Source organism: Amycolatopsis cynarae (assembly GCF_026802195.1).
Lineage (GTDB): Bacteria > Actinomycetota > Actinomycetes > Mycobacteriales > Pseudonocardiaceae > Amycolatopsis_E > Amycolatopsis_E rhizosphaerae.
Genome location: NZ_CP113836.1, coordinates 6,162,948 through 6,219,706 on the forward strand (window position 1 = coordinate 6,162,948; position 56,759 = coordinate 6,219,706).

The window sequence follows — 56,759 nt, forward strand, 5'->3', positions numbered from 1 at the left end:
GATGATGATGGGCTCACGGAAAACGACACCACCGAGAATGTTCCGGATGGTGCCGTTCGGGCTCCGCCACATCTTCTTGAGGCCGAATTCCTCGACGCGCGCCTCGTCCGGGGTGATGGTGGCGCACTTCACGCCGACCCCGTGCTTCTTGATCGCGTTGGCGGCGTCGATGGTGATCTGGTCGTCGGTGCGGTCCCGCTCCTCGATACCCAGGTCGTAGTACTCGAGGTTGAGGTCCAGGTAGGGGTGGACCAGCTTGTCCTTGATGAACTGCCAGATGATGCGGGTCATCTCATCGCCGTCGAGTTCGACGACGGTGCCCTCGACCTTGATTTTGGCCATGAGCAGCAATGCTCCTCTCGCGGATCCTCGCGTCTGGTTCTCAGCACTGTGTATGCGGTACAAGCGTACTGCTTGGGAGCGGGCCGGCGCCCTCAGTGGTGACGAACGCCAGTCTCCCAGTTTCCGCCGGGCCGCCCGGCCGGGGTCGCCGCGCCGCCGTCGTTTCCGGTCACGCACGGTTCGGCGTAACTTCCTTTGCGGAACCACGACCGCGTGGGAGGAGCGACATGCGTTTCGCCGTCAAGTCCGTACCGGAACACCAGAGCTGGGCCGAGATCCGGGACGTCTGGATCGCCGCGGACGACATCGCACTGTTCGAGTCGGCCTGGAACTGGGACCACTTCTACCCGCTGACCGGCGACACGAACGGCCCGAACCTGGAGGGCTGGACGATGCTCGCCGCGCTCGCGCAGGCGACCCGGCGCATCCGCATCGGCTGCCAGGTGACGGGCCTGATCTACCGGCATCCGGCGGTACTCGCCAACATGGCCGCGACCCTCGACGTGATCGCCGAAGGGCGGCTCGAACTCGGCCTCGGCGCCGGCTGGAACCAGCAGGAATGCGACGCCTACGGCATCGAACTGCCTCCGCTGCGCGAGCGTTTCGACCGTTTCGACGAGGGGGTGCAGGTGATCATCGGCCTGCTCAGCCAGGAGACGACCACCTTCACGGGCCGCTACTACCGGCTCACCGACGCCCGCTGCGAACCGAAGCCGGTGCAGCGCCCGCACCCGCCGATCGTCATCGGCGGTCGCGGCCCGAACCGCACCCTGCGCGCCGCGGCGCGGTGGGCCCAGCAGTGGAACGGCATCATGGCGACGCCGCGGGAATGGCTCGCGCTGAAGGACATCCTCGTGGAGCGCTGCCGGGAAGTGGGCAGGGACCCGGCGGAGATCACCTGCTCGACGAACGTCTTCCTGCGCTCGGAAGACGAGTTGGGCCGGGTCGCGGAGCAGGCGGCGGCCTTCGCCGAAGCCGGGGTCGACCTCCTCGTGGTCAACCTGCCGATCGGCGCGAAGCCCGCCATCCTCGAACCACTCGCCGAAGCCCTCGCGCCCCTCGCCTGAACTGCCGCGCTTCTACGGGATTTCCGGCAAGATGGCCGGATGACCGTGCAGCGCATCGTGCCCGACCTCGCCTGCGCCTCGCTCGAAGAAGCCAAGGGCTTCTACACGCGGGTGCTGGGAATGGAGGTCGTCATGGACCACGGCTGGATCGTCACGCTGGCCGAGCCCGGACGCCCCGAAGTCCAGCTGAGCCTGATGACCGACGACGCGACGGCGAGCGTGGTGCCCGTGGCCTCGATCCAGGTCGACGACGTCGATGCGGCGTACCGAGAGGCAACGGCCACCGGCGTGGAGATCGTGCACGAACTGACCGACGAACCCTGGGGCGTGCGCCGGTTCTTCGTCCGCGACCCGAACGGGAACGTCGTGAACATCCTCAGCCACTGAGCGAGGCCCGAAGCACGGACGCGGCGCCGCATCGGGGCGCGCGAAGAAGCGGCATGGGCTCCACGCGTGTCAGGATGGCCCCATGACCGCCCCTCTCCGCCTCACCGGTGACGCCGAAGCCGACCGGCTGCTGTCCGAGGACCCGTTCGCCCTGCTCACCGGGATGCTTCTGGATCAGCAGGTGGCGATGGAGATCGCCTTCGCGGGGCCGAAGAAGATCGCGGACCGGATGGGCGGGTTCGGCGTCGCCGCGATCGCGGAATCCGATCTGGACGAGTTCGTGGAACTGTGTGTGCGCAAGCCCGCCATCCACCGCTACGGCGGCTCGATGGCCAGGCGGGTGCACGCGCTGGCGCGGTACGTGATGGAGCGCTACGACGGACGGCCCGAGGCGATCTGGACGGAGGGCGAGCCCGACGGCAAGGAGGTCCTGCGCCGGTTGAAGGATCTGCCGGGATACGGGGACCAGAAGGCGCGCATCTTCCTCGCGCTGCTCGGCAAGCAGCGCGGGGTGCGCCCGGCGGGCTGGCGCGAAGCCGCCGGGGCCTACGGCGAGGAGGGGGCACGGCGTTCGATCGCGGACGTCACCAGCGCGGAGACCCTCGCCGAGGTCCGCGCCTTCAAGAAGGCCGCCAAGGCGGCCGCCCGCTCGTCCTGAGCCGGGGCCGGATCGGGCCGTTCAGCCCGAATAGGACCCGACGGTGTCCTTGATCTCGGCGGCTCGCCCGGAGCCGCTCTCCCTCGCGCAGTGCGCACAGCAGAAGAAACGGCCGTCGACGGCCACGCCGTGACCGAGGATGCGGCAGCCGCAGTACTCGCATTGCGGCGCGAGGCGCTGCGCCGCGCACTCGAAGCTGTCGAACGTGTAGGTGTCGCCCGTCATCGTGCGCACCTCGAAGGACATGGCGTATTCGTTCCCGCAGACATTGCACTTGGCCATGCCATCAGCGTGCGCGCGACCCCAGGCACCGGCAACCGGAGGAGCGCCCCCATCAGGTGCCCCGACGGCCCCTTTCGGTCCACTTTGGACCACTCGACGGGCCGGGGACCCCCCGTTACCCTGGTCGATGGGAGGTCACGTCTTTCCCGGAGGTACCCGCAATGCACGCAACCGTGGGAGACCGGATCGTGGTGCACGGCCGCACGGTCGGCGCCGGAGAGCAGCACGGCGAGATCGTCGAGGTGCACGGCGAGCAGGGGCAGCCGCCCTACCTGGTCAGGTTCGCGGACGGGCACGAAGGGCTCATCTTCCCCGGCTCGGACTGCGAAGTGGTGGCGCCGCGCGAACCCACCTGACGGCGCTGCCAGGCGAATCCGACGGCGAGCAGGCCGAGCACGTCCAGCAGCGAGGAGAACTCGGGCAGGACGCCCGGCCCGCCCGCCGTCAGCACGAGTCCGCCGACCACGCCGGCCAGGCCGACCCCGAGGTAGATCGCCGAGGCGTTGAGCGAAAGCAGCAGCCCGGAGGTCTGGGGCGCCAGTTCGATGAGCCGGTGCTGCACGGGAGGGTTGAACGCCCACGTGCTCATGCCCCACAGGAACAGCACGATCGCGGCGCCGGTGACGGTGCGCGCCACCAGCGGGAGCACGGCGAGGACGACGACCGCGAGCGTGATGACGGCCATCAGCGGCGGGCGGGAACCCCAGCGGTCCACCGCGCGCCCGCCGAGCACGTTGCCCGCGGCACCCCCCGCGCCGTAGCAGAACAGCAGCATGCTCACCGCCGTCCCGTGCAGGCCCGCCGTCGCGGCGAGCACCGGCGAGATGAACGTGTAGACGCTGAACGAGGCCACACAGCAGACGATGGTGGCGAACAGCACGACGACCACCCGGGGGTCCCGCACCGGGGTGAAGCGGTCGCGGAAGGGCACGGGGGCGGGTGGGGCGACGCTGGGCAGGACGGCCAGCACCGCCCCGGCCCCGGCCAGCGACAGGACCGCGACCATTCCGAACACGGCCCGGTAGCCGATGTGCTGGGACAGCAGATTGCCCACGGGGACCCCGAAAATGGTGGCCAGGGCCAGCCCGCCGAAGACGGCGGCGACGGCGCGGCCACGGCGCTCCGGTGGGTTGAGCTGCGCGGCCACGGCGCTGGCCACCGGGGTGAACACGGCCGCCCCGACGGCGGTGACCGCGCGGGCGGCGAGCAGCAGCCCGTAGGTGGGGGCGAGGGCGGCGAGCGTGTTGCCGATCGCCGCCACGACCAGCGCCGCGACCAGGAGCCGCCGCCGCTCCCAGCGGCCGGTGGCGGCGGCGAACAGCGGTGAGCCGACGGCGTAGGCGACGGCGAACGCGGTGACCAGCTGGGCGGCGGCCGCGGCGGACACGTGCAGTTGCGCGGACAGGACCGGCAGGAGGCCCGCGACGATGTAGCCGCTGGTGCCGACGGCGAAGGTGCCGACCGCGAGCACCGCCGTTCTCGGTGAGGACATCGACTCCCCTGTGTTTGACCGGCATCGAACTTCGATTCGTACCGTACTACGAACATGCTCGAAGTTCGAGCGTGGTCGTACGATGGGATCCATGAGCACGGACACAATTCCCTGCCCCCGGGCGGACGAGATGGAGATCTCCGCCGTGCTGCACGCGCTCGCCGACCCGGTGCGGCTCGACATGGTCCGCCAGCTCGCCGGATGCGCCGACGTGGCCTGCGGCGGCTTCGAGGTGTCCGTGGGCAAGTCGACGCTCACCCACCATCTGCGCATCCTGCGCGAGGCCGGGGTGATCAGCACCCGCCAGCGGGGCACCACCCGGCTGAACTCCTTGCGCCGCAAGGATCTTGACGAAGCCTTCCCCGGACTGCTTGACGCCGTGCTCACCGCCGGGCGCTGACCTGGCGCGTTACGTGGGAATCGTCACCCTTCCACCGGGATGACAAAGGTCCCGTCACCGGTTGACACTGGTCGCAGGACAGTCGAAGGGCCATCGTCGCGCCCGGGCTGTCCTTCTTCATACCCCTCGTCTGTATCGATGCAGATCGCACTGGAAAGGAGAACCGTGCCCGTCGCGCTGCTCGCGCTGGCCATCGGTGCCTTCGGAATCGGCACCACCGAATTCGTGATGATGGGGGTCCTGCCCCAGGCCGCCGCCGACTTCGGGGTGTCCATCCCCTCGGCGGGCTATCTGATCACCGCATACGCACTGGGCGTCGTCGTCGGCGCGCCCCTGCTCACCGCCGTCGCCGTGCGGCTGCCGCGCAAAACGATGCTGCTGGCCATGATGGCGCTGTTCACCGTGGGCAACCTGCTGTTCGCACTGTCGCCGAACCAGGAACTCGGCGTGCTCTTCCGCTTCGTCGCCGGACTGCCGCACGGCGCGTTCTTCGGTGCCGGCGCGGTCGTCGCCTCCAGCCTGGTCGAACCCGGAAACCGGGCGAAGGCCGTTTCGATGATGTTCCTGGGGCTGACGCTGGCCAACGTGGTCGGCGTGCCGCTGGGCACCCTGCTCGGCCAGCAGGTCGGCTGGCGCGCGACCTTCGGCGTCGTCGTCCTCATCGGCCTGCTCGCGCTCGCCGCGACCGCCCGGCTGGTCCCCCACCAGGGCCGCCCGGCCGAGGCTTCGCTGCGCACCGAACTGGCGGCCTTCCGGCGCCCGCAGGTGTGGCTCGCACTGGCGATCGTCACCATCGGCATGGGCGGGGTGTTCGCCTCCCTGTCCTACGTGACCCCGATGCTCACCGACGTCGCCGGGTACGCACCGCACAACGTGACCGTGCTGCTCGCGCTGGCCGGGGTCGGCATGACCATCGGCAACCTGCTCGGCGGACGGCTCGCCGACCGGGCACTGATGCCGAGCCTGTACTTCGCGCTGTTCGCGCTCGCCGCGGTGCTGGCGGTCTTCACCCTCACCGCGCACAGCAAGATCGGCGCCGCGATCACGATCTTCGCGCTGGGCGTCACCGGGTTCATGATCGGCCCGATGATGCAGACCCGGATCATGCAGAAGGCGGGCGGCGCCCCGTCACTGGTGTCGGCCGCGGTCCAGTCCGCGTTCAACATCGCCAACTCGATCGGCGCCTACCTGGGCGGCCTCGTCATCGCGGGCGGGCTCGGCCTGGTCGCCCCGAACCTGGTCGGCGCCATCCTGTCCGTGCTCGGCCTGTCCATCGCGGCGGTCTCGGGAGCCCTCGATCGCCGCGCGGTCGCGGCCCCGGCCCTCGCCGAGGCCTGAACCGGCGGGCTCAGCTGCCGAACGGGCCGTCGGTGATGGTGAAGGCCAGGAACAGCAGTACGGCCCCGAGACCGGAGTAGCTGAGCACATCCACCGGCCTGCCGCGGACGGCAAGCAGGCCGGCCCTGGCGCCGGGCAGCACCGCGCGGAACACCGCCGCCACGAGCAGGGCGCCGCCCACGATGACGGCGCCCTGCCGCCAGTGGTACTGCCAGATCCGGAGCGCGGCGACCGCCACCAGCGCGAGCACGATGCCGAAGGGCACCTGCTCGACGAGCGCCGCGCGGTTACCGCGAAGCCACGACACGTTCCGCCGCCTCGACCACGTTGGTGACCAGCATCGCCCGGGTCATCGGGCCGACCCCGCCGGGGTTCGGCGACAGCCAGCCCGCGACCTCCTCGACGCCGGGAGCGACATCGCCGGTCAGCTTGCCGTTCACGTGCGAGACGCCGACGTCGAGCACCGCAGCCCCGGGCTTGACCATGTCCGGGGTGATGATGCCGGGGACACCGGCGGCGGCGACCACGATGTCCGCGCGCCGCACCTCGGCCGCCAGGTCACGGGTCCCGGTGTGGCACAGCGTCACCGTGGCGTTCTCGCTGCGGCGGGTCAGCAGCAGGCCCAGCGTGCGGCCGACGGTGATCCCGCGACCGACCACGGTGACCCGCGCGCCGTCGATCGGCACCTGGTAGCGGCGCAACAACTCGACGATGCCGAACGGCGTGCACGGCAGCGGGCCGGGACGGTTGAGCACCAGGCGGCCCAGGCTGACCGGGGCGAGACCGTCCGCGTCCTTGTCCGGGTCGATCCGCTCCAGGATGCGGCCGGTGTCCAGGTGCGCGGGCAGCGGGAGCTGCACGATGTAGCCGTGGCATTCGGGGTCGGCGTTGAGCTCGTCGACGACCTTTTCCAGCTCGAACTGGCCGATGTCGGCCGGAAGGTCGCGCCGGATCGAGTTGACCCCCACCTTCGCGCTGTCCTGGTGCTTCATGCGGACGTAGGAATGCGAGCCCGGATCGTCGCCGACGAGCACGGTCCCCAGGCCGGGGGTGACCCCCTTCGCCGCCAGCGCCGCCACCCGGGGCTTCAACTCCGCGAAGATGGCGTCCTTGGTCGCTTTGCCGTCGAGAACCGTTGCCGTCACGGTTCCATTCTGACAGAGGGCACGGGGCGTAGTCGCAGCTAGACGCTCGGTCGCCCGCCTGACGCATAACCACTGGTCAATCGGGGTAGTGGGCCGGGTGGTGTGCATTCACTTCCGTGACCGGTCAAAATGGCGTGGTGGCTCAACCGACCCCCCAGCTGAATGCGACCGAGCAGGACACCCTGGTCAAGCAGATCGGACTCGCCCTGCTTCGGGCGGCGCCGCCCGACTGGCGCCGGGTGACCGCGCACTACCGCGCCGTCGGCCGGTACCACGAACTGACCGGGGAGGTGCTCACCGAGGACGGCAGCGTCCACGAGTGGACGGCCACCCATGACATCGCCACCCTGTTCGGCCGCCTCCGAGCCGGGATGTACCGCGAGGGCCGCGGAACCTGGTTCAACGCGCGGTACCAGCTCGACCACCCATCGAGCTACAACCTCGAATACGACCGGGAAGAGCCCCGCTGGGAATCCGAGCCCCCGCCGCCGGCCTACGCCGACGAGCTGCGGATGTTCCCGCGCGCCGAGGAGAACGTGCCGGAATGGCTCTTCCGCCGCCTTTCGAGCCCGTCCCCGGAACCGCCGCCCGTGGCGGCCCCACGCTTCCGGATGGCCCGCATCTTCGACGGGCAGGGCCCGGACGGGCGTCCGGTGTTCCACCGCCCCGAACTGGACCCCGATCAGCTGGACCGGCTCTACGAGTACCTCGCCTCGGCTCCGGTCGTGCTGTCGGAGCGCGGTTACGACCTCGACCGCCTGTCCTCGCCGCCCACCGCGAAGGTTCCGGTCGCCTTCCACACCGACGGCAGCTGGATCTGGCCCGCCGCGGTCAACTACTACCTGCAGGAATACGGCATCGCACCGGAAGCCGATCTGGTCGCGCACGTGCAGGGCGCCGGCTTCCGGCTCCCCGAGGTGCCCGAGCACATCCTGCAGGCCGCGGGTGCCCAGTTGCACCGGGGCGCACCGCCCCGGCCGCCGCGCCCGATGCCGGAGCCCCCGGCCCCGCTCGCGCACGCCCCGGTCGAGGAGCCGCCCCCCGCCCCGCAGGCACCGCGCCCCGCTCCGGTCGAGCAGCCGACCATGTTCACTCCGGTGGTCCCGGTGGTCCCGGCGGAGGAACCCGCTCCGACGCGGATACACGCGCCCGTGGCCCCGGTGGAAGAACCCGACGCGACACGGGTGCACGCACCGGTCGCCCCGGCGCTGGAACCCGACGCGACACAGGTGCACGCACCGGTGCCCGCGCCCGAGCCGGAACCGCAGCCCCCGGCCCCGTCGGAACCCGAACCCGTCGCCGAGAGCGGGCCCGCCACCCAGTTCGCGCCCCCCGTCCCCGCCCCGGTGCCGTCGGCACCGCCCGCACCGCCGCAGGACCCGGAGCTCTCAGAACTCTCAGAGCTCTCAGAGCTCTCAGAGTTCCCGGAGCCCCCGGTCCACGCCCGGCAGGCCGTGGACCGGCATGAACCGGAACCGGTCCTCGAAGACCTGCGCGGCAGGCTGCACGAATTCGGTGTGCCCGAGGCGGTGTACCGCATCGGTGAGCCCGCCGAGCAGGCCTGGAGCGTGGAGCGGACCGAGTCCGGCTGGCGCGTCGGCTGGTACGACGAAGAGCTCACCAACCCGGCGACGTTCGGAGCCGCCGAAGACGCCGCCGCTTTCCTGCTCGGCAAACTGCTGCTCGACCCGCGCACCCGTGAGTCGATCCCGCTGCCGGTCTGGGGTTCCCCGGCCGAACCGGCGCAGGAACGGCGGGATGCTCAGGCCGAGGCCCCGCAGGAACCCGCACGAGGGCACCGCTACGCCCCCGAACCCGAACAGGCTGCCCCACCGCACGAACACCGCTACGCCCCGGAACCGGAACAGGCCGCCGCGCCCCAAGAACACCGCTACGCCCCCGAACCCGAACAGGCTGCCCCACCGCAGGAACACCGCTACGCCCCGGAACCGGAACAGGCCGCCCCACCACAGGAACACCGCTACGCCCCCGAAGCCGAACACCGCTTCGAAGCGCCGCCTGAATCCCGCTTCGCCGCAGTGGAACAGGGATTCCGGCCCGAAGAGGACGCGAACGAGGCCACGCAGGAGCACCGCTTCGAACCCCCTCAGGAACACGGGTTCGCACCGGAACCGGAGGGCGCGGCCGAGTCCGCACCCGAGCACCGGTTCGAACCGGTGCAGGAAGCCATGGCGGGCCAGGGCCAGGAAGGCGTGTTCGCCGACCAGCGCGGGGCCGTAGCCGGGCACGAATCCGCTCACGCGTTCGCGCCGGAGGAGTCGTTCGGACAGGACCACCGGTTCGCGCCGGAACAGCAGACCGCCCCCGAGCCGGAGCGATACGCCGCCGAGCCGGAGCAGGAGCACCGGTACGTCCCTGAACCGGAGCGGTACGCGCCCGAGCCGAAGCAGGAACACCGATACGTCACTGACGAACCGGAACAGCAGGCCCTGGCCCCGGCCCCGGCCGCGCATGAGCGGTTCACGCCGGAACCGGAACACCACTTCACCCCGGAACCGGAACAGCAGTACGCCCCCACCGCGCAGGAACGGTTCACCCCCGAGCCAGAGCACCGCTTCACCCCCGAACCGGAACAGCAGTACGCCCCCACCGCGCAGGAACGGTTCACCCCCGAGCCAGAACACCACTTCACCCCCGAACCGGAACAGCAGTACGCCCCGGCAACTCAGGAGCATCACTTCGAGGTCGCTCAGGAACCTCGGTTCCGCCCGGGGGACACGGCTCCGGTGAACGGCGGGCCGAGCGCCGAGCGGCTCCGGGAGTCCCGCCGGGAGGAACCACAGCCCGAGCCGCAGTCGGCCCCGCTCTCCGAGCGGCTCGACGAGCCGGCCCCGGACTCTGCGCCCACCATGCTCGCCGCACCGGTGCCGCCGCCGCTTCCCCAGCGCGAGCCGTCGGGAACGGGCGGCGGGACGCCCTCGCCGGCGCCTTCCCCCTTGCCGCGCCGGGAACCCGCCCGCACGACCGCCGCGGGCACCTCCCAGAACGGCAGTGGCCAGCAGCAGTGGCCGATCCAGCCGTTGCCGGGCGAACCGCCGCTGACGCTGTTCCGGAGCAAGGAGATGCGGGAGCTGCCCCCGGGCAGTGAGCTGGACCGGTTCGGCGGTCCTAACGGGAACCTCACCTACGCCGCCGGTACCGCGTTCGAAGAGCGGTCGCTGGTGCCGGAGTGGATCAGCAGGCCGTACCACGTCTACCGGGTGCAGCGCCCGCTGGAAGCGCTGGCCGGGGTGGCCATCCCGTGGTTCAACCAGCCCGGCGGCGGGGCCGCTTACCTGCTGCCCGCTTCGGTCGAGGAGCTACTCGCCGAGGGCCACCTCGTCGAACTCGATGCGGGCGAGCCGCCCATCGCCTGAGCCGACGCACGCCGCCCCGGGTTCACTCGACGACGAGCCCGTGGGCGGCGGCGTAGGCGAGAGCCAGGTCCATGTCCACCCGTGCTCCCGCCAGCCTGGCCTGGACCAGTCCGTTCGCGTCGAGCTTGGCACCCCGCAGGTCGGCGCCGGAGAGATTCGCGCCCAGCAGCCGGGCACCCCTCAGATCGCTGCCACCCAGATCAGCACCATCCAAATTGGACTCGCTCAGATTGGCTTCCCGGAATCGCAGTCCGGACAGCGCCATCTTGCGCAGATCCGTCTTCGCCAGCGCGGTCAAGGAGAAATCCGTGTCCCGGGCGCTGACCGTCCGCAACCGGCAGTCCGTGAAGGACGATCCCAGCAGCGAGCAGCCACGCCACGAAACCCTGGCGAGCACCGTCCGCTCGAACACACAGGACCGGAACGCCGAATTCTCGTGCCTGGACTCGCCGAGATCCGCGCCCGTGAAGTCACATTCGTCGAAAGTACAGCCCCGGGTCAACAGTCCCCGCAGATCCGCGTCGGTGAAATCGCAGCGCTCGAACCTCCTGTTCTCCCAGCGTGCCTGCGGCAGCACCGCGTCCCGGTAGTCCTGCCCGATCTCCTCGTTGTCCACCCGCACAGCCTGTCACAAGGCGCCTGGGCGCTCACCTCACCGGAAGTCGCGTGACCGGGACGGGACCCGCAACGGCAAGTGCTGCAAGCGATCGGCCAGCACGCTGACCACCCCGTCGGCACGCTCGACCACGCCACGGACCAGAAGCGCCGGGCTGCCGCGGGCGATGCGGTGGTACCGGCTCCACAGTCCGGCCGTGCACACCACGTTGACCATGCCGGTCTCGTCCTCGAGATTGAGGAAGGTGACCCCGCCTGCCGTCGCCGGCCGCTGCCGGTGTGTGACCGCGCCGCCGACGAGGACTCTCACGCCGTCCTCGACCTCGAGCAGTCCGGCGGCGGGTACGACGCCGAGGCCGTCGAGATGCCCCCGGACGAACTGGGTGGGGAAGCTGTCCGGGGACAGGCCGGTGGCCCACACGTCCGCCATCGCCAGGTCGATCTCGTCCATCCCGGGCAGTGCCGGCGCGCTCGCCCCGACCAGGCTGCCGGGCAGCTTCTCCGGCCGGTCGTCGGCCACCGCCCCGGCCGCCCACAGCGCGCGGCGCCGGTCGGCGCCGATCTCGGCGAAGCAGCCGAAGGCCCCCGCGGTGGCCAGTGCCTCCACCTGCGGCCTGGTCAGCCGCACCCGTCGCGCCGTGTCGGCCATATCCCGGAAGGCACCGCCCCGGTCCCGCTCGGCCACCAGCCTTCCGGCCAGGGCCGCACCGATCAGCCGCACCGCGCCAAGGCCCAGCCGCACCGCGTGCCCGCTCCGGCCGTCCCCCAGCGGTTCGAGGACCGGGTACGGCAGACTCGCGTTGACGTCCGGACCGCGCACGGTGACCCCGTGCCGCCGCGCGTCGGCCACGAGCGACTGCGGTGAGTAGAACCCCATCGGCTGGGCCCGCAACAGCCCCGCGCAGAACGCGTCCGGGTGGTAGTACTTGAAGTAGGCGCTGGCGAACACCAGGTAGGCGAAGCTCAGGGCATGGCTCTCCGGAAAGCCGAAGTCGGCGAAGGCCATCAGCTTCCGGTAGATCCGCTCGGCCAGCGCCTCCCCGATGCCGTTGGCCGCCGCACCGGCATAGAACCGCGCCCGCAGCCGTTCCATCTTCCGGGCGGACCGCTTCGAGCCCATCGCGTTGCGCAGCGCATCGGCTTCCGCCGGGCTGAAACCGCCGACGTCGACCGCGATCTGCATCATCTGTTCCTGGAACAGCGGCACGCCCAGCGTTTTGCCCAGCGCACGCTCCAGCAGCGGGTGGTCGAAGTCCCACTTCTCCTGACCGTTCTTGCGGCGCAGATAGGGGTGCACCGAACCGCCCTGGATCGGGCCGGGCCGGATCAGCGCCACCTCGATCGCGAGGTCGTAGAACTCCCGTGGTTTCAACCTGGGCAGGGTGGCCAGTTGTGCGCGGCTCTCCACCTGGAAAACCCCGATCGCGTCGGCCGCCCGCAACATCCGGTAGATGTTCTCGTCCGCCAGATCCAGCTTCGCGAGATCGATCCGTTCGCCCTTGTGCTCGCGCACGAGGTCGAGCATGTAGTGCAACGCGGACAGCATGCCGAGACCGAGCAGGTCGAACTTGACCAACCCCACGGAGGCGCAGTCGTCCTTTTCCCACTGCAGCACACTGCGGTTCTCCCGGCGTGCCCACTCCACCGGGCAGACCTCGCTGACCGGCTGATGGCAGATCACCATGCCACCGGAGTGGATGCCCAGATGCCGCGGGAAGTCCTCGAGCGCTCCGGCCAGTTCCAGCACCGGCTCCGGGATGTCGTGATCGTGGTCGTCCTTGGTGCTGTGCAGGGGCCCCCAGCGGTCGATCTGCTTGCTCCACGCGTCCTGTTGCCCGGGCGAGTACCCCAGTGCCCTCGCCGCGTCCCGGATCGCCGAACGGGACCGGTAGGTGATCACGTTCGCCACCTGGGCGGTGCGCAGCCTGCCGTACTTCCGGTAGACGTACTGGATCACCTCCTCCCTTCGGTCGGACTCGATGTCCAGGTCGATGTCGGGATAGCCGTCGCGGTCCGGGGCGAGGAACCGTTCGAACAGCAGCTTCCAGGCCACCGAATCGACCTTGGTGATGCCCAGGGCGTAGCAGACCGCGGAGTTGGCCGCCGAACCCCGGCCCTGGCACAGGATGTCGCTGCGGCGGCAGAACTCCACGATGTCCCAGACGATGAGGAAGTAGCCCGGGAAACCGAGCCGTTCGATGATCTCCAGTTCGTGCTCGATCTGGGCGTACGCCTCGGGCCGTTCCTCCCGGGTGCCGTACCGCCGCGCCGCGCCGCGGTGGACCTCCTGCCGGAGGAAACTCGCCTCCGTCTGTCCCTCCCCCACGTCGAACGGCGGCAGTTCGGGGGCCACCAGCCGCAGGTCGAACGCGCATTCCAGGCCGAGAAGCGCGGCCCGCTGCACCGCCCCGGGATACCGCTCGAACCGGGCCGCCATCTCCTCGCCGGAGCGCAGGAACGCCATCCCGGAGGCGGGTAGCCAGCCCTCCATCTCGTCCAGGCCGCGGCGGGCACGGATCGCGGCCATCGCCGCGGCCAGGCGGTCCCGGTCCGGCACCGCGTAGTGCACGGCGTTCGTGGCCACCGTCAGTACGCTCATGCGGCCGGCCAGTTCGGCGAGCGCGTCGTTGTGCGCGTCGTCGTCGGGATGGCCGTGGTCGGTGAGTTCGACGAAGACGTTCTCACGCCCGAAAAGCTCGATCAACCGCCCCAGTTCCCGGGCGGCCTCCTCCGGTCCCTCCCGCAGCAGGGCCCGCCGCACCGCTCCCTTGCGGCATCCGGTGAGCACCACCGTCCTGCCCGCCACCTCCTCGGCGACGGCGGCCAGGTCGTAGACCGGGCGCCCCTTCTCCGCCCGCTGCCCTGGCGGCACCGGCTCGTCATGCCCCCTCAGCTGCCCGGCGGTGACCGCCCGGCACAGGGCCGAATAGCCGTCCTGCCGCCTGGCCAGCAGCAGGAGGTGCTCGCCCTCCGGATCGGCGATCCCGTTCTGTGGTGCGGACAGCCCGAAGCTCAGCTCGGTACCGAAGACGGTTTTCACGCCGAGTTCCCGTGCCGCTTCGGCGAAACGCACCACCCCGTACATGCCGTCGTGGTCGGTGAGCGCGAGGGCGTCCAGTTCCAGCCGGGCCGCCTCCTCCACCAGTTCCTCGGGATGGCTTGCCCCGTCGAGGAAACTGAAGTTGGAATGGCAGTGGAGCTCGGCATAGGGCACCCTCCTGCGTCCCCCGGTGTGGTCGTCTCCCCGGGGCGCCGGTAGACCGGCGGGCCGGAGGTAGCCCTCGCGTTTCCGGCTCCAGGCGGGGGAATCCCCGCCGTCGAGCGGGACCGGTTCACCGGAGAGGGTGCGTTCCAGCCTGCGCCAGGGGACCGGCGGATTGTGCCAGCCCATGGTCTAGTCCAAGGGGGCCCGCGGCACGGGCAGCCAGGACACCACCGGTTCCGTCTCCCGTCCGGTGGCGAGCTCCCCCGCACCCGAGGGTTCCGTGTCCAGCCACCGCTGCAGATGCCAGAGGTAATCCTCGTCCATCAGTCGTACACTCCCTCGACAGTCCATTGTGGATTTTCCTGTCCGGTTCCGGTGAGCAGCACCGCGAGCTCCGGCTCGCCCGCCAGCACCGCCTGGATCCGGACCTGCTCACGGGACGGGCCCGCGGCCCCCGGTCGCGCACCGGCCCGCCATGGCCCGGCCCAGTCCAGGACCGGGCGGGGCGTCTCGCCCGGCAGCCCCACCGCGACCGGCGGTGCGGCCAGTTCCCGGCGCCGGGTGAGCCGGACCGGCTCACCCGCGGCGTCCAGCACCCGGGCCGGAACCGCCTGTTCGAACACCGTGGCCGGGGACGGCGCGGGCAACCGGCCCGGCCACGGTTCCTCCGGTGCGCTCTCCCGGGCCCGCCGATCGCCCCAGGGCACCAGGCGCACCCGTTCCGCTGGGCCACGGCCGCCGTCGAGCACCGCGGTGAACACGCTCTCCGGCCCCAGCAGCCCCTGCACCCGCACCAGCGCCCGGCCCGCCTTCTCCTCGGCGAGCTCGTGCCCGTCGCCCAGATCACGGGCATCGGCATTGCCCCGCCACAGGCCGAGTTGCAACGACTGCCCCGCCACGGTCTCCTCAGGAGCCAGCCGCAGCAGGCTCACCCCCGAACTCAGCCCGCCGCCGCGAAGCCAGCCCTCGAACTGCCAGCGGACGCGGTCCGCGATCCCGTGCGGGGTCAGCGGTTCCGCACACCGCCAGACCCGGCTCAGCTCCTCGCCTCGTTCGGTGGTGGCGTAAATCCCCAGCCGGGTGCAGGCGAGACCATGACCGGCGAGCCCCGCGTGGAAGCGGTCGGCCAGGGTCTTGGCCACGAACGCCGCCGCGTCCACCCGCTCCAGCGGCGGATCGAACTCCTTGACCACCGCCAGTTCCGGCGGCGGACGGCGCCGGTGCGGCGGCCGTTCCGACCGCCCGCTCGCCAGCCGGTGCGCCAGCAGGCCCGCACTGCCGAACCGTGAAACGACATCCCGCCCGGCCAGCCCGGCGAACGCGCCGAGCGTGCGCAAACCCAGACGCCGCAACAGATCCACCAGCTCACCGCGCCCGGCCTCCGGCTGGTCGAGCTCGGCGATGCTCAACGGAGCCAAAAACTCCCTCGTCGTGCCTCGCTCCACCAGCATCGACCGGTGCGCCGCCAGCGTCGCGGCGAACAACCCGTCGGCGACCCCGATCTGGCACTCCACCCCTGCCCGGGTGGCGACCTGATCGGTCAGCAACTCGGCGAGCCGGAGCTCACCGCCGAAGTACCCGGCCGCCCCGTCGACCGGAACCGCGACCACGCCCGGCCGCACCACCTCGACCCCGACCACCAGTTCTTCCACCGCGGCCGCGACCGGCTCGAACAACCGCGCGTCGCGGGCTTCGTCATGCCCGAGCACCGCCAGCTCCGGACAGCGGGACTGCGCGTCCCGCCGTCGCATGCCCCGGCGCACACCCGCCGAGCGGGCGACCGCGGAGCAGGCCACCACCCGGTTCGCGGAGAACACCGCGGCCGGCCGGTGCGCGGGCACCCCCGCGGCCGTGGCCGCCGCGACCGCGGGCCAGTCCGGGCACCACAGCACCAGCATCCGTGCCGGGAACTCGTCGTCCCGGCCGCTCATCCGGCCTCCTCGGCCGGTGCGGTGCCGCCGGGCGTGAGGCCAGGAGCCGGGGCTCGGCGGGCTCCCGCACCCGCCGGCCCCGGCAGCACCAGTTCCGCGCACCTCGGCCGCGCCGCCGCACCCCGGCCGGCGACCCGGACCTCGATCCGCCGTTCCCGCAACCGCCCGTGCCCGGCCGAGGGGCCCGTCCACTCCCCGGCCGAACAACTCACCTCGAGCTCCGCCCCCGGCCAGGCCCCCAGGGACAGCAGCGCCGCGCCGCGATGCCGTGCCCGGGTGGACAGCCGCCGGGCGATCGAGGGACTGAGCGCGACCCCGGGGGCGACCGCGACCAGATCCATCCCGTCCAGCAGGACGGCGGTAACCGGCGCGAACTCGGCCCCGGGCCTGGGCACCAGCGCGAGCCTGCGCACCTCGACCCCGAGCTCGGCAGCGGCGACCAGGCCCAGGTTCGGCATCCCCACCGCGGCCGCCCACGAGCCGGTCGCGGTGGCCTCGGCCAGCAGCGCCAGCAGCAGGGAGGTCGATCCGCGCACCGCCACCGTGCCGCCCCGGCGCAGGCCACCGGCGGGCAGGAGTTCCCGCAGCTCCGGCAGCACGGGAAGCACCTGGCCGGTCGTCCGTGCGTGCGCGGAGGCCGCGGCGACCCCGCTCGCCGTGCTCATGCCCGGCAGAGCCGCCAGTTCCGCGACCGTCACCGCAACCCCCTCACCGTGCTTCGGCTCCCGCTCGCCAAGGGGCGCGAGGGGAGGGAAACTCACCGTGGGGAAGCCGGTGACCTGATCTGAACGTCAGTCGAACACCAGTTCGACAAGTTCAGTCTGCAATGCCGCCGCCACCCTGTCAAGCCGGGAACCCGGCCCGGACGCGAACAGGGCCGCGAGGGAATCCCTCGCGGCCCTGCCTGCGGTCTCGGTCCAGCGGATCTCAGTGGGTGAAGTGGCGCGTGCCGGTGAAGTACAAGGTGATCCCGGCCTCCTCCGCGGTGGCGATGACCTCCGGATCGCGGATGGAACCGCCGGGCTGCACGACCGCGCGGACACCAGCCTCGATCAGCACCTCCAGCCCGTCCGGGAACGGGAAGTAGGCGTCCGAAGAGCCCACCGCGCCCTTCGCGCGTTCACCGGCGCGCTGCACCGCGAGCCGCGCCGAGTCAACCCGGTTCACCTGGCCCATCCCGACACCCACGGTGGCCCGGTCATGCGCGAGCACGATCGCGTTGGACTTGACCGAACGCAGCGAACGCCACGCGAACTCCAGGTCGGCCAGGGTGTCCGCGTCGGCGGCCTCGCCGGTGACCAGCGTCCAGTTCTCCGGGTTGTCGCCCGGAGCGTCGATCTTGTCCACGGTCTGCACCAGCATGCCGCCCGAGATCGGCCGGAACTCCAGCGGATCCGGGTTGGCCAGCGGCGGCAGGCGCAGCAGGCGGATGTTCTTCTTGCGCTTGAGCACTTCGAGCGCGTCCTCGTCGAAGTCGGGCGCGACCACGACTTCGGTGAACACCTCGGCGATCTGCTCCGCGGCCTCCAGGGTCAGCGGGCGGTTGCTGGCGATCACGCCGCCATAGGCCGAAACCGGGTCGCAGGCGTGCGCCTTCCGGTGTGCCTCCGCGATGTCCGCGCCCACCGCGATCCCGCACGGGTTCGCGTGCTTGATGATCGCGACCGCGGGCTCGGTGAAGTCGGCGGCGGCACGGCGGGCCGCATCGGTGTCCATGTAGTTGTTGTAGGACATGGCCTTGCCGTGCAGTTGCTCCGCGTGGGCCAGCCCGTCCCGCCAGTGCTTGTACACCGCGGCCTGCTGGTGGGGGTTCTCGCCGTACCGCAGGATCTCGCCGCGCTCCCAGGTGGCGCCGGTGACGTCCGGAAAGCCGGAGTCGTCGGCCGGAGCGTAGGAGTTGGCGAACCAGGCCGACACCGCCATGTCGTACGCCGCGGTGTGGGCGAACGCCTGCGCGGCGAGCCGCTTGCGGTCCTCGAACTCGAACCCGCCGTCGCGGACCTTCTCCAGGACCCAGCCGTACCGCGCCGGGTCGACCACGACGGCCACGCTGCCGTGGTTCTTGGCGGCGGCGCGGACCATGGCGGGCCCACCGATGTCGATGTTCTCGATGCAGTCTTCTTCGCCCGCACCCGAGAGGACGGTCTGCCGGAACGGGTAGAGGTTGACCACCAGCAGGTCGAACGGCGCGATGTCCAGCTCACGCAGCTGCGCCTCGTGCTCGGGCCGGTTCCGGTCCGCGAGCAGCCCGGCGTGCACCCGCGGGTGCAGCGTCTTCACCCGGCCGTCGAACGACTCCGGGAACCCGGTGACCTCCTCGACCGGCGTGACCGGCACCCCGGCGTCCGCCAGCGTCTTGGCCGTGCCGCCGGTGGAGACGATCTCCACACCGGCCGCGTGCAGCGCGGTGCCCAGCTCCAGCAGGCCCGTCTTGTCCGACACCCCGATCAGTGCTCGCCTGACCGCTCGCCGTCCCGTCACCGGAAACTCACCTTCCGTCCTTCCACCGTGCAACCACCTCGGCCCAGCCGTTCCACCACGTCGACGAGCAGGCGCCGTTCCACCACCTTGATCCGCTCGTGCAGCAGGGCCTCGTCGTCATCGGTTTCGACGATGACGGCCTCCTGCGCGATGATCGGCCCGGTGTCCACGCCGGCGTCCACGAAGTGCACCGTCGATCCGGTGACCTTGACCCCCATCGCCAGCGCGTCGGCGACCGCGTGCATGCCGGGAAACGACGGCAGCAGCGCCGGATGGGTGTTGATCACCCTGTTCGCGAACCGGGCGAGGAAGTGCGGCCCCAGGATCTTCATGAAGCCCGCCGAAACCACCAGGTCGGGCCGGTACGCGCCGACCGCCTCGGTGAGTGCCTTGTCCCAGGCCGCGCGATCGGGATGGTCGCTCATCCGCACCGTGAAACCGGGTATCCCGGCCCGCTCGGCACGCGCGAGCGCCTCGACACCGTCCCGGTCCGTGCCGACGGCGATCACCTTCGCCGGGAAGGCCGGCCGCTGGGTCGCGTCGATCAACGCCTGCATGAGGGTGCCGGAACCGGACGCGAGCACGACCACCTTGACCGGCGTGGGCAGGTCCAACCGACTGGACTCCAACGCCTCTCCTTCGCCCGCGATTAACCTTGCGACCAGCCTAGCTGGGCTCTTCCGGCTCTTCCGAGGTGGGCGGCGCCTCCACCACGGCGGGATCTTCGGGTTCTCCGGCCTCCCCGCTCTCGTCGGCCGGCTCGAATTCCGGTTCCTCCGGCAGTTCCTCCAGAACCTCTTTGCCGTCTTCTCCCCCGGGCTCCAGGCCCGGGTCTTCCCAGGTCGTGGGCACGGACCGGCGCCGGGGACCGGTCAGCCACGCCACCAGCGCGCCGGGGACGGCGATCCAGCCGAAAGCGGCCACCGACGTGAGCCCGGCCGGGATCACCACCGGACCGAACGAGCCGCTGCCGAGCCTGCCGCCTGCCAGCGTGCCGAGCACCACACAGGCGAAGCCGACCACCGTGCTCGCGATGAGGACGGTGCGCAGGCGGGCCCACGGATTGCCGTCGCTGTGCCGCAGGTACCAGCCGACCAGGGCACCGACACCAGCAGGCAGCAGCATCAGCATCGGCCACCAGCGAGCCTGGTGTTCCGGCAGGCCGGCGAGCAGGGGCAGGCCGGGGAGCGCGCCGCCGTGGAAGACGAACGGCGTGAGCGACACCGAACCGAGGGAGAACCCGGTGCCGACAGTGAACGCGAGCGCACCGATCACCGCGTTGGGCAGGTATCCCAGCGACAGCAGCAGCATCCCGGCGCCGCTGCCGAACCCCGGCGCATTGGTGCCGAACAGTTCGCGCGCCGTGCCCCCGGAAACGGCGAGCGTCACGGCGAACACGAGCGCCCCGGCCGCGAGCAGACCCGCCATGCCGAGCGCACCCGCGCGAAGGCCGCGCAGCGCGGCGGGGTCGAGGTACTCGCGTACCACGCCGGCCAGCCCACACTGGCGGGCCAGTCCGGCGGTCGCGCCGACCCCGGCGACGAGAGCGGGAACCAGGAACGCGGTGAGTGGTTCCACGGTGCCGGCCCGGCCGTTCATCCCGATCGCGACCAGCACCCCGAACAACGCGTGGGCGACGACCATGGGCGCGACCACGTTCACCGCCTGGCCCGGGTCGCGGTAGCCGAGACGGCGGGCGGCGTGTGCGGCGGAACCGGCGACGAGCCGGGCCATCCCGGCGGTGGCGAGCAGGGGTAGCACTCCCAGTGGCCTTCCCCCGATGGCGACCGGGACTTGGTAGGCCGCGAGCAGGCCGGGGCCGGCGGCTCGCAGGACACCGGCGATGGAGAAACGCGCCGCCGGTGCCAGCACGGTGATCAGGGCGAACAGCGCGACGACCAGGGAGTAACCCGCCAGCAGCGGACCCACCGCGGCCGCGAGCAGCGTCCTGGCCGCGGCAGTGGGCCGCTCAACGGCCCGCCCGGCACCCCCTCGCCGGTCGCCTGCCCCGGCACCGGGGCGCGAACGCGAGGTGAGCAACTGCATGTCCGGCACCCTCGCACCGCGGCCACGCCGTTCGGATGTGCCACGCCGCCGGTCGGTCATGGTCCGGCCCACACCTCACCCGCCAGGGGGGCGAAAAGGCCGCCACCACGGTCCTCAGCGCCCGTGATGACGGCCTTCACGACTTCTCTCAGCCCTGCTGGGCGGTGCCGCCGGGAGGGGTACCGGGGCCACCCGGCTGCTGGCCGGACTCGGCCGGGCGCGGCTGGTAGAACTGCCCCTGCTGCGGGGCGTAGACGGTGGACTGCGGGGTCACCGGCGGGCCGAACTGGGTGCCCTGCGGCCCGCCCGGCGCGTCGCCGCCCTGATGCTGCTGGCCGAAGGCCTGCGGCGGCTGCTGCTGGCCGTACGGCTGACCGTAGACCGGCTGCTGCTGCGGGCTGGGCAGCTTGAGTACCCCCTGGTCGAACAGCAGGGTCGCGATGGCGACCAGCATCTGCAGGATGCCCAGGATGAGGATCACCGTGAGCACCCCCGGCGTGTCGACCCGGGCCGGGACCCTGACCACCGCCAGGATCGCGTTCAGCCCGCCGAGCACGCTGAACAGCGCGGCGAAGGGCAGGATCTTCGGCCCCTGCGGCAGCACCTTGAGCGCCGCGAGCAGGCCGCCGGCGAGGAGGAAGTTGATCGCCCAGTCGGCGCCCGACGCCTCGTCGGAGAACCCGATGAAGTAGTTGACCAGGCCGAGCAGCGTCACCGCCAGCGACAACAGCACCGTGAGGTTGCCGACCGACAGTGTCGCCGAGGGCGCCTGCTGCTGTGGGAAGCCGCCCGTGCCGGGTGCCTGGGGATGGGAGTGTGCGCCGCCACCCTGCTGGGGGTAGCCCGGCCCACCGCTGGGGAAGGTCATCCGTGCTCTCCTGTCGTTTGCCTGAAGCCAGGCGGCCGATTCGTCCGGAAAAAGCTAGCGCCAGTGGTCCGGAACCGCCCCTCGGCCTATCCGACGTACGGCGGCGGCAAACGGTTGCGTCGACTTTTCCGGGTGGAAGACGCGACCGGCCGGGCCCCCGCAGGAGCCCGGCCGGTCGTGTTCGGATCACCGCTCAGTGGAGCTTTTCGTACAGCTCACGGGCGAGTGCGGCGGTTTCGGAGGGGGTCTTGCCGACCTTGACACCGGCCGCTTCGAGGGCTTCCTTCTTGGCCTGCGCGGTGCCGGAGGAGCCGGAGACGATGGCGCCTGCGTGGCCCATGGTCTTGCCTTCGGGCGCGGTGAAGCCCGCCACGTAGCCCACGACGGGCTTGGTGACGTTGTCCTTGATGTAGGCCGCGGCGCGTTCCTCGGCGTCGCCACCGATCTCACCGATCATCACGATGACGTCGGTCTCGGGGTCGGCCTGGAAGGCCTCGAGTGCGTCGATGTGGGTGGTGCCGATGACCGGGTCACCACCGATGCCGACCGCGGTGGAGAAACCGATGTCGCGCAGCTCGTACATCATCTGGTAGGTCAGGGTGCCGGACTTGGACACCAGACCGATCCGGCCCGCACCGGTGATGTTGGCCGGGATGATGCCCGCGTTCGACTTGCCGGGGGAGATCACACCAGGGCAGTTCGGGCCGATGATCCGCGTCTTGTTCCCCTTGGCCACGTTGTGGGCCCAGAAGTAGGCGGAGTCGTGCACCGGGATGCCCTCGGTGATGACCACCGCGAGCGGGATCTCCGCGTCGATGGCCTCCAGGACCGCGTCCTTGGCGAACTTCGGCGGCACGAAGATGACCGACACGTTGGCGCCGGTCTCCTTCATGGCCTCCTCGACCGTGCCGAACACGGTCAGGTCCTTACCCGCGATGGTGACGGTCTGCCCGGCCTTGCGGGCGTTGACCCCACCGACGATGTTGGAGCCGGCCTGCAGCATCTTGGTCGCGTGCTTGGTGCCCTCGGACCCGGTCAGGCCCTGCACGATGATCTTGCTGTCGGAATCCAGGAAAATCGACATAGCCCTTACGCTCCCGCCGCCGCCAGCTCGGCGGCCTTGTCCGCGGCGTTGTCCATGGTGTCCACCAGCGTGACCAGCGGGTGGTTGGCCTCGGCGAGGATCGCGCGGCCTTCCTCGACGTTGTTGCCGTCCAGGCGCACGACCAGCGGCTTGGACGCCTCGTCACCCAGGATCTTCAACGCCTCCACGATGCCGTTGGCCACCGCGTCACACGCGGTGATACCACCGAAGACGTTGACGAACACGCTCTTGACCGCCGGGTCGTTGAGAATGACGTCCAGACCCGCGGCCATCACCTCGGCCGACGCGCCACCACCGATGTCGAGGAAGTTGGCCGGCTTGACCCCGCCGTGCTTCTCGCCGGCGTAGGCCACCACGTCCAGGGTGGACATGACCAGACCCGCACCGTTGCCGATGATGCCGACCTCACCGTCGAGCTTGACGTAGTTGAGGTCCTTCTCCTTGGCCTTGGCCTCCAGCGGGTTCTCGGCCTGCTTGTCCACCAGCTCCTCGTGCGAGGGGTGCCGGAAGGAGGCGTTGTCGTCCAGAGTGACCTTGCCGTCCAGGGCGACGACCTTGTCCTGCGGGTCGCGCACCAGCGGGTTGACCTCCACGAGCGTGGCGTCCTCGGCCACGAAGGTCTCCCACAGCTTGACCACGACGTCCGCGGCCTGCTCCAGGATCGCCTCCGGGAACCGCGCCACCGTCAGGATCTCCACGGCCTTGGCCTTGTCCACCCCGGCGATCGCGTCCACCGGCACCTTCGCCAGCGCCTCCGGCCGCTCCACGGCCAGCTGCTCGATCTCCATGCCGCCCTCGGCGGAGGCCATCGCCAGGAAGGTGCGGTTGGCCCGGTCCAGCAGGAAGGAGACGTAGTACTCCTCCGCGATGTCCGAAGCCTCGGTCACCAGCACCCGACGCGTGATGTGGCCCTTGATGTCCAGGCCCAGAATGGCCTCGGCCTTCTCCTGGGCCTCGTCGGCGTTCTGCGCCAGCTTCACACCACCGGCCTTACCCCGGCCACCGGTCTTCACCTGCGCCTTCACCACGACCTGCCCGCCGATGCGCTCGGCCGCAGCCCGGGCTTCCTCCGCACTACTCGCTACCGCGCCGGGCAAAACCGGCACACCGTGGGCGGCGAACAAATCCTTCGCCTGATACTCGTAGAGGTCCACTACTCCAGTCTCCTGACGACAACACGCCACTGTGCTCAACGCTCGGCCACGAGGAACGGGGTGGTCGGCCTGGCTCGGCGGCGTGCCTGTTGCAAACCATGCTGCCGGACGAGACGACACTATCGAGCTGCGGAGAAACGCGGGGCGCCACCTCCGGTGAACTCTGTCACCGTATGGATCCAGTGGGTCGTTTCGAGTTGTGAAACGCCCCACGTGCGGCCATTACGGCCGCCAGAACGAGAGCCAGTACACAGCCGAGCGCGAGCCACCAGCCGAGACCGGCGTGCGCCCCGGCGATCTCCGAGCCCGCCAGCGGGAGCTCCGCGACGCGCAGTCCGGCGAGGCAGGCGGCCCCGGCCAGCAGCGCGGCCGCCCGCGCCGGGCGGCACCGGGGTGCGAGCGTCGCGGCACCGAGCACCAATGCCAGGCCGAGCAGCAGACCCCAGGACGGCGTCCCGAAGTTCGTCGAAAGCGCCGGTTCCACGTAGTCGGGGGCGACGATCACCGGTGTGCCGAACGCGCCGACGGCCAGGATCGCCCCGGCGACCAGCGGAGTGACCAGATCGGGCCCCGGCGGCACGGCCGCACCCGCGGTTTCGTCCAGTTCGTCCCGTTCCACCATTCCCGCCACCACCGAGCAGCAGCCGGTGGCGCCCGCGGCGACGGCGGCCGTCGCCGTCCACAGCACACCGGTCCCCGGGCTGAACGCACCACCGAGTTCGGTGGCGGTGATCGCGGTGGTGAGCACCGCCGTCGCGGCCAGCGGCACACCGGCCCAGGCGACCGACAACGCCGGTCGCACGAGTGCGGCCACCCTCGGCGGGAACATGGCCGCTCCGAGTACCCCGGTCGGCAGTCCGGCGGCGAGCAGCAGCCAGCGCCAAGGGCTCTGCGGCCCCGGCAGTCCGTGCACCATGACCACCTGCGGGGTCAGCGTTCCGGCGACCGCCGTGACCAGGGTGATCGCGGCGAGTGCGCCGGTGACCTTCTGGAGCCGGGTCTTCCCCGGCAGACTCGCTTCCGCCGCCTCGTCGTCACCCGAGGGCGGGCGGACTTCGGTGACGGGCAGGAAGGCCACCACGGCCAGGCCCAGCGCTCCGGCCAGGACCACGATCGGCCCGGCGGCCACCGCCACCCCCGTCAGGACCAGGCCGGACACGAGGTTCGGCAGCGACACCGCCACCGCCGCCGCCGTCACCCCCAGCAGTCCGCCCCGGCCGAGCTCCCCGGTTCCCGAGCTGAGCGACAGCCATGCCGCGACCGGCAGCGCGAAGGCGAGCAGCAGGCAGCCCGCCAGTACGAGCGCCGGGGCTTCGAAGGCGCTGCCCACCGGCAGGAAGGCGTCGTCGGTGGACAACGGTGCCATCAACACGCCCACCGCGGCGATGCCCGCGAACAGCGTTCCGGCCAGCAGGCGACCTCGGCCCACGTTCCCCGGCTCGGCCCGTGCTCCGAGCGCGCTCACCGCGGCGACACCTGCCGCGACGGCGAAGACGTGGCCGGCCAGCAGCAGCCACAGCCCGGCCGCCGGAGCAGGCAGTTCGAAGACCTGCGTCCGGTAGAGCTCCGGCCTGGTCGCGACCGAGGGATCGGCCAGGAACTGGAGGTCGGCCACGGCCCGCCCAGGAGCAAGCGCGGCCGCCCCCGCCAGCACCCCGGCGGCCGCCGAGATCCGCGCGCGCAGGACGAAGACGGCCACCAGTGCCATCGGGGCGAGTGCCAGGACGATCAGCAGGGGCGCACTCGAATAGCCCGCCGCACCGCCCGAGACGACGGGTAGCGCCGACCCGAGCGCGCCCAGGACGGCTGCCGTCGCGCCGAGCGCGATAGCGGTGTGCAACGTGGCATTCGGCCCTTCGAGGGCGTCCGGCCGCCGGGATTCGGTCGGCAGATCAGTCCGGGTCATTGTCAAGGAACGCTAGCAAGGAGCCCCGCGCTCCACCTGCGGCGCCGATATTCCGCCTGCCAACAAACTCCCCTCTCCACGTAATCGATCTCACACCAATGGGGTAATTGCGGTTCCACTCTCCGTTATCACTCCTGTTCGCGGGCGCGCATGGTGGACACATTCGGCCCACCGCGGGGCGATGCCTTGCCCGGAACCGTCCCCCTTGGTTACTGTCCCCGGGACCCCATTACGGTCAGGTCACAAAGCGGACGCCGAGCCAACCATCCCCGAGGTGGCTCACCGGGTCCCCCGCCCCGGGTCCGCCGAGCTGACTCCCCGAGTAACGGAAGGCCCCACCTTGGCTCGACACCGCTCCCCCAGCGGCGAAGCCCCTTTCCCGGAACTCGATGACGCACTGGAGGGTGCGGTCGTCCGTGTCCGGGGTGGACACCGGCTTCCCGCACCGCCGTCGGCCCTGCGCGGCCGGGTCGTGGTCGCCGCCGTCGCCGCCGGCGCTTTCGCCGCCGCAGCCGCCGGGCAGACCCTGCAGAGCCTGCACTCCGGCAACTCCGGCGGCGTGACCCCGCTGGCGAACACCAAGGACGCCAGCGCCGCCTTCGCCCTCGGCGGGGACGCCCCCGCCGGCGCTCCCGAACTGCTGCCCGCGGCGCACTTCACCGACGCCTCGGACGAGGTGCAGAAACTCACCGACAGCGCGGCGGTCACCCAGGCCCGGATGGACCGCGATGCCGCCGCGGCCCGCGCCGCCGCCGAAGAGGCCGCCCGCCCGAAGACCTGCCTGCCCGCGCAAGGCATCTTCACCTCGGGCTACGGCGCCCGGTGGGGCACCACCCACTACGGCATCGACATCGCCAACTCGATCGGCACCCCGATCTACGCCGCCTCCGACGGCGTGGTGATCGACGCCGGTCCGGCCAGCGGCTTCGGCCTGTGGGTCCGCATCCAGCTCGCCGACGGGACCATCCAGGTCTACGGCCACATGAACACCTTCTCCGTGCACCAGGGCCAGCAGGTCAAATGCGGTCAGAAGATCGCCGAGATCGGCGACCGCGGCCAGGCGACCGGCCCCCACCTGCACTTCGAGGTCTGGCTCAACGGCAGCAGGAAGATCGACCCGCGGCCGTGGCTCGCCGCCCGCGGCGTCTACCTCTAACACCTGCGGCCCGCCCTCGGCGCACCCGGAAACCCTCGGTCCAGGCCACATCCTGCCCTCCCCTTGCTCGAACCCGTGTTCGAGTACAGGTATAGCGGAGGGGTCCGACAGTTTTCGCGTCGCCGGGGCCGCGCGGCCCCGGCGAGCTCAGAGCTTGACCATGGGGACGCTGCCGACCAGCATCAGCTTCACCTTGCCCGAGGCGCCGAAGTCGATGGTCGCGGTCGCACGCGGGCCCTCGCCCTGCGCCTCCACCACGGTTCCCAGGCCGTACTTGTCATGGCTGACGCGGTCACCCACGTCCAGTTTCAAGGCCACCGTGTTCTGCCAGCCCTTGAACGAGGTGGTCCGCATGCCTCGCGAGGCGAGGCCCGCCTGTGCCGAGTCCCCACCGGTGGTACGGCGGCCCCAGGTGGTCGCGGCCCGCGGCGAACCGTAGGAGTTCGTTCCCGCGACCGGCTCTTCCCGCTTCCAGTCGACGAGATCGGCCGGGATCTCGTCCAGGAAGCGCGAGGCCGGGTTGTTCATCGGCTGCCCCCAGGCCGAGCGGGTGATCGCACGGGAGAGGTAAAGGCGCTCACGGGCACGGGTGATCGCGACGTAGGCCAGCCGCCGTTCCTCCGCCAGTTCCGCCGGCTCCCCCAGCGCGCGCAGGTGCGGGAAGACACCGTCCTCCCAGCCGGCGCAGAACACCACCGGATACTCCAGGCCCTTCGCGGTGTGCACGGTCATGAGCGTGACCACGCCGGCGTCGTCGCCGTCCTCCTCGCCGTCGGGGACGGGGATCGAATCCGCGTCCGCGACCAGCGACACCCGTTCCAGGAAGGCGGGCAGCGAACCGGGCTCCGGGACGCCCGCGTCCTCCTCTTCCGCCGGGGGCGGCAGCTCGGCCGCGGACTCGGTGAATTCGCGGGCGACCGTGACCAGTTCGGTCAGGTTCTCCACCCGCGAGGCGTCCTGCGGATCGTCCGATTCCTCCAGTTCGGCCCGGTAACCGGTGCGGTCCAGTACCGCCTCGAGCACGTCCGCCACCTCGACGCCGTCCTCGGCCAGCGCCCTCAGTTCGTCCAGCAGCCCGACGAAGGCGGTGATCGCCTTGGCCGAGCGCGGGTTGAGCAGCGGCACCTTCCCCTCGGTCGCCTCACGCAGCGCCGTGGCGAAGGAGACGCGTTCCCGCTCGGCGTGCGTGGCGATCACGGCCTCGGCGCGCTCGCCGATGCCTCGCTTGGGCACGTTCAGGATGCGGCGCAGGCTCACCGTGTCCTCGGGGTTGGCGATCACCCGCAGGTACGCCAGCATGTCCCGGACCTCGCGCCGCTCGTAGAACCGGACACCCCCGACGACGCGGTACGGCAGGCCGAGCCGGATGAAGATCTCTTCGAACACCCGGGACTGGTTGTTGGTGCGGTAGAACACCGCGACGTCGGAGTAGCGGGCCTCGCCCCGGTCGGCCAGCGCGTCGATTTCGCCCGCGACGAACGCTGCCTCGTCGTGCTCGTTGTCGGCGACGTAGCCGCCGATCTTCTGGCCGTCGCCGGAGTCGGTCCACAGACGCTTGTCCCTGCGGTTGGGGTTGCGGGAGATGACCGCATTGGCCGCGGACAGGATGGTCTGCGTGGACCGGTAGTTCTGCTCCAGCAGGATCGTGCGCGCGTTCGGGAAGTCCCGTTCGAACTCCTCGATGTTGCGGATCGTCGCGCCGCGGAAGGCGTAGATCGACTGGTCCGCGTCCCCCACGACGCACAGCTCGGCCGGCTCGACACCGGACCCGTTCGGCTCGGTGCCCACCAGTTCTCGGACCAGCGTGTACTGCGCGTGGTTGGTGTCCTGGTACTCGTCGACCAGGACGTGCCGGAACCGGCGCCGGTAGTGCTCGGTGACCTCGGGGAAGACCTGGAGCAGCTCCACCGTGCGCATGATCAGGTCGTCGAAGTCCATCGCGTTGGCCAGCGAAAGCCGCCGCTGGTACTCGGCATAGACCTCGGCGACCCGCCGCTCGAGCTCGTTGGTGGCCGTCTCCGCGGCCGCGGTGGCGTCCTTCAGCTCGTTCTTGAGGTTCGAGATGTGCACGGCCAGGACGCGCGCCGGGTAGCGCTTGGGATCGATGTCGAGATCCCGCGCCACCAGCGTGATGAGCCGCTTGGTGTCGTCGGAGTCGTAGATCGAGAAGTTCGACGACATGCCCAGCGTCTTGGCCTCCCGGCGGAGCAGCCGCACGCACATCGAGTGGAAGGTGGACACCCACATCGCGTTCGCCCGCCTGCCGACCAGGTCCGAGACGCGCTCACGCATTTCGGCGGCAGCCTTGTTGGTGAACGTGATGGCCATGATCTGGCCGGGCTGGGCGCCCCGCTCGGCGAGCAGCCAGGCGATCCGGCGGGTCAGCACCCTCGTCTTGCCCGACCCGGCACCGGCCACCACCAGCAGCGGCGCTCCGGCGTGGGTGACGGCTTCGCGCTGGGCCCGGTTGAGGTCGGACAGCAGGTCGGCGTCCCGGGCCGTGACGGTCGAAGGAGCCGGCTCGGGCAAGGGGAGATCGAAGAGGGTGCTCATCGGGGATCCACGCTACTAGAGACTGTTTCGAAGTGGTTTGCGTAGCGGCTCCGCCGCTACGCAACACGATCTGGGGGGACCGACGGTGTACCGCACGGACGTACTCGGCGATGTCGCCGGTGGACAGATGCGGGATGGCACCCCGGGTGCGGAGCATCGACTCCATGACCACTGAACCCACCGGAATCCGCGCCTCCGACGCCGATCGCGAGCGGACCGCCGCCCTGATCCAGCGCGCGAGCGCCGAAGGCCGTCTCACCCTCTCCGAAACAGAACAACGCCTCGGCGAGGTTTATGCCGCCAAGTACCTCGGCGAACTGGCCGGCCTCGTCGCCGACCTGCCGCAGGAACAGCCGCAGCGCCACTGGTTCCCGCCGCCCCTGCGGCTGCACGCCGCGGTGGCAGTGCTCCTCTCGGCGCTGCTGATCGTGCGCTGGGCGGTTTCCGGCGCACCGTTCTTCTGGCCCGCCATGCCGATGTTCTGGCTGGGCGTGAGCCTGCTCGCACACGCCGCGATCCGGTCGCGGCGCCGCGCTGTGCCATACTGAGGGTGTGCGGCACGCTCAGCGATTTTTTTACGGGACCCGGACTCCGGCTCCCGTGATCGCGTAGTGCTCTCCACGCCATCAACGTCAAGCCCCGGAGTCCACGGACCCGGGGCTTTCTTCGGCTCTGGGCCTGGAGTCCGGACCGACCGGAGGTCCCGATGAACGCACAGACAGACGACAAGGGCGCTGTTTCCCCGGCTTCCTCGGCGGAGCCGATCGCTTCCGCCGAGGAGGTCGCGGAGCTGCGCAAGGAGATCGACTGGCTGGACGGCGAGATCCTGCGCCTGGTCAAGCGCCGGGTCGAAGTGTCCAAGCGGATCGGCGCCGCGCGCATGGCCGCGGGCGGCACGCGGATCGTCTACAACCGCGAGATGGATGTGCTGGCGCGTTACCGGGAGCTCGGTCCGGAGGGCCGCCAGCTCGCGATGGCGCTGCTGAACCTGGGACGCGGGCGTCTCGGGCGCTGAGGTCCGGCGGGTCCGGCAGGTCCGGCCCGCGGGCGTCCGGGGCGAAAACCAGGGTGTTTCCCCGAGCCGCCGGGCGCGGTGCGCGCGCACACTGGAGACATGATTAACCTCATCGCGGTCCTGGTCGCGATCGCCAGTGTGCTCGCCGCGCTCGGCCATGTCGGTTATCTGGCACTGCTCAACAACGCCGCGAACAAACGCGCCGGGGGCGCGCCCGTCGCGGAGTACGTCCGGAGCCGGTGGCCGATCGCGGGCGGCACCACGGCCGCCTCCCTGCTCGCCTGGTTGTTCACTTCCGGGAGCACCGGCATGGACATCCTCGCGATCGTCCTCGCCGCGGGGAGCGGGGTCGTATCGGTCAAGGCCCTGCAGTCGACCCAGGCGAAGTACCGCAGCGGCGGCTGAGGGCCGCGGCACACCGCGTTTTCATACTGCAAGTCGCAGTCGCTCGAATGGCTACTCCCCTTCGGAGTGAACTTGGCGGCTGGCCCTCCCCTGCGCGCTCATGGCTCTTACGCTGGGGACGTGAATTCCGGCACGGCGATGGGGATCAGCGCGCCCCGAAGGCGCGCGAGTTCGGGCACCCGTGCAACTTGCCGATTGCATGCTGCTCCATTCGGCTTAATTCACCCCGGAAAGGCGTCACGAGATGCAGGGGGAGGAATCCACTCCGCATGAACCGTGGGGCCGATTCGACCGAGCAGCTCACCCCCTCCCCGGGCAGGCACCGCCTGGGCGCCAGCGGCACCTGGACGCCCCAGGTCCCGCCACGGCCCGCCCGCACCCGCCACTCGAACCCGCCCCCGCCCCAGCCCGTCGACCAGCCTGTGAGCGGCACGCTGCGGCTTCCCCCCGCCGCACCGCGCTACGACGAAGGCAGCCGGTCGGGCTTCCTGTCGGTCAGCGGCAGGCTCCCGCTGCCGGAGCCGGCCTCCCCCGCGGCGCCCGTGTCCTCCTCGGTGTCGTCACCGACCCCGCCGCCTCGAACGAGGGTCAGGCTCACCCCTCCCACCTGCCATGAGACCGGTTCGGGCGACGACGTCCGCGTCTACGTGGCACCACCGGAAACCGGGCTGTCCACCTTCGATCTGGGCAGCGTGCCCGCCTCGGTCACCCCTCCCCGGAGCTGGCGCAGGGCCGCCTGGTTCGCCACCGCCTCGTCGGGCGGTGTGGTGGTGGCGTTGCTGTTCGCCGGATCCGCACTGGTCGGCAAGCCCGCCCCGGAACAGGCTTCGGGGGGCTGGGTTCCCGGCCTCGGCGGCGGCCTGCCCACCGTCGCAGGAGAACAGCTCGGCCCGGGCCCCCTTGCCCGCTACAGCGGCCCCGCCACCAACTCCTCCAGCACCCTGAGCACGCAGTTGGACCTGAGCCGGTCGTCCTCCGGGCCTGCCGCGGTCCGCGACACCGGCGAAAGCACTTCGGCCGCGGATGGCGACGCCGCGTCCCGCCCGTCGGCTCCCAGCGATCCGGCGGGCTCGGCCCCGCTGGTCACCTCGGTTCCGCCGAAGCCGGCGCCCACTCCCGCGCCCTACGACTCCGACCCGTTCCAGCTCAGCTTGCAGCAGGCGGACCCGGGCACGCTGGCCAGGACCTCGCAGCGGTATCTCGACAGCGTGACCGCCAACCCGGCTCAGGCCCACGAGCTGACCACCGGCGAACTGCGGGACGAGGGGGCGGAGAGGCTCGCCGAGAAGTACTCCGAGGTGGCGTACTTCGAGGTCGAGCACATCCAGGTGCATCAGTACGACGGCCGGACGGTGTGCACCGTGAAGACCGTGCACAAGAACGGCCGCCAGACCGTCGAGCAGCGCACCCTCACCTTCGACGGGACGAAGATCTCCAGCGACGGGAACTGACCCGCCCACGCGCCTCGTTGGGCCACTCGGGTGAAGCGCGTGCCGCTCATCGTCCGCTGACGTCAGTCCACCGACGAAAGCTGGCCGGTAACGACTTGACGCGGTTCGCTGATGAACGAGCAGACAACCCGATCAACCGAAACAGAGGCCATGAGAGTCGTGCACGATCGGCGGCGGTCCCGGCAGGCGCCGGACGCCCTCACCGTCGAGGACCTGCTCGCCGCGCAGGATCTCGCCCTCGAGCTGGTCGAAAGCGAGTACCTCACCGAGTCGGTCCGCGAGTCCAGGAAGTTCCTGCCGCCGTCCCGGCTCCACGTCGACGGGAGCGCCGCGTCCCGCGAACCGGAGAGCAGGCTGGCGAAGATCGCGAAACTGGCCGGGCTGAGCACGGCCGCGTCGCTGTTGGTCGGCGCCGTCGTGGCGTCGGCGCTGCTGACCCGCGGGCGTCCTGCCGATTCCGGGCGCGCGACCTCCGCCCCGCCGCCGATCACCGGTGCCGCCGCGCTCGGCGGCTTCATAACGGGTGGCGACACCGGGTCCACCGCCACCGCTCCGCTCGACGGCTACGGGAACACGGTGCTCGCCCCGCAGATCCCGGTCGCCGCCACCCACCAGACCCGGCCCGACGGTCAGGCCGCGGACAGCCCCGCCGGGAAGCTGGCCGTGGTGGCCGAGTTCTACCAGCGGATGGGCTCTCCTCAGCCCGAGGACGCCCTGAGCATGCTCGTGCCGAGCCTCGCCGGGAACGAGCCCGGCCGCCTGATCCGGGCCTGGGCCTCGATGAAGGAGATCCACGTCGAGCAGACCTCGGTGCAGCCCGACGGTTCGGTGCGCGCGGTCGTCGGCGTGGTGCAGCGGAACGGCACGAAACTGCGGGTCACTCAGGTACTGACGCTGGCGTCGAACGCTCCCAACGTCATCTCCCAGGCGCAGCTGCTCTCTGCGGAGCAGCTGTAGCACGCGACCACAGGCCGTTCCCAAGAGTGCCACCTGTATGTGCACAGAGTGAGCGCCCTAGCCTTGACGGTGCTGGTCTCGGGTAATCCGGCCCATGGGCCCGCGATATGTGCATACGCTCCTGGCGTGCGGCATGCTGTCGCGCCCTGTAAGCAGCCCCCGAAGGAGGTCGCGTGAGCGACGAGGGTCGCCTGGTCGCCGGCCGGTACCGGATCGTGCGCAAGATCGGGTCCGGTGCCATGGGCGCCGTGTGGCAGGCGCACGACGAGCTACTCGCCCGCACGGTCGCGATCAAACAGCTGCTCCTTCAACCCGGGCTCGACCACCACGAGGCGGAAGACGCCAAGCAGCGCACGATGCGCGAGGGCCGGATCGCGGCCCGGCTCCACCACCCGAACGCCATCTCGGTGTTCGACGTGGTCACCGACGACAACGGCCATCCGTGCCTGGTGATGGAGTACCTGCCGTCCACCAGCCTGGCCGAGGTGCTGCGGGACCGGAAGACGCTGCCGCCGCTGGAAGTGGCGCGGATCGGGGCGCAGATCGCGGCCGCGCTGAAGGACGCGCACGCGGTCGGCATCGTGCACCGCGACATCAAGCCGGGCAACATCCTGCTCGCCGACAACGGCCTGGTGAAGATCACCGACTTCGGCATCTCCCGCGCCAAGGACGACGTCACCGTCACCAAGACCGGCATGATCGCCGGTACTCCGGCCTACCTCGCGCCCGAAGTCGCGATCGGCGGCGACCCTGGCCCCGAGTCGGACGTGTTCTCCCTGGGCTCGACGCTCTACGCGGCCTGTGAGGGCCAGCCGCCGTTCGGGTTGAGCGAGAACACGCTGAGCCTGCTGCACGCGGTGGCGGCCGGGCAGATCAATCCCCCTCGGCAGTCCGGTCCGATGGCCAGCGTGCTCGCCGTGCTGTTGCATCCCGAGGTGCAGCACCGCCCGACCGCTGAGGAGGCCGAGGAGCTGCTGGCCGCGGTGGCGCGCGGGGAGACCCCGCTCGGCGGCCCCGCCGCGGAGACGCAGATCGCGCCCGCCGGCGGCACGCTCGGCATGGCGGCGGCCGGTCCCGGCGCCACCCGTGCCTTCAGCGGCTCGCTCGGGGCCACCCCGCCGCCGGACCGTTTCTACGACGAGTACGACGACGACTACGCGGACGACGCCTACGAGGCAGGCGGATATCCGCAGGACGACTACGACCGCGGCACCCGGGTGGCCCCGGGCGGATACGACGAGTACGACGAAGAGCCGCCTCCGCCGCCGCGGCGCACCGCCGCCGATGAGGACGAAGAGGACCAGCCCGGCAAGTGGAAGGTGCCCGCGGCGATCGGCGCGGTGGTGCTCATCGGACTGGTGGCGCTGGGCATCTGGCTGTTCAGCGGCCCGAAGGGCGGCGGCAGCACGAACACCACCGGCAACGTGTCGACCACGCCGGTGCCGGGCGCCTCGTCGTCGGTGGAGACCACGGAGAGCGCGACCGCTTCGATGACCGAGGGCTCATCTCCGACGCGGTCGTCGAGGTCTTCCGAGTCCTCGTCGAAGCACAGCAGTGCGTCGGACCCGCCCTCTTCGGACACCTCGAGCTCGTCGAAGAAGAGCACACCCAGCTCACCGAGCTCGAAGCAGTCCACACCGTCGTCCAGCGACACGCCGACTACGTCGAACTCTTCGTCTTCGAACGGCTGATGGCACCGTTTCCGTTGCCGTGACGCGGAACAAGTAGGGTGGGCGGCGACTCCGGTGGCCGTCCGCACGACGAGAGGTGGTTGTGGGTACTGAGGGCTCAGTCGTCGGCGGCAGGTATCGCTTGGACCAGCCCATCGGCCATGGCCGGGCGGGCATCGTCTGGCTCGCCTACGACACTCTCCTGAACCGGACGGTGGCGGCGAAGCGGATCTACTCGCCGCCCGGGCTCGATCCCGCGCAGGCCGAGCAGGCGGCCCAGTTGGCCGTCCAGGAGGGCCGTGCCGCCACCCGCGTACTGCACGCCTGCGTGATCACGGTTTTCGACGTGGTGCGTGAAGGGCCCGACGCCTGGCTCGTGATGGAGTTCGTGCCGTCCCGCAACATGACCACGTTCCTCTCCGAGCACGGCACCCTCACCCCGGATCAGGCGGCCTTCCTGGGCGGCCAGCTGGCTTCGGCCCTGATGGCCGCCCACCAGCTCGGGATCGTGCATCGCGCGCTGGAACCGGGCAACGTGCTGCTCGCCGACGACGGCGGCGTGAAGGTCACCGACGTCGGGATCACCGGTCCCGGGCCGCATCCGGCGTTCCGCGCGCCGGAGGTGGCCCTCGGCGGCCCCGCCACGCCCGCCTCGGACGTCTTTTCCCTTGGCGTGACGCTGTATGTGGCGGTGGAGGGCGTCCCGCCGTACGGCGAGAACGGCACCGATCCGTTGCGGGAGCCGCAGCGCGCAGGCCAGTTGACGGGCGCGCTGATGAAGCTGCTCCGGGAGGATCCGCTGGCCCGGCCGACGCTGCCGGACACCATCGTCTCGTTCCAGGCCATCACGCAGGGACGGCAGACCGCGTTCATCCCGCCGACGGCGCCCGCACTGCCGACGATGCCGGTGGCTATGCCGATGGCCCAGCAGGGGCCGATGGTCCCGCAGGGTGCGATGGCCTCGAAGGCCCCGGTGATCACCCTGACCCCGGAGCGCATCCGTGCCCTGATCCTCACCGTGGCGTCGATCCTGGTCGCCGCCGCGGTCGGCATCGGCATCACGCAGTTGCTGTTCCTCTGAGCACGAAATCGGCTCAGGCCGGTGGTGCCAGGCCTAGAGATCTGATCAGGTCGCGGAGTTCGGCCCGGTAGAGCTTGGCCGGTTCGCGGGTCTGGCCGCCGAGGCGGCCATAGATCTCCAAGGAGACGAGCCCGTGCATGCGGCCCCAGACCCGCAGCGCGAGCGCGACGGCGGCGGGGGGAAGATCCGGGAATTCCGAGCGGATCTCCTCGACCAGTCGAGGGTCGAAGTCCGACCAGGTGTGGTCGCCGTCGGACTGGAGTGGACTGGCGTGCAGCCAGGCCGCGGCCACCAGGCCGGTCAGCCCCGCGCAGGCCCGGTGCTCGGCCTCGGCGGCGGGGCCGCCGGGCGGTGGCCGATAGCCGGGAACAGGGTCGCCGTAGATCAGGCGGAAGCCCTGCGGGTTTTCGACCGACCACTCGCGCAGCGCCTCTCCCCAGGCCAGGATCCGGGCGGCCGGGTCATCGGCGGGGCAGGCGTCCCGGGCCGCTTCGACCCGGTCCACCAGTGCGCGGTAAAGGTCGTTGATCAGCGTGGTGACCAGGTCATCCCGGGTCGGGTAGTACCCGTAGATGGCACCCGCGGTCATGCCCATCTCGCGGGCGATGGCCCGGAGCGAAATGGCGTCCGGGCCGCCCTCGGCCATCAGCTTCAGCGCGATCGTCTTGATCTCCCGCGCGGTTTCCGCCTTCAGCCGCTCCCGCCTGCTCTGGGTCTGCACGCTTGACACCTTACATCGTTGGGCTACTCTCTCCCGTGCGGTAACTACACGCCGTTCATCAACTTCACAGCACCTCAGCGGGAGTTTCATCATGGAGATCGGCATCTTCGGCGCGTCCGGAGTCATCGGCGGCAGGGTGCTCGAGGAAGCAGTCAGCCTCGGGCACCGCGTCAGGGCCTTCACCCGCGCCGAGTCGCGAATCCCGGCCGAAACCGGGGCCGTGACCTGGCGGGTGGCCAACGTCGTGGACCCGGACGAGGTCGCGGCGGCCATAGCCGGCCTGGACGTGGTGGTCAACGCGATCAACACGGGCAACGACGTTCCCGAAACGATCGCCAACGCCGGCACGCTGCCCGCCGCGGCACGTACCCTGCTGACGGCACTCGAGCAGCACCCCGCGACGCGCGTGATCGTGGTGGGCGGCGCGGGCAGCCTGGAAGTGCGGCCCGGGCTGCAACTGGTGGATGTTGAGGGCTTCGCCGAAAGACTGCCCGACTCGCTGGGAGTTCCGGAGGAGTACGTGAAAGTCGTGCTGGCACACCGGGAAGCGTTGAACCTCTACCGGCTGTCCAACCGGAACTGGACCTACGTGAGCCCTTCCGCGGGGCTGGTCCAGCCGGGGGAGCGCACCGGCCGTTTCCGCATGGGCGGCAACCAACTCCTGGTGCGGGCCGACGGCACAACCGGGATCTCGGCCGAAGACCTCGCCGTGGCGATCCTCGACGAGATCGAATTCCCCCGCCACATCCAACGCCGCTTCACCGTCGGCTACTGAGGTAGCCATCCGCCGACGGCGGGCGGGCCGCGCCGCTACGGCACAGTGCGACGCGAGCGGAGGTTGTCGACGAGGCAGCGGACCACGGGCTGGCCCCTGGCCCGCGCCGCGATCGCGGCCTGGATGCTGCGAACCGGCTCCGGCCGCCGCAACCGCTTGACACAACGCCCTTCGGCGCGGCCACGGCTCGTCGGCCAGGTCGAGCACGGGCTTGTGGGCCAGGGGGTGGTTCTTCGGCAGGATCGCGCGGTCCGTGCCAAACGATGACCGACACGTCCACCTCACCGGCCTGTACCAGCGGGACGGAATCGAGCGCTTCGAGCACCTTCAGGTCCAGTTTGGACGCCGGGGAACTCGCGGCGGACCGTGACCACCGCGGGCGGGACGAGCGCTGCGCCCGCGGTGGCGAAGTAGCGGATGGTCAGGCGGCCGGTCCGGCCCGCTTTCCGCCACGACCATACAGTTTTACTTAATGATTCCTGCAGTTTATTTCGCTTGTCCTTACGATCACGCTAGGCGAAGCTGAGCGGGTGGGAGAGACGAAAACGCTGCTGCGGCTGGCCGCACTCGCACTCATGTGGGGCTCCAGCTTCTTCTGGGTCAAACTCGGCCTGACCGCCTTCACCCCCGTGCAGCTGGTCCTCATCCGCGTCGCGCTCGGCGCCGTCGTCCTGCTCACGCTCTGCCTGCTCCAGCGCAATCGCCTGCCCGCGCGGCCGCGCGTGTGGCTGCACCTCGCCGTCGCGGCCCTGCTCCACAACGCCCTGCCCTTCGTGCTGTTCGCCGTGGGCGAGAAGACCGTCAGCTCCGGGATCACCGGCGTGATCAACTCCACGACTCCACTGTGGACAGTGCTGGTCGCGCTGGCGACCGGGGTGGACCGCACGATGAGCAGGCCGCGCCTGCTGGGACTCGCCCTCGGCCTCACCGGTGTCGTGCTCATCTTCGCGCCCTGGCAGGAATCGGGCCTGCTCAGCTGGGGTGCGCTCGCCTGCATCGCGGCCGCGGTCAGCTACGGACTGGTCATCGTCTACGAAGGCCGGTTCCTCTCCGACACCGGCAGCTCCCCCCTTGCGCTGGCGGGTGCCCAGATGACCATGGCCACCGGTTTCGTCCTGCTCGCCATGCCGGCCGGCGGAATCGCCCCGGTGCACCCGAACCCGGTCGCGATCGTCGCGGTCGGGGTACTCGGCGTGTTCAGCACCGGCATCGCCTTTGCCCTCAACTACCAGGTGATCGCCAGCGAGGGTGCCGTGGCCGCGTCCATGGTCGGCTACCTGATCCCGGTGGTGTCCGTGCTGCTCGGCGCCGCGTTCCTGCACGAGGAACTCAACCCGCGCGTGCTCGCCGGGATGATCGTGGTGCTGGCCGGGGTGGCGCTCACCCGGCTCCGCGGGCGCGTCGCCGCCACCCCGCCCGAGCCGGTGCCGGTGGCGGTGACCTCAGACGAGGCGACGGTCTGAGGCCCAGCGCGAGAGTTCGTAGCGGTTGGACAGCTGGGTCTTCCGCAGGACGCTCGACACGTGCGTCTCGACCGTCTTCACGGAGATGAACAGCTCCGAAGCGATCTCCTTGTAGGCATAGCCGCGAGCGAGCAGCCGGAGCACGTCCCGTTCGCGCGGGGTGAGCAGGTCGAGCTCGGGGTCGCTGATCGGCGCGGAACCCGGCCGGTCGGCGAACGCGTCCAGCACGAAACCCGCCAGCCGCGGGGAGAACACCGCATCCCCGTCCGCGACCCGGTTGATCGCCCGGACCAGCTCCTTCGACGAGATCGTCTTCGTGACGTAACCGCGCGCACCTGCCCGGATCACCGCGATCACGTCCTCCGCCGCGTCGGACACCGACAGCGCGAGGAACACCACGTCCGGCAGTTCCGGCCGGATCCGGCGCAGCACCTCGGCCCCGCCGCCGTCGGGCATGTGCACGTCGAGCAGCACCACCTGCGGCTTGGTCCGGTTGATCCCGGCGACGGCCTCGGCGACCGAACCCGCCTCCCCCACCACGCGCACCCCGTCGGTGATGGATTCCAGCTCGGTGCGCACACCGGCACGGAACAACGCGTGGTCGTCGACCAGAAAGACAGTCACCGGTGCTTCGCTCAACGCCGCCCCCTCTGAGAAACCCGCTCTAAGCCTGATTCGCCTTGACCGGCATCGCCAGCTGGACCTCGGTGCCCTCACCGGGCGCGGTCCGCAGTCTGACGCTGCCGCCGTTGCGCTCCATCCTGCCCCGGATCGAATCGGCGAGGCCATGCCGGTCCGCGGAAACCTGGTCCGGGTCGAAACCCTTGCCCCGGTCCCGCACGAAAACCGTCACCGCCGCCGGCTCCACCTCGGCATAGACGCTGACCTCGTCCACACCCGCGTGCTTGGCGGCGTTCACCATGGCCTCACGGGCGGCCTGGACGAGCGCGGTGAGCGGTTCGTCGAGGTCGATGTCCCCCACCACGACCTGGGACACGGAAATGGCGAAGGCGTCCTCCACCTCGCCGCATGCGGTGGCGACTGCGGTGGACAGGCGCCCACCTGCGCCGTTGTCCTGCTCGGCCGTCTCCTTCCCCGCCCCGTAGCCCGACGGCCCGTACAGCCAGCCCCGCAGCTCCCGCTCCTGGCCCCGCGCCAGGCGAGCGACCTCCTTCGGGGAGTCGGCCTGCTTCTGGATCAGCGCGAGCGTCTGCAGCACCGAGTCGTGCAGGTGCGCCGCGATCTCGGCGCGTTCCTCGGTACGGATACGGGCGCGGCGCTCCTCGCCGAGGTCCTGCACCATGCGCAGCCAGAACGGGACCGTCAGCACCGCCACCCCGATCAGCGTGGCGAACACCGCGATCAGCGCGAGCCGCATCTGGGTGAAGTTGCTGTCGCGGAACAACACCACGCCGATGCCCGTGATCACCAGCGCCACCCCGCAGACGATCCGCACCGCGGCCTGCCAACCGCCGCCGCCGACGATCCGGGCCACGCCGGAACGCGCGCCACTGCGCCAGCGGCCGCGCTGGGATTCGTCGGCCTCCCGCCACACCACCGCGGCACCGACCAGGGCCAGGGCGAGCGGTACGGCCAACCAGCCCGAGATGGCCCCGCTGAGGGTGCTGCCGCCGACCGCGAGGCCGATCCCCAGCACGAGCAGGGCGATCGCCTGTTGGCGCTCCTTCGGCGAAGGTGGCTTTGTCGTGTCCTCCCCGGGCCGCTGCGGCACGAAAACCCACAGCATCCCGTACGCGAACAGCCCCAGACCGCCGAGAGCGGCGAGGAACGCGAAGGCCGCCCGCACCCAGAGCACGCGGACCCCGAGATGGTCGGCGAGACCGACCGCCACGCCCGCGACGGCCCGGCCGGACCGGCGCCGGTACAGCTTCGGCGGCTCTTCCGGCTCGGCGAGCGCCCGCGAGGCCTGCCCGGTGACGGGGACTCCCCGCGGTAGGTGTGTCACGGCCTCTTCGCGGGCCCTCTCCTGCACGTCCTCCATGGTTCTTCCATGGTCACATGCCCGCAAGGCGGATCCATCGGGGAATGTCCCTGATCGTGAATCTCAGGGTCGTTCCCGGATGTGCCGCGGGAGCCCCCGGCGCATGATCGTGGGCATGAGTGGCGCAGCAGACGAATCCAAGCCCACCGGCCTGGGCGGGTTCGAGGAAACTCTCAAGGACTTCTGGGTCAGCAGGCCACGGCGGCCGGAACACGGACGCAAGATCGCCGGGGTCGCGGCCGCCATCGGCAACCGGTACGGCATCGACCCGGTGATCGTCCGGGTGGCCCTCGCGTCCGCGACCCTGTTCGGAGGCATCGGCCTGTCGCTGTACCTGCTGGGCTGGCTGTTCTTCCCGGGCGAGCACGACGAGGTTTCCCCGGCCGAAGCCCTGTTGGGGCGGGGCCACAGCTCGATGCCGAAGGGCCTCACGGTCGCGCTCGGCCTGGCCTTTTTCCCGATCTCCACCTGGGCCTTCTCGCAGGAGTGGTTCCGCGGGGGCGGGATGATCGGATTCGCGCTGCTGCTCATCGCGCTGTACCTGCTGCACCGGTCGCGAGGGCACGAGCACCGCCCCGTGGCGCCGGTGAAGACCACCGCGTCTCCGGAGTTCTCCGCGTCTTTCTCCATGGCGACCGGCGCCACCGCGACGGAGACCGCCTCTGGCACTCCGTCCGGCCACGCCACGGGTTGGGACCCGCTCGGCGCGCCACCCCTGGCCTGGGATCTGCCTGACCCGCAGACCGCCCCCACACCCCCGCCGCCGCCCAGGGCGCGCGCACCGCGCCGCCGTTCCAAGGTCGGCATCACCACCTTCGGCATCGCCCTGCTGGTGGCCGGCGCCGGGGTGGCCCTGGGCAGCAGCCACCATCCGTGGTTCTCCGGGCAGCACGTCATCGGCCTGGTGCTCGGCGTGCTGGGGGTCGGCCTCGTGGCCGGAGGACTCGTCGGCGGTGGGCGCGGCCTGATCGGCCTGGCCGTTCCGCTGTCCATCGCGGGCATCGTGCTGACCGCGGTGCCGGTGGAGGACTTCACGGGCGGGTTCGGCAACCTGACCGAGATCCCGCGGACGGCGGCGGAAGTGCAACCGGTATACCAGCACACGGCCGGGGATGTGGAGATCGACCTCACCAGGCTGCCCGCGGACGTCCCGGTGAGCACGATCGTCCGCAACGGCGCCGGGCAGACCATGATCATCGTGCCCCGGACCGCGGACGTGCGGTACACCTGCGAGATCCAGGCGGGCAACGCGGACTGCCTCGGAACCGAAACCGACGGTGTGGCCCGTCCCGCGATCACGGGCTTCGACACCGGGACCGACGGCCCCGGCGGGCTTCAACTGACCCTGCACGTCAAGCAGGGCGGGGGCAACCTGGAGGTGCGACGTGGCTGAAAACCCCTACCAGTTCGGGGAAGACACCGAACCGGCCACCGAGCGACCGGTCCGCCGGAGGGTGGACCTGTTCGCCGTGATCATCGGAATCGGCACGCTGTTGGTCTCGGCCTACACACTCACCGACGGGGCCACCTGGCTGCCCCCCGCCGACCTGCGCTGGACCCTCGCCGGCGGCGCGGTCCTGCTGGGAGTCCTGATGCTGGGAGCCTCGCTCCGCGGCGGCCGCCGGCGCTGACGCCCCCCCCCCCCCGCACACCCACTCATGCCAAGGGCCCTCCGGTTCACCGGAGGGCCCTTGGCTCAAGCGCGTACCGAGGATGGAACAGGCCTGCGCACTATTCCCACTCGATGGTGCCCGGGGGCTTGCTGGTCACGTCGAGCACTACGCGGTTGACCTCGGCCACCTCGTTCGTGATCCGGGTGGAGATCCGCTCCAGCACCTCGTAGGGGAGGCGGGTCCAGTCCGCCGTCATGGCGTCCTCACTGGACACCGGCCGCAGCACCACCGGGTTCCCGTAGGTGCGGCCGTCGCCCTGCACGCCCACGCTGCGGACGTCGGCCAGCAGTACCACCGGGCACTGCCAGATGTCGCGGTCGAGGCCCGCCGCGGTCAGTTCCTCGCGGGCGATCGCGTCGGCCGCGCGCAGCGTCTCCAGCCGGTCGGCGGTGACCTCACCGATGATCCGGATGCCCAGGCCGGGGCCGGGGAACGGCTGCCGGTACACGATCGTCTCCGGCAGGCCCAGCTCCAGGCCGACCCGCCGCACCTCGTCCTTGAACAGCAGTCGCAGCGGCTCGACCAGTTCGAACTGCAGGTCCTCGGGGAGCCCGCCGACGTTGTGGTGGCTCTTGATGTTCGCCGCGTTCGCCCCGCCACCCGACTCGACCACGTCGGGATAGAGCGTGCCCTGCACCAGGAACCGGTAATCGCCCTGGGCCTTGAGGTCCCGCTCCGCCTGCTCGAACACGCGGATGAACTCGCGGCCGATGATCTTGCGCTTCTGCTCCGGGTCGGTGACGCCCGCCAAGGCGCCGAGGAACCGTTCGCGCGCGTCGATGGTGACCAGCCGGACGCCGGTGGCGGCGACGAAGTCGCGCTCGACCTGCGCCCGCTCGCCCGAGCGCAGCAGACCGTGGTCGACGAACACGCAGGTGAGCCGGTCGCCGATGGCGCGCTGCACGAGCGCGGCCGCGACCGCGGAGTCGACGCCGCCGGACAGGCCGCAGATGGCCCGGCCGTCACCGACCTGCTCGCGGATAGCGGCTATCTGCTCGGTCACGATGGAGGCGGTGGTCCACGCAGGGCGGATACCGGCGATGTCGTGCAGGAACCGCCGCAGCACCTCCTGGCCGTGCGGCGAGTGCAGCACCTCCGGGTGGTACTGGACACCGGCGTAGCGCTCCTCCGCGTTCTCGTACGCGGCGACGGGGGCACCCTCGGAAGTCGCGGTGACGAGCGCGCCGGGAGGCGCCTTGGTGACGCTGTCCCCGTGACTCATCCACACCTGGTGCCGCGCGGGCAGTTCGCGGTGCAGCGCGCCGCCGTCCTCGCACAGCTTGATCTCGGTGCGGCCGTACTCGCGGGCACCGGTGGCCTCGACGGTGCCGCCGAGGGCCTGGGCCAGCACGTGGAAGCCGTAGCAGATCCCGAAGATGGGCACCCCGGTCTTGGCCAGCCCGGGATCCATTCCCGGCGCGCCGGGCGAGTACGCACTCGCCGGACCGCCGGAGAGGATGATGGCGGCGGGCTCCTTCGCCATGATCTCGTCGACGGTCGCGGTGTGCGGCACGACCTCGGAGTACACCTGGGCCTCTCGCACCCGGCGTGCGATCAGCTGCGCATACTGCGCACCGAAGTCCACCACGATGACCGGACCGTTCCGACTGGGCACCCGCACCTCCTCAGGGGCAACGCTCATTACTCCTATCGTCCCAGGTGAGCTCCGCCACGCCACCCCCGGCCCGGGACACGGGGCCTCCCTGCGCGGAGGGCCGCTTCCGGCGGCTTACCTTGGTGACCATGGACACGATCACTCCGGAACCCCGGCCCGCCTGGATCGCCGGCAGGCCCGAGCAGGGCGGCGGCACCCTCGAGGTTACCCACCCGTTCGACGGCAGCGAGGTCGCCACGGTCGCGGTGCCCGACGCCGGTCAGGTGGAGCGGGCGGTGGCGGCCGCGGCCGCGGTGGCGCCCGCGTTCCGGCGCTCACCCGCGCATGTGCGGGCCGCCGCACTGGACCACGTCTCGCGTGGGCTCGCGGCGCGGGCCGAGGAGCTCGCCGAAGTGATCACGGCGGAGAACGGCAAGCCGTACAAATGGGCCGAGGCCGAGGTCCGCCGCGCGATCTCGGTGTTCCGGATCGCCGCCGAGGAGGCGCGCAGGTTCTCCGGGGAACTCCAGCGGCTGGACACCGATCAGGGCGGCGAGAACCGCCTCGCGATGGTCCGCCGGGTGCCGCGGGGCCCCGTGCTGGGTATCGCCCCGTTCAACTTCCCGCTGAACCTGGTCGCGCACAAGGTGGCCCCGGCGCTCGCGGTGGGCGCGCCGATCATCGTCAAACCGGCGCCGCGCACTCCCCTGTCGGCACTGATCCTCGGCGAACTACTGGCCGAGACGGGGCTGCCCGAGGGCGTGTTCTCGGTGCTGCCGCTGGGCAACGCCGAAACCGCCGCACTGGTGGCCGACCCGCGGCTGCCGGTGGTGTCGTTCACCGGTTCCGGTCCCGTCGGCTGGTCGCTGGCGGAGGCGGCGCCGCGCAAGCACATCGTCCTGGAGCTGGGCGGCAACGCGGCGGCCGTGGTGCTGGCAGACTGGCCGGACCTGCCGGGCGCGGCGGCGCGGATCGCGACCTTCGGCAACTACCAGGCGGGCCAGTCGTGTATCGCCGTGCAGCGCGTGATCGTCGAGCGCGCGGTCGCGGACGAGTTCGTGCCCGCGCTGCTGGAGGCGGTGCGGGCCCAGCGCACGGGCGACCCGTACGACACGGCGGTGGACGTCGGTCCCGTCGTCGACGAGGCCGCGGCGGAACGCATCGTCGCGTGGATCGACGAGGCGGTGGCGGGCGGGGCGAAGGTGCTGACCGGCGGCACGCGCGAGGGCGCCACGGTCGAACCGACGCTGCTCACCGATGTGCCGCCGGAGGCGAAGGTCTGGGCCGAAGAGGTGTTCGGCCCGGTGCTCGCGGTGTCCGTTGTGGACAGTGCGGACGAGGCCTTCGCCGCGGTGAACGCCTCGGTCTACGGGCTGCAGGCCGGTGTGTTCACCCGGGACGTCCGGCAGGCGTTCCGGGCCTCGGCCGAACTCGAAACGGGCGGCGTGATCATCGGGGACGTGCCGTCGTACCGCGCGGACCAGATGCCCTACGGCGGGGTGAAGGGTTCCGGCGTCGGCCGGGAAGGGGTGCTCGCCGCGATGCACGACCTGACCGAGGAAAAGGTCACCGTCTTCACCGGCATCGACCTCTAAGGAGCACCGGACAGGGGCTGGGGCAAGCCGTGAAGGGCCTCTTCACGGTCGGATCGACTGTGAAGAGGCCCTTCACGGCACTCCGTCAGGCGCCCTGTTTCCGGGGGGTGGGACGACGGCGGCGGCTCGCGCCCGGCTTGGCGGGGGCGGCGGCGGTGAGCTTCAGCGCGGCCGGCGCGTGGGCGGGGACGGCCGGGGTCTTCGGCGCGACCGGGTCAAGCCTGCGGTAGCCCTCGCCCTGTTCGGGACGCGGATCCTCCTCGCCCTTGTTCGGCCAGAACGAGAACGCGCGCTCGGCCTGGGCGGCGATGGTGAGCGAGGGGTTGACGCCCAGGTTCGCGGTCACCGCGGTTCCATCCACAATGGACAGATTCGGGTAGTGGAACACCCGGTGGTACGGGTCGATCACCCCTTCGTCCGCATCGGCTCCGATCGCCGCCCCGCCGATGAAGTGGGCGGTGAGCGGGATGTTGAAGATCTCGCCCCAGGTCCCGCCCGCCATCCCGCCGATGTGCTCGGCGGTACGCAGGTTCGCCTCGTGCCCCGCCGGGATGAAGGTCGGGTTCGGCTCGCCGTGGCCCTGCCGCGAGGTGTACTTCCGGCGCCCGAACAGCCCGCGCCTGGTGTAGGTGGTGATCGAGTTGTCCAGGCTCTGCATCACCAGCAGGATCACCGTCCGCTCGCTCCAGCGGTAGCCGTTGAGCAGTTTCGCGGACTGCACCGGGTGACGCAGGAGGAAACGCGCCGCCTGCAGCCAGCGCGGCACCTCGGAGGACCCGTCGGTCGCGATGGTCTGCAGCAGGCTCATCGCGTTGCTGCCCTTGCCGTAGCGCACCGGCTCGATATGGGTCGAGGAGTCCGGATGGATGGACGAGGTGATCGCGACGCCCCTGCTGAAGTCGCGGTTCGGGTCGACGGTGGGCCGCCCGGCGCCGATGATCGCCTCGGAGTTGGTGCGGGTCAGTTCACCGAAGCGGCGGGACAGCTTCGGCAGCACACCCTCGTCCCGCATCCGGTGCAGCAGTTGCTGCGTTCCCCAGGTACCCGCGGCCAGCACGACCTGCCGCGCGGTCAGGGTGTGCCGGAAGCGGCGACTGGTGGTGCCGGTCTTGCGGATGTCGACCGCGAACGAACCGTCCGGCCTCGGCCGCAACGCGTCCACCGTGGTCAGCGGAATGACCTTCGCCCCGCCCCGCTCCGCCAGGTACAGGTAGTTCTTGACCAGGGTGTTCTTCGCACCGACCCGGCAACCGGTCATGCACGCTCCGCATTCGGTGCAACCGGTACGGGCGGGCCCGGCGCCGCCGAAGTACGGGTCTTCGGCGCGCTCGCCCGGCTTGCCGAAGTACACCCCGACCGGCGTCGGGTGGTAGGTGTCGGCGACGCCGAGATCGGCGGCCACCTTCAGCATGACCTCGTCCGACGGGGTGACCGTGGGGTTGGTGACCACCCCGAGCATCCGGCTCGCCTGGTCGTAGTGCGGTGCCAGCTCGGCTTCCCAGTCGGTGATGTGGGCCCACTGCCGGTCCTCGTAGAACGGCTTGAGCGGCCGGTACAGCGTGTTCGCGTAGACCAGCGAACCCCCGCCGACCCCGGCCCCGGCGAGCACCATCACGTCCTTGAGCAGATGCACGCGCTGGATGCCGAAGCAGCCCAGCGCGGGCGCCCACAGATACCGCTTGAGATCCCAGGACGTCTTGGCGAACTCGTCGTCGGCGAACCGGCGGCCCGCCTCGATGACGGCCACCCGGTAGCCCTTTTCCGTCAGCCGGAGGGCCGCGACGCTGCCGCCGAAGCCCGAACCGACCACGATGACGTCATAGTCAGCCGCATTGCTGTTACCCGTGGTCACAGCAAAAAGAGTAGCGCCCGCCGGCGTTCCTGACTAGGAGTAAGTTACCGGCGGGTTCGATTACTCTCAGCGACGAACGGTCAGGCCGACCCGCTGGAACTCCTTGAGATCCGAGTAACCGGTCTTGGCCATCGCCCGGCGCAGCGCGCCGAACAGGTTCACCGAGCCTTCGGCGTCCGGCGACGGGCCGAACAGCAGGGTCTTGAGGTCGGCCTCGAAGTCCGGGACCGCGGCCACCCGCGAGCGCGGCAGCGACGGATGCGCCGCGGCCGCCGTCCAGTACAGGCCGTGCCCGGGCGCCTCGGCGGCCGCGGCGAGCGGCGCGCCCAGCATCACCGCGTCCGCCCCGCAGGCGATCGCCTTCGCGATGTCGCCGGAGAAGGTCAGGCCACCGTCCGCGAGCACGTGCACATACCGGCCCCCGGTCTCGTCGAGGTAGTCGCGGCGCGCCGCGGCCGCGTCGATGATCGCCGTCGCCATCGGCACCCCGATCCCCAGCACGCGGTCGGTGCTGGTGACGCCCGGCGTGTAGCCGTGGCCCACGATGACACCTGCGGCCCCGGTGCGCATCAGGTGCATCGCGGTCCGGTAGTCGGCCACCCCGCCCGCGATCACCGGCACGTCCAGCCCGCCGATGAACTCCTTGAGGTTGAGCGAATCCGAATCCCCGGAGACGTGCTCGGCCGAGATGATGGTGCCCTGCACGACCAGGATCTCCACCCCGGCCGCGATCAGGTGCGGGGTCAGCTCGGCGGCGTGCTGCGGGCTGACCCGCGCGGCCACCGTCACGCCCGACTCGCGGATCGTGCGGAGGGCCTCGGCCAGCAACTCGGGCTGCACCGGAGCGGAGTGAAGGTCCTGCAGCAGGCGCACCAGCGCCGCCGGGTCCTCGCCCTTGGCGGTGTCGGCGAGCTGCCGCATCACCTTCTCCACGTCGGCGTGCCGGGCCCACAGCCCCTCGGCGTTGAGGACGCCGAGCCCGCCGAGCCTGCCGATCTCGACCGCGGTCGCGGGCGACACGATCGCGTCCGTGGGATGGGTGACCAGCGGCAGGTCGAAGCGGTAGGCATCGATCTGCCACGCGGTGGAGACCACCGCCGACGAACGCGTCCGGCGCGACGGGACGATCTCCACGTCGTCGAGGTCGTACGCGCGCCGTGCGGTACGTCCCATGCCGATCTCGACCAGATCCCGCACGAGCGGATCCCTTCTCGTTTTGTGTGGCCCGGTCAGCGGGCGGTGTAGTTGGGTGCTTCGACGGTCATCGTGACGTCGTGCGGGTGGCTCTCCTTGAGCCCGGCCGAGGTGATCCGCACCAGCTGCGCCTCCTGCAGCTGGGCGACCGTCTCCGCGCCCGCGTACCCCATGCCCGCGCGAAGACCGCCGACCAACTGGTGCACGACGTTGACCAGCGAACCCCGGAACGGGATCCGCCCCTCGATGCCCTCCGGCACCAGCTTGTCCTCGGAGAGCACGTCGTCCTGCGCGTAACGGTCCTTCGAGTAGGACTTGCGGCCGTCCCGTGACTGCATGGCCCCGAGCGAGCCCATCCCCCGGTAGGTCTTGAACTGCTTGCCGTTGACCAGGATCAGGTCACCGGGCGATTCCGCGGTGCCCGCCAGCAGGCTGCCGAGCATGACGCTGGAGGCACCGGCGGTGATCGCCTTGGCGATGTCGCCGGAGTACTGGATGCCACCGTCGCCGATCACCGGGATGCCCGCCGGACGGCACGCCTTGTCCGCCTCGAAGATCGCGGAGATCTGCGGCACGCCGACCCCGGCCACGATGCGGGTGGTGCAGATCGAACCCGGCCCGACGCCAACCTTCACCGCGTCCGCCCCGGCGTCCACCAGCGCCTGCGCCCCGGCACGGGTCGCCACGTTGCCGCCGACGACGTCGACCGTGTCGCCCAGTTCCTTCTTGAGCGTCGCCACCATGTCGAGCACGGCACGCGAATGCCCGTGCGCGGTGTCCACCATGAGCACGTCGACGCCGGCGTCGGCCAGCGCCATCGCCCGCTGGTGGCCGGACGGGCCGACCCCGACCGCGGCACCGACCACGAGCCTGCCGTCCGGGTCCTTGGTGGCCATCGGGTACTGCTCGGTCTTGACGAAGTCCTTGACGGTGATCAGTCCGCGCAGCTTGCCCGCGCCGTCCACGATCGGCAGCTTCTCGATCTTGTGACGGCGCAGCAGCCCCAGCGCGGCCTCCGCGGTGACCCCGACCTGTGCGGTCACCAGCGGCTGCCTGGTCATCACCTCGCTGACCGGGCGGTTGTGGTCCACCTCGAACCGCATGTCCCGGTTGGTGATGATGCCGACCAGCGCGCCGGAGGCGTCGGTGACCGGAACACCGGAGATCCGGAACCGCGCGCAGAGCGCGTCGACCTCGGCCAGGGTGTCGTCGGGGGAGCAGGTGACCGGGTCGGTCACCATCCCGGCCTCGGACCGCTTGACCACCTCGACGGCGGCGGCCTGCTCCTCGATCGGCATGTTGCGGTGCAGGACGCCCATGCCACCCTGGCGGGCCATCGCGATGGCCATCCTGCCTTCGGTGACGGTGTCCATCGCCGCGGAGACCAGCGGAACGCGGAGAGTGACGTTGCGGGACAGCCGGGTGCTGGTGTCCACCGCGCTGGGCACGACGTCCGACTCGGCCGGCAGGAGCAGCACATCATCGAAGGTCAGGCCCAGCATCGCGAACTTGTCAGTGGGGTCGAACTCGCTCGTCATGACTGGTTACTGACCTTCCTCGGCATTCGGGAGAGAACCTTCACCCGATGGTATAGGCCGTGACCGGGGTGAAGCCCCAGGCCCGCGCGGAAGGTGACCTGAGCGTCTTTGACAAAGGCGCTGGACAGGGCACCACCTCCGAGCGGTACCGTGCCACGGTGCCGCACGACGTGTTGCCTCCGGACCCGTTCGCCGACGACCCCGACGACCCGGCCAAGCAGCTGGCCGGCCTCGATGACGACCTGGAAGAACCGATCGAGGGGCAGGCACGCACCGAGCTGCTCGCCGACCTCGCCGATCTGGCGGTCTACCAGGCCCTGCTGGAGCCGCGCGGAGTTCGCGGAATCGTCGTCGACTGCGGGGAATGTGACCAGCCGCACTACCACGACTGGGATCTGCTGCGGGCCAGCCTGGAACAGTTGCTCGCCGACGGCCGGATGCGGCCGCACGAGCCCGCCTACGACCCGGACCCGGCGGACTACGTGAGCTGGGACTACTGCCGCGGCTACGCCGATGGCGTCACCGCGAACGAAAGCGCCTACTGACCTCACTCCGCCCGCCGTGATCGCTCCCGCGGACGGTGTGGCGGTGGTGAGGGGTCAGTTACCGCCGGTGGCGGCGGCAGGCCCCTGACCACTCGAGCTGTTCGAGGTGTCGCTGCGCACCGTGCCGCTGCCAGTGCCGTTGTTGGTCCCGGCCGCGGAACCCGCCGCGCTGCTGCTCGAGGTCGGCGCGCTCGAGGACGTGCTGGGCGAGGACGTCGGGGCGCTCGACGTCGATGGCGGCGTCGAAGTTGAAGGCGGGGTGGTCGTGGTGGACACCGACGAGGGCGGGGGCGTCGAGGACGACGGCGGAGGCGTCGACGACGTGGACGGCGGCGGCGTGGTGCTGTGCGTCGGGCTCTCCAGCATCTGGGTCAGCTGCTGGTGCTCCTGCATGAGCTGGGCGAGGTTGTCCTCGGCGGAGACCTGGGTCAACTTGTCCGCCGCCTCGGCGAGCGCCTGCTGCGCCTCGGCGATGCGTCCTTGGGACAGCGCGATGCTCGCCTGCCGCAGGTCGGTGCGGGCGGCCGAAGCGGCCTCGACCGAACGTGCGTGGTCGGCGTAGAGGACCTTGGTCAGGCCCCACAGCGTGTCGCCGGGCTGGGCGTCGCGCGCGGCGACGCTGGTGCCGGTGAAGGCGATGGCGAGCACGGCGGCGGCCGCCGCGACCGGCACGAGCAGGCGTCGCTTGCGCACCCGGGCGCCATGGCGCCGTGCGAGCGTGGCGGCCTTCACCGTGGCCACCGCGGTCTCGGTGTCGACCAGTTCGGCCAGCGGTTCGCTGTCGATGTCACGCCGCCAGGCCAGCAGCAGGGCGTTGAGCTCTTCGTCCCCCATGCCGCGGGCGGCCTTCGGGTCGGAGCCGCCGAGCGCGTCCAGCAGGGCGTCGTCTTCGTGCACGGCGGAGAGGTCCGCCTCGAACGCGGCCTGCGACGCGCTCATCGTGTCGTCGTAGGAAAGCTCGCGTCTGACCTCGTCCCGGCTGTCTCGGTTGGTCACTCAGGCCACCTCCTCGGACGCCAGCGCCTTGCGGAGCCGCGCGAGCGCACGATGCTGGGCGACCCGGACCGCACCCGGCGTCGAGCCGACCGCGTCGGCCGTCTCTTCGGCGGAGAGTCCCACGACCACTCGCAGCACCACGATCTCGCGTTGTTTGTCGGGCAACACACGCAGCAGCTGTGCCATGCGTTCGTTCAGCTCTCCCTGCAGGGCACGCTGCTCGGGACCGATATCGCCCTCGATCTCGTCGGGGATCTCGGCCACCGGTTCGGCGCGGTTGCGGGCGGCGGCCCGGTGGGCATCGGCGACCTTATGCTGCGCGATGCCGTAGACGAAGGCGAGGAACGGGCGCCCCTGGTCACGGTACGAAGGCAAAGCCGTGAGCACCGCGAGACACACCTCCTGCGCTACGTCGTCTGCCGAAGCGAACGAACGCTCCTGCCTGCCAACCCGGGCACGGCAATACCGCACCACAAGAGGACGGATCGCGGCCAGCAGCCGTTCCACCGCCTGAGGATCTCCCTCGACGGCGGCGACGACCGACTCATCCAGTCCGTCCCCCACATTGGCCATCGCAGACAACAGTCCCAGCGTTACGTGTAGGCGTACAAATGACGGCGCGCGGCAGCTACCCCCCTCGCACCGGTAACGCCCACCGTACCGCCCGGCATCGACGCCGCCTGGGCACGGTCACCTTCGGCGTACCCCGCGGCGCGGGGCGCGCGTGGGTCGCGATCCCAAGGTGTTCAAGGATTCAACGACTCTCGCAGCTTACGGGATGCCGAGGTGTCAGGAAACCAGGCCTCGCCGGAAACCGTGCGCCACCGCCTGGGCGCGGTCCCGCACGCCGAGCTTGCGGAACAGCCGTCGCGCGTGCGTTTTCACCGTGTCCTCGGACAGGTAGAGCTCGCGGCCGATCTGCCCGTTGCTCTTGCCCTGGCTCATGCCCCGCAGCACCTGGAGCTCGCGCTCGGTGAGCTGGACGCCGGGGTCGGCGGGTTGCCGGGGCGCCGGGACGGAGGTGCTGGCCAGGGTGTGCGCCAATGCGGCGACGAGCTCGGGTCGGGAGGCGTCCCAGCGCAGGTAGCCGCGAGCGCCGCCGGCGATCGCGGCCGCGATGCTGCTCGCATCGTCGGGCGCGCCGAAGACGATCACGTTGGCCTGCGGGTTGGCGGACACCAGCCGCCGGGTCGCCTCCACACCGGCCGGCATCGCGCGCTGGGTGCCGACGAGGACTACGTCCACGGGCTGCCGCGAGTACCGGGCCAGCAGCTCGTCACCGTGCGCAACACAGTCGATGCGACTGACGCCGGGAACGGCAGACATCACGCGGGTGAGCCCTTCGCGGACACTGCGTCGGTCGTCGCAGATCAAGACCGTAGTCACGGGGTTTCCTTCCTGCAGCCGGGTGACGTTCCATATCCCCTATCGGACGCTTTTGGCCGAACCTTGACACGATCCGGTGGCTTTTTTTGTGGGATCTTCGCCCGGATGTCGGCATGCACGTCTTCCTGCACCAACTCAGGGGAAACCGGGATCCAGGGTGACGCAAGAGCCAGCCGCCTCCCCTCCGGATCGGAGCCCAGTAACACTGCGTGCAACACCTCGTCGACCCTGAACCGATCCTCCCCGCCGTCGAGGCCGAGATCCGCGGCGAGCAGGCGCGCGGGCCAACTCAGCGAGCGTAATGCGAATCGGTCCGCGTCGGCGAGGGCGAGACCGGCCAGATTCAACGCACGTTCCCGGGCCGCCCGCTCCCCGGTGGCCCCCAGTGCGGCCGCCAGGACCAGCCGCGACTTGGTCCGATGCCGGAGCGCACTGGCCTCGAGGGACGCAGCCAGCGCCGCCTCGGCGGGCGCCACGGCGGCGGGGGCGTTCCCCGAGGCAAGCTCGATCTCGGCGGTGACCCAGCCCGCGCGCACGCGGGAGCGCCAGCCTGCCGGTTCGGCCCGGGCCAGCACGCGCCGGGCGACGCCGAGCCTTCCGATGCCGAGGTTGTCGGCGGCCAGGCCGAGAAGCGCGTCCGTTCGCGCGCCCGCCGCGTCGAGCCCGTCAGGATCAGCGGGGCCGTCCACCCCCGCGACGAGACGCAGCGCGGCGCCGTCCCGTCCGAGTGCGGCGGCGTGGCCGCCCAGTTGGCGTCGGTGGGAGGCGAGCGTGCTCAGCGCGAGCGAGGCGAGCACCGGATCGGCGTCGCGTCCCAAGTCGTCGAGCAGGTCCGCCGCGGCCGCGTATCGACCCTGTCCGCCGAGGACGATCGCGGCCAGCAGCCGGGCCCGGGGCGGCCCCGAGGCCGCCCGCGCCAGCCGCCCGGCCGAGACCCGGGGAAGATCACCGAAGGCGGCCCGTCGCAGTTCGTCCATCACCACCGTGCCACGGTACCGGGACACGGCGACAGAAACCGTGTGGTCAGCGGCCGACGAGGACGTATTCGAGACGCTCGGCGGCGGACCGCAGATCGGTCAGCGGCTCGACCTTGGGCGGCAGGGGGATCCCCGCCCAGCCTGCTCCCCACGCGAACAGCCGGGTACGCAGGCGGCCGCGCGACAACCGGACGAACACCGCGGTGTCGGCCTGCCCGGCCTCGCCGGCGTGCAGCACGACCGCGGCGGGAGCGGTGTGCCGGACCGCGGCCGCCAGTACCTCCCGCGGCGGGGTCGTGCCGAAGAGCCGGGTGCTGATGCGCCGCTCGGCCAGACACGCGGTCAGCGCGTACAGCGGCAGGTTCACGCGGTCCCCCGGCAGGCCGGTGATGAGCACGGGGCGCTGGTTGCGGGTGGCCGCGGGCACCGGGGTGGCGCGGACGAGCGCGGCGAGGACGCATTCGGCGAACAGGTAACCGGCGTCGGCGCCTTCCTGCTCACCGTCCCAGCCGGACTCGAAGGCGGTGGCCACGGGCTCGATCACGTTCTCCCAGGCTTCGAGCACCCCGGCCTCGGCGATCGACTCCGCGAGCGTCCGCTGCACGGCGGGGCCGTCCATGGCCAGCGCCGCGGCCCGCAGCCGCCGGGCCACCGAGCGGTCGAGCACCACTTCCCCGGGCGCGATGCGCTCCCCGGAGCCTTGCTGGACGGGCAGGACGGCTTCGAGCGCATAGCGTGCGGCCTCGGCCGTCGAGGCCCCGCCGAGCAGGGCCCGTTGCATGAGTTCGAGCCGGTTGACATCCTCGGGGCCGTAGCGCCGGTGCTTGCCGCCGGTGTGCCCGGTGGGCCCCAGGCCGTACCGCCGGTCCCAGGTTCTCAGCGTGGACGGGGCTATGCCAAGCCGCCGGGCCACCACGGCCACGGGCAGCGTCGCCTCCGTTCGGCCGGCACGGCCAGCGCCATTCATTCGGCCCAATATGGGGCAGCCAGGAGTACCCAGCAACCGCAGGGTTATGCGTGACGAGTGGAAAAAGGGGCCATTCTCACGCTTGCGGGGGATACCTAACGGCTGAATCCGATCTTTTCCCTTGAACAACTATTGACGCGCTTCTAACGTTACCGCCGTTGCGCCAAATGGAGTAGTCACACCGCAACTACGAGGGTCACAGACCGAATAACGGAGGCGGTCACGATGGCAGACACGCGCAGGCTTCCAGGCCCCAACGCCGACATCTGGGACTGGCAGCTGGAGGGGGCCTGCCGAGGAATGGACAGTGGAGCCTTCTTCCATCCCGACGGCGAGCGTGGGCCGGCCAGGGCGAGGCGCGAGGCCCGGGCGAAGGCGATTTGCCAGACCTGCCCGGTACTGCGTCTGTGCCGCGAGCACGCACTGGCCGTGCACGAGCCCTATGGCATCTGGGGCGGGCTGTCCGAGTCCGAGCGCGAGAGCATCCTCAAGACCGGCAAGCGTCAACTGAGTCTCTCCGGCCAGTGAGGGGGCAGGAAGGAAGGGGTGGCGTTCATCCGGACGCCACCCCTTCTTCCTGCACGAAACGCGGCCAGCAACTCATCGCGTCCGCCACCACCGAAAGCAATTCATGTTCACTGGCCCCGTCGAGCGCCTGAATCGACAGCCCGTGCAGCACGGTCCCGTAAAACCGGACCATACCGTCAAGATCGACGGTTTCCGGGATTTCGCCCGCGGCGACCGCCACCACCAGGCGGGCGCGAAGTGATTCAAGGTTTTCCCGTCGGCGCGCGGAGAGGAATTCGCGAACGGACCCGTTTCGTTCGGCGTGGTTGATTCCACTAAGAACGATCATGCAGCCGGGCGGATGGTGCCGGTCGGCGAAGTCGCGAGCCGAGGCCCGCAGCCACTCCGCCACCGCCTCGCGCGCCGTCCCGCCCTCCGGGAAGCCGTGGCCGAACTCGCGACCGTAGCGGCCGACGGCCTCGTGGAACAGGGCCTCCTTGCTCCCGAAAGCCGCGTACAGGCTGGGCGAGTTGATCCCCATCGCCGTGGTCAGATCCGCCAGCGAGGTGCCCTCGTACCCGCGCTCCCAGAACAGGCGCATGGCCTTGTCGAGCGCTTCGTCGCGGTCGAAGGCGCGGGGCCTGCCTCGGGGGGACACGGACCGATTCTATATCGACCGGCACAAAAACCCTTGACGGCCGACGATGGCCTCCTTAATTTTGTATCGACTACTACAGAAACGGAGCTTCCGTGCCCGCACTCGAAGGGAAGGTCGCGTTGGTGACCGGCGGCAGCCGGGGCATCGGCGCCGCGATCGCACTCCGCCTGGCCCAGGACGGCGCCGACGTCGCCATCACCTACGAAAAGAGCCGCGACCGCGCGGACGA

General features: G+C 70.9%; 54 protein-coding genes (2 of these 54 cut by a window edge). 23 read left to right on the forward strand and 31 right to left on the reverse strand.

Annotation, left to right across the window (positions count from 1 at the left end):
- On the reverse strand, positions 1-342 hold the 5' portion of the coding sequence (locus tag ORV05_RS29630; RefSeq protein WP_268755251.1) for an NADP-dependent isocitrate dehydrogenase. It extends 882 nt beyond the left edge of the window; only the first 342 of its 1,224 coding nucleotides appear in the window; it begins with the start codon at positions 340-342; the stop codon falls past the left edge of the window.
- A 227-nt stretch (positions 343-569) separates the two neighbouring features.
- Here ORV05_RS29630 and ORV05_RS29635 point away from each other — a divergent pair, with 227 nt between their 5' ends.
- From ORV05_RS29635 to ORV05_RS29645, 3 genes are all read left to right on the forward strand, one after another.
- Positions 570-1,409 carry an LLM class F420-dependent oxidoreductase gene (locus ORV05_RS29635; RefSeq protein ID WP_268755252.1) on the forward strand — a complete coding sequence of 280 codons (840 nt, stop codon included), beginning with the start codon at positions 570-572 and terminating at the stop codon, positions 1,407-1,409.
- A gap of 39 nt (positions 1,410-1,448) precedes the next feature.
- Complete coding sequence (locus tag ORV05_RS29640) at positions 1,449-1,796, forward strand: VOC family protein (RefSeq protein ID WP_268755254.1); 348 nt, start codon at positions 1,449-1,451, stop codon at positions 1,794-1,796.
- An 82-nt stretch (positions 1,797-1,878) separates the two neighbouring features.
- Positions 1,879-2,454, forward strand: coding sequence for an HhH-GPD-type base excision DNA repair protein (locus ORV05_RS29645; RefSeq protein WP_268755255.1), 576 nt, complete (start codon positions 1,879-1,881; stop codon positions 2,452-2,454).
- Positions 2,455-2,475: 21 nt separating this feature from the next.
- Here the strand turns inward: ORV05_RS29645 and ORV05_RS29650 are convergent, their stop codons facing one another.
- A complete protein-coding gene (locus ORV05_RS29650) occupies positions 2,476-2,736 on the reverse strand; it encodes a Prokaryotic metallothionein (RefSeq protein WP_268755256.1) in 261 nt (86 codons plus the stop codon).
- Between the two features lie 161 nt (positions 2,737-2,897).
- On the opposite strand from ORV05_RS29650, the gene ORV05_RS29655 reads away from it, so the two are divergent.
- Positions 2,898-3,092: a DUF1918 domain-containing protein gene (locus tag ORV05_RS29655; RefSeq protein ID WP_144590668.1), complete on the forward strand. Its 195-nt coding sequence runs from the start codon at positions 2,898-2,900 to the stop codon at positions 3,090-3,092.
- Here the strand turns inward: ORV05_RS29655 and ORV05_RS29660 are convergent.
- Complete coding sequence (locus tag ORV05_RS29660; protein WP_268755257.1) at positions 3,005-4,228, reverse strand: MFS transporter; 1,224 nt, start codon at positions 4,226-4,228, stop codon at positions 3,005-3,007. The genes ORV05_RS29655 and ORV05_RS29660 overlap by 88 nt on opposite strands.
- Before the next feature lie 91 nt (positions 4,229-4,319).
- Here ORV05_RS29660 and ORV05_RS29665 point away from each other — a divergent pair, with 91 nt between their 5' ends.
- Together ORV05_RS29665 and ORV05_RS29670 are read left to right on the forward strand one after the other, a co-directional pair.
- Positions 4,320-4,628 (forward strand): ArsR/SmtB family transcription factor, encoded by a 309-nt coding sequence (locus ORV05_RS29665; protein WP_268755258.1) that lies wholly within the window; start codon positions 4,320-4,322, stop codon positions 4,626-4,628.
- A gap of 165 nt (positions 4,629-4,793) precedes the next feature.
- Entirely contained in the window at positions 4,794-5,966 is a 1,173-nt protein-coding gene (locus ORV05_RS29670) for an MFS transporter (protein ID WP_268759961.1), read from the forward strand.
- Positions 5,967-5,976: 10 nt separating this feature from the next.
- On the opposite strand, the gene ORV05_RS29675 is transcribed toward ORV05_RS29670, so the two are convergent.
- Both ORV05_RS29675 and ORV05_RS29680 read right to left on the reverse strand, forming a co-directional pair.
- Complete coding sequence (locus ORV05_RS29675; protein WP_144592752.1) at positions 5,977-6,273, reverse strand: DUF3017 domain-containing protein; 297 nt, start codon at positions 6,271-6,273, stop codon at positions 5,977-5,979.
- Positions 6,254-7,111, reverse strand: a complete 858-nt coding sequence (locus ORV05_RS29680; RefSeq protein WP_268755259.1) for a bifunctional methylenetetrahydrofolate dehydrogenase/methenyltetrahydrofolate cyclohydrolase — start codon at positions 7,109-7,111, stop codon at positions 6,254-6,256. The genes ORV05_RS29675 and ORV05_RS29680 overlap by 20 nt, the downstream gene beginning before the upstream one ends.
- 137 nt (positions 7,112-7,248) lie before the next feature.
- Here ORV05_RS29680 and ORV05_RS29685 point away from each other — a divergent pair, with 137 nt between their 5' ends.
- Positions 7,249-10,488, forward strand: a complete 3,240-nt coding sequence (locus tag ORV05_RS29685) for a glycohydrolase toxin TNT-related protein (protein ID WP_268755260.1) — start codon at positions 7,249-7,251, stop codon at positions 10,486-10,488.
- A gap of 22 nt (positions 10,489-10,510) precedes the next feature.
- Here ORV05_RS29685 and ORV05_RS29690 read toward each other — a convergent pair whose 3' ends face one another.
- The 12 genes from ORV05_RS29690 to ORV05_RS29745 all read right to left on the reverse strand — a co-directional run bounded on the left by ORV05_RS29690 (position 10,511) and on the right by ORV05_RS29745 (position 25,799).
- Entirely contained in the window at positions 10,511-11,104 is a 594-nt protein-coding gene (locus tag ORV05_RS29690; RefSeq protein WP_268755261.1) for a pentapeptide repeat-containing protein, read from the reverse strand.
- Positions 11,105-11,140: 36 nt separating this feature from the next.
- Complete coding sequence (locus ORV05_RS29695; RefSeq protein ID WP_268755262.1) at positions 11,141-14,494, reverse strand: error-prone DNA polymerase; 3,354 nt, start codon at positions 14,492-14,494, stop codon at positions 11,141-11,143.
- 3 nt (positions 14,495-14,497) lie between these two features.
- Positions 14,498-14,632: a hypothetical protein gene (locus ORV05_RS29700; RefSeq protein ID WP_268755263.1), complete on the reverse strand. Its 135-nt coding sequence runs from the start codon at positions 14,630-14,632 to the stop codon at positions 14,498-14,500.
- Entirely contained in the window at positions 14,632-16,239 is a 1,608-nt protein-coding gene (locus ORV05_RS29705; RefSeq protein ID WP_456062012.1) for a DNA polymerase Y family protein, read from the reverse strand. Before ORV05_RS29705 ends, ORV05_RS29700 begins: the two co-directional genes overlap by 1 nt.
- Entirely contained in the window at positions 16,236-16,937 is a 702-nt protein-coding gene (locus tag ORV05_RS29710) for a hypothetical protein (RefSeq protein WP_268755264.1), read from the reverse strand. Before ORV05_RS29710 ends, ORV05_RS29705 begins: the two co-directional genes overlap by 4 nt.
- Positions 16,938-17,166: 229 nt before the next feature.
- Positions 17,167-18,720 carry a bifunctional phosphoribosylaminoimidazolecarboxamide formyltransferase/IMP cyclohydrolase gene (gene purH / locus ORV05_RS29715; RefSeq protein ID WP_268755265.1) on the reverse strand — a complete coding sequence of 518 codons (1,554 nt, stop codon included), beginning with the start codon at positions 18,718-18,720 and terminating at the stop codon, positions 17,167-17,169.
- Complete coding sequence (purN, locus tag ORV05_RS29720; RefSeq protein WP_268759963.1) at positions 18,717-19,334, reverse strand: phosphoribosylglycinamide formyltransferase; 618 nt, start codon at positions 19,332-19,334, stop codon at positions 18,717-18,719. The genes purH and purN overlap by 4 nt, the downstream gene beginning before the upstream one ends.
- A 52-nt stretch (positions 19,335-19,386) precedes the next feature.
- Positions 19,387-20,766, reverse strand: a complete 1,380-nt coding sequence (locus ORV05_RS29725) for a cell division protein PerM (RefSeq protein ID WP_268755266.1) — start codon at positions 20,764-20,766, stop codon at positions 19,387-19,389.
- A 148-nt stretch (positions 20,767-20,914) separates the two neighbouring features.
- On the reverse strand, positions 20,915-21,634 hold the full coding sequence (locus ORV05_RS29730) for a DUF5336 domain-containing protein (RefSeq protein WP_268755267.1): 720 nt from the start codon (positions 21,632-21,634) through the stop codon (positions 20,915-20,917).
- Positions 21,635-21,827: 193 nt separating this feature from the next.
- Positions 21,828-22,718, reverse strand: a complete 891-nt coding sequence (gene sucD, locus ORV05_RS29735) for a succinate--CoA ligase subunit alpha (RefSeq protein WP_144591168.1) — start codon at positions 22,716-22,718, stop codon at positions 21,828-21,830.
- 5 nt (positions 22,719-22,723) lie between these two features.
- Positions 22,724-23,893 carry an ADP-forming succinate--CoA ligase subunit beta gene (sucC, locus tag ORV05_RS29740; RefSeq protein ID WP_268755268.1) on the reverse strand — a complete coding sequence of 390 codons (1,170 nt, stop codon included), beginning with the start codon at positions 23,891-23,893 and terminating at the stop codon, positions 22,724-22,726.
- Between the two features lie 166 nt (positions 23,894-24,059).
- A complete protein-coding gene (locus ORV05_RS29745; protein ID WP_268755269.1) occupies positions 24,060-25,799 on the reverse strand; it encodes a hypothetical protein in 1,740 nt (579 codons plus the stop codon).
- A 340-nt stretch (positions 25,800-26,139) separates the two neighbouring features.
- Between ORV05_RS29745 and ORV05_RS29750 the strand changes: the two genes are divergently transcribed.
- Positions 26,140-26,955, forward strand: a complete 816-nt coding sequence (locus ORV05_RS29750) for a M23 family metallopeptidase (protein ID WP_268755270.1) — start codon at positions 26,140-26,142, stop codon at positions 26,953-26,955.
- A gap of 147 nt (positions 26,956-27,102) precedes the next feature.
- Here ORV05_RS29750 and pcrA read toward each other — a convergent pair whose 3' ends face one another.
- On the reverse strand, positions 27,103-29,508 hold the full coding sequence (pcrA, locus tag ORV05_RS29755; protein ID WP_268755271.1) for a DNA helicase PcrA: 2,406 nt from the start codon (positions 29,506-29,508) through the stop codon (positions 27,103-27,105).
- A 164-nt stretch (positions 29,509-29,672) separates the two neighbouring features.
- Here pcrA and ORV05_RS29760 point away from each other — a divergent pair, with 164 nt between their 5' ends.
- The 7 genes from ORV05_RS29760 (at position 29,673) to ORV05_RS29790 (ending at position 36,087) form a co-directional block, all read left to right on the forward strand.
- The gene (locus ORV05_RS29760; protein ID WP_268755272.1) at positions 29,673-30,056 is read left to right on the forward strand and encodes a DUF1707 SHOCT-like domain-containing protein; all 384 of its coding nucleotides are present in this window, start codon (positions 29,673-29,675) and stop codon (positions 30,054-30,056) included.
- Positions 30,057-30,214: 158 nt separating this feature from the next.
- Positions 30,215-30,523, forward strand: a complete 309-nt coding sequence (locus ORV05_RS29765; RefSeq protein WP_268755273.1) for a chorismate mutase — start codon at positions 30,215-30,217, stop codon at positions 30,521-30,523.
- Between the two features lie 99 nt (positions 30,524-30,622).
- Positions 30,623-30,928: a hypothetical protein gene (locus ORV05_RS29770; RefSeq protein WP_268755274.1), complete on the forward strand. Its 306-nt coding sequence runs from the start codon at positions 30,623-30,625 to the stop codon at positions 30,926-30,928.
- A 269-nt stretch (positions 30,929-31,197) separates the two neighbouring features.
- Positions 31,198-32,379 (forward strand): hypothetical protein, encoded by a 1,182-nt coding sequence (locus ORV05_RS29775; protein WP_268755275.1) that lies wholly within the window; start codon positions 31,198-31,200, stop codon positions 32,377-32,379.
- Between the two features lie 150 nt (positions 32,380-32,529).
- The gene (locus ORV05_RS29780) at positions 32,530-33,336 is read left to right on the forward strand and encodes a hypothetical protein (protein ID WP_268755276.1); all 807 of its coding nucleotides are present in this window, start codon (positions 32,530-32,532) and stop codon (positions 33,334-33,336) included.
- 173 nt (positions 33,337-33,509) lie between these two features.
- Positions 33,510-35,027 carry a serine/threonine-protein kinase gene (locus ORV05_RS29785; protein ID WP_268755277.1) on the forward strand — a complete coding sequence of 506 codons (1,518 nt, stop codon included), beginning with the start codon at positions 33,510-33,512 and terminating at the stop codon, positions 35,025-35,027.
- Positions 35,028-35,109: 82 nt separating this feature from the next.
- Complete coding sequence (locus ORV05_RS29790; RefSeq protein ID WP_268755278.1) at positions 35,110-36,087, forward strand: serine/threonine-protein kinase; 978 nt, start codon at positions 35,110-35,112, stop codon at positions 36,085-36,087.
- Between the two features lie 13 nt (positions 36,088-36,100).
- Here the strand turns inward: ORV05_RS29790 and ORV05_RS29795 are convergent, their stop codons facing one another.
- A complete protein-coding gene (locus ORV05_RS29795) occupies positions 36,101-36,808 on the reverse strand; it encodes a TetR/AcrR family transcriptional regulator (protein WP_268755279.1) in 708 nt (235 codons plus the stop codon).
- A gap of 91 nt (positions 36,809-36,899) precedes the next feature.
- On the opposite strand from ORV05_RS29795, the gene ORV05_RS29800 reads away from it, so the two are divergent.
- Positions 36,900-37,583, forward strand: a complete 684-nt coding sequence (locus tag ORV05_RS29800) for an NAD(P)-dependent oxidoreductase (protein WP_268755280.1) — start codon at positions 36,900-36,902, stop codon at positions 37,581-37,583.
- 530 nt (positions 37,584-38,113) lie between these two features.
- Positions 38,114-39,046 carry a DMT family transporter gene (locus tag ORV05_RS29805; protein ID WP_268755281.1) on the forward strand — a complete coding sequence of 311 codons (933 nt, stop codon included), beginning with the start codon at positions 38,114-38,116 and terminating at the stop codon, positions 39,044-39,046.
- On the opposite strand, the gene ORV05_RS29810 is transcribed toward ORV05_RS29805, so the two are convergent.
- Together ORV05_RS29810 and ORV05_RS29815 are read right to left on the reverse strand one after the other, a co-directional pair.
- On the reverse strand, positions 39,026-39,685 hold the full coding sequence (locus ORV05_RS29810) for a response regulator (RefSeq protein WP_268755282.1): 660 nt from the start codon (positions 39,683-39,685) through the stop codon (positions 39,026-39,028). The two genes, ORV05_RS29805 and ORV05_RS29810, sit on opposite strands and share 21 nt — an antisense overlap.
- Before the next feature lie 25 nt (positions 39,686-39,710).
- Positions 39,711-41,048, reverse strand: coding sequence for an ATP-binding protein (locus ORV05_RS29815; RefSeq protein WP_268755283.1), 1,338 nt, complete (start codon positions 41,046-41,048; stop codon positions 39,711-39,713).
- Between the two features lie 115 nt (positions 41,049-41,163).
- Here ORV05_RS29815 and ORV05_RS29820 point away from each other — a divergent pair, with 115 nt between their 5' ends.
- Both ORV05_RS29820 and ORV05_RS29825 read left to right on the forward strand, forming a co-directional pair.
- Complete coding sequence (locus tag ORV05_RS29820; protein ID WP_268755284.1) at positions 41,164-42,441, forward strand: PspC domain-containing protein; 1,278 nt, start codon at positions 41,164-41,166, stop codon at positions 42,439-42,441.
- A complete protein-coding gene (locus ORV05_RS29825; protein WP_268755285.1) occupies positions 42,434-42,679 on the forward strand; it encodes a hypothetical protein in 246 nt (81 codons plus the stop codon). Before ORV05_RS29820 ends, ORV05_RS29825 begins: the two co-directional genes overlap by 8 nt.
- Before the next feature lie 100 nt (positions 42,680-42,779).
- Here ORV05_RS29825 and guaA read toward each other — a convergent pair whose 3' ends face one another.
- Positions 42,780-44,363 carry a glutamine-hydrolyzing GMP synthase gene (guaA, locus tag ORV05_RS29830; protein WP_407652600.1) on the reverse strand — a complete coding sequence of 528 codons (1,584 nt, stop codon included), beginning with the start codon at positions 44,361-44,363 and terminating at the stop codon, positions 42,780-42,782.
- 101 nt (positions 44,364-44,464) lie between these two features.
- Between guaA and ORV05_RS29835 the strand changes: the two genes are divergently transcribed.
- Positions 44,465-45,910, forward strand: coding sequence for an aldehyde dehydrogenase family protein (locus tag ORV05_RS29835; RefSeq protein ID WP_268755287.1), 1,446 nt, complete (start codon positions 44,465-44,467; stop codon positions 45,908-45,910).
- Positions 45,911-45,995: 85 nt separating this feature from the next.
- Here ORV05_RS29835 and ORV05_RS29840 read toward each other — a convergent pair whose 3' ends face one another.
- From ORV05_RS29840 to guaB, 3 genes are all read right to left on the reverse strand, one after another.
- Positions 45,996-47,762, reverse strand: a complete 1,767-nt coding sequence (locus ORV05_RS29840) for an FAD-dependent oxidoreductase (protein WP_268755288.1) — start codon at positions 47,760-47,762, stop codon at positions 45,996-45,998.
- 66 nt (positions 47,763-47,828) lie between these two features.
- The gene (locus tag ORV05_RS29845; protein WP_268755289.1) at positions 47,829-48,959 is read right to left on the reverse strand and encodes a GuaB3 family IMP dehydrogenase-related protein; all 1,131 of its coding nucleotides are present in this window, start codon (positions 48,957-48,959) and stop codon (positions 47,829-47,831) included.
- A gap of 32 nt (positions 48,960-48,991) precedes the next feature.
- Positions 48,992-50,494: an IMP dehydrogenase gene (gene guaB / locus ORV05_RS29850; RefSeq protein WP_268755290.1), complete on the reverse strand. Its 1,503-nt coding sequence runs from the start codon at positions 50,492-50,494 to the stop codon at positions 48,992-48,994.
- Positions 50,495-50,652: 158 nt separating this feature from the next.
- On the opposite strand from guaB, the gene ORV05_RS29855 reads away from it, so the two are divergent.
- A complete protein-coding gene (locus ORV05_RS29855; protein ID WP_268755291.1) occupies positions 50,653-51,039 on the forward strand; it encodes a DUF5319 domain-containing protein in 387 nt (128 codons plus the stop codon).
- 54 nt (positions 51,040-51,093) lie between these two features.
- On the opposite strand, the gene ORV05_RS29860 is transcribed toward ORV05_RS29855, so the two are convergent.
- The 5 genes from ORV05_RS29860 to ORV05_RS29880 form a co-directional block, all read right to left on the reverse strand.
- The gene (locus ORV05_RS29860) at positions 51,094-52,035 is read right to left on the reverse strand and encodes an anti-sigma-D factor RsdA (protein ID WP_407652601.1); all 942 of its coding nucleotides are present in this window, start codon (positions 52,033-52,035) and stop codon (positions 51,094-51,096) included.
- Positions 52,036-52,608 carry a sigma-70 family RNA polymerase sigma factor gene (locus tag ORV05_RS29865; protein ID WP_144590072.1) on the reverse strand — a complete coding sequence of 191 codons (573 nt, stop codon included), beginning with the start codon at positions 52,606-52,608 and terminating at the stop codon, positions 52,036-52,038.
- Positions 52,609-52,824: 216 nt separating this feature from the next.
- On the reverse strand, positions 52,825-53,421 hold the full coding sequence (locus ORV05_RS29870; protein WP_027940930.1) for a response regulator transcription factor: 597 nt from the start codon (positions 53,419-53,421) through the stop codon (positions 52,825-52,827).
- Positions 53,418-54,425 (reverse strand): hypothetical protein, encoded by a 1,008-nt coding sequence (locus ORV05_RS29875; RefSeq protein WP_268755292.1) that lies wholly within the window; start codon positions 54,423-54,425, stop codon positions 53,418-53,420. The genes ORV05_RS29870 and ORV05_RS29875 overlap by 4 nt, the downstream gene beginning before the upstream one ends.
- Positions 54,426-54,444: 19 nt before the next feature.
- Complete coding sequence (locus tag ORV05_RS29880) at positions 54,445-55,365, reverse strand: MerR family transcriptional regulator (protein ID WP_268755293.1); 921 nt, start codon at positions 55,363-55,365, stop codon at positions 54,445-54,447.
- A 225-nt stretch (positions 55,366-55,590) separates the two neighbouring features.
- Here ORV05_RS29880 and ORV05_RS29885 point away from each other — a divergent pair, with 225 nt between their 5' ends.
- Positions 55,591-55,893 carry a WhiB family transcriptional regulator gene (locus ORV05_RS29885; RefSeq protein WP_144592221.1) on the forward strand — a complete coding sequence of 101 codons (303 nt, stop codon included), beginning with the start codon at positions 55,591-55,593 and terminating at the stop codon, positions 55,891-55,893.
- Between the two features lie 25 nt (positions 55,894-55,918).
- Here ORV05_RS29885 and ORV05_RS29890 read toward each other — a convergent pair whose 3' ends face one another.
- Positions 55,919-56,530, reverse strand: coding sequence for a TetR/AcrR family transcriptional regulator (locus ORV05_RS29890; protein ID WP_268755294.1), 612 nt, complete (start codon positions 56,528-56,530; stop codon positions 55,919-55,921).
- Positions 56,531-56,622: 92 nt separating this feature from the next.
- On the opposite strand from ORV05_RS29890, the gene ORV05_RS29895 reads away from it, so the two are divergent.
- Positions 56,623-56,759, forward strand: partial view of an SDR family NAD(P)-dependent oxidoreductase gene (locus tag ORV05_RS29895; RefSeq protein WP_268755295.1) — the 5' portion only. The gene runs 604 nt beyond the window's last position; 137 of the gene's 741 nt are visible here — the first part of the coding sequence; it begins with the start codon at positions 56,623-56,625; its stop codon lies beyond the right edge, outside the window.

What these genes read in the sequence shown, in the direction of transcription:
- ORV05_RS29635 (WP_268755252.1), top strand. Translation starts at nt 570, where the DNA reads ATGCGTTTCGCCGTCAAGTCCGTACCGGAACACCAGAGCTGGGCCGAG.
- ORV05_RS29640 (WP_268755254.1), top strand. Translation starts at nt 1,449, where the DNA reads ATGACCGTGCAGCGCATCGTGCCCGACCTCGCCTGCGCCTCGCTCGAA.
- ORV05_RS29645 (WP_268755255.1), top strand. Translation starts at nt 1,879, where the DNA reads ATGACCGCCCCTCTCCGCCTCACCGGTGACGCCGAAGCCGACCGGCTG.
- ORV05_RS29650 (WP_268755256.1), bottom strand. Translation starts at nt 2,736, where the DNA reads ATGGCCAAGTGCAATGTCTGCGGGAACGAATACGCCATGTCCTTCGAG.
- ORV05_RS29655 (WP_144590668.1), top strand. Translation starts at nt 2,898, where the DNA reads ATGCACGCAACCGTGGGAGACCGGATCGTGGTGCACGGCCGCACGGTC.
- ORV05_RS29660 (WP_268755257.1), bottom strand. Translation starts at nt 4,228, where the DNA reads ATGTCCTCACCGAGAACGGCGGTGCTCGCGGTCGGCACCTTCGCCGTC.
- ORV05_RS29665 (WP_268755258.1), top strand. Translation starts at nt 4,320, where the DNA reads ATGAGCACGGACACAATTCCCTGCCCCCGGGCGGACGAGATGGAGATC.
- ORV05_RS29695 (WP_268755262.1), bottom strand. Translation starts at nt 14,494, where the DNA reads ATGGGCTGGCACAATCCGCCGGTCCCCTGGCGCAGGCTGGAACGCACC.
- ORV05_RS29700 (WP_268755263.1), bottom strand. Translation starts at nt 14,632, where the DNA reads ATGGACGAGGATTACCTCTGGCATCTGCAGCGGTGGCTGGACACGGAA.
- ORV05_RS29705 (WP_456062012.1), bottom strand. Translation starts at nt 16,239, where the DNA reads ATGAGCGGCCGGGACGACGAGTTCCCGGCACGGATGCTGGTGCTGTGG.
- ORV05_RS29725 (WP_268755266.1), bottom strand. Translation starts at nt 20,766, where the DNA reads ATGCAGTTGCTCACCTCGCGTTCGCGCCCCGGTGCCGGGGCAGGCGAC.
- ORV05_RS29730 (WP_268755267.1), bottom strand. Translation starts at nt 21,634, where the DNA reads ATGACCTTCCCCAGCGGTGGGCCGGGCTACCCCCAGCAGGGTGGCGGC.
- sucD (WP_144591168.1), bottom strand. Translation starts at nt 22,718, where the DNA reads ATGTCGATTTTCCTGGATTCCGACAGCAAGATCATCGTGCAGGGCCTG.
- ORV05_RS29745 (WP_268755269.1), bottom strand. Translation starts at nt 25,799, where the DNA reads ATGACCCGGACTGATCTGCCGACCGAATCCCGGCGGCCGGACGCCCTC.
- pcrA (WP_268755271.1), bottom strand. Translation starts at nt 29,508, where the DNA reads ATGAGCACCCTCTTCGATCTCCCCTTGCCCGAGCCGGCTCCTTCGACC.
- ORV05_RS29760 (WP_268755272.1), top strand. Translation starts at nt 29,673, where the DNA reads ATGACCACTGAACCCACCGGAATCCGCGCCTCCGACGCCGATCGCGAG.
- ORV05_RS29765 (WP_268755273.1), top strand. Translation starts at nt 30,215, where the DNA reads ATGAACGCACAGACAGACGACAAGGGCGCTGTTTCCCCGGCTTCCTCG.
- ORV05_RS29770 (WP_268755274.1), top strand. Translation starts at nt 30,623, where the DNA reads ATGATTAACCTCATCGCGGTCCTGGTCGCGATCGCCAGTGTGCTCGCC.
- ORV05_RS29775 (WP_268755275.1), top strand. Translation starts at nt 31,198, where the DNA reads ATGAACCGTGGGGCCGATTCGACCGAGCAGCTCACCCCCTCCCCGGGC.
- ORV05_RS29780 (WP_268755276.1), top strand. Translation starts at nt 32,530, where the DNA reads ATGAGAGTCGTGCACGATCGGCGGCGGTCCCGGCAGGCGCCGGACGCC.
- ORV05_RS29800 (WP_268755280.1), top strand. Translation starts at nt 36,900, where the DNA reads ATGGAGATCGGCATCTTCGGCGCGTCCGGAGTCATCGGCGGCAGGGTG.
- ORV05_RS29815 (WP_268755283.1), bottom strand. Translation starts at nt 41,048, where the DNA reads ATGGAGGACGTGCAGGAGAGGGCCCGCGAAGAGGCCGTGACACACCTA.
- ORV05_RS29820 (WP_268755284.1), top strand. Translation starts at nt 41,164, where the DNA reads ATGAGTGGCGCAGCAGACGAATCCAAGCCCACCGGCCTGGGCGGGTTC.
- guaA (WP_407652600.1), bottom strand. Translation starts at nt 44,363, where the DNA reads ATGAGCGTTGCCCCTGAGGAGGTGCGGGTGCCCAGTCGGAACGGTCCG.
- ORV05_RS29835 (WP_268755287.1), top strand. Translation starts at nt 44,465, where the DNA reads ATGGACACGATCACTCCGGAACCCCGGCCCGCCTGGATCGCCGGCAGG.
- guaB (WP_268755290.1), bottom strand. Translation starts at nt 50,494, where the DNA reads ATGACGAGCGAGTTCGACCCCACTGACAAGTTCGCGATGCTGGGCCTG.
- ORV05_RS29865 (WP_144590072.1), bottom strand. Translation starts at nt 52,608, where the DNA reads ATGGCCAATGTGGGGGACGGACTGGATGAGTCGGTCGTCGCCGCCGTC.
- ORV05_RS29880 (WP_268755293.1), bottom strand. Translation starts at nt 55,365, where the DNA reads ATGAATGGCGCTGGCCGTGCCGGCCGAACGGAGGCGACGCTGCCCGTG.
- ORV05_RS29885 (WP_144592221.1), top strand. Translation starts at nt 55,591, where the DNA reads ATGGCAGACACGCGCAGGCTTCCAGGCCCCAACGCCGACATCTGGGAC.